This is a genomic window from Microcoleus sp. PH2017_12_PCY_D_A, assembly GCF_020738565.1.
Lineage (GTDB): Bacteria > Cyanobacteriota > Cyanobacteriia > Cyanobacteriales > Microcoleaceae > Microcoleus.
The window spans coordinates 1-57671 of the sequence record NZ_JAEQCI010000039.1 but is presented as its reverse complement, the minus strand read 5'-3'; the positions used below and the strand labels follow the sequence as shown (position 1 = coordinate 57671).

55 protein-coding genes and 2 tRNA genes (1 of these 57 running past the window's edge) are annotated in these 57671 nt (G+C 44.3%); 31 read left to right on the top strand and 26 right to left on the bottom strand.

From position 1 onward, the window contains the following. Together JGK39_RS12105 and JGK39_RS12100 are read right to left on the bottom strand one after the other, a co-directional pair. Positions 1 to 347, bottom strand: the beginning of a protein-coding gene (locus JGK39_RS12105) for an Rpn family recombination-promoting nuclease/putative transposase (protein WP_293252450.1). The gene continues 505 nt to the left of window position 1, outside the view; the window shows 347 of its 852 coding nt (coding positions 1-347); the start codon lies at positions 345 to 347; its stop codon lies beyond the left edge, outside the window. Positions 348 to 378: 31 nt separating this feature from the next. Next, on the bottom strand, positions 379 to 564 hold the full coding sequence (locus JGK39_RS12100) for a hypothetical protein (RefSeq protein ID WP_293252452.1): 186 nt from the start codon (positions 562 to 564) through the stop codon (positions 379 to 381). A gap of 167 nt (positions 565 to 731) precedes the next feature. On the opposite strand from JGK39_RS12100, the gene JGK39_RS12095 reads away from it, so the two are divergent. Together JGK39_RS12095 and JGK39_RS12090 are read left to right on the top strand one after the other, a co-directional pair. Beyond that, the gene (locus tag JGK39_RS12095; RefSeq protein WP_293296551.1) at positions 732 to 1076 is read left to right on the top strand and encodes a hypothetical protein; all 345 of its coding nucleotides are present in this window, start codon (positions 732 to 734) and stop codon (positions 1074 to 1076) included. Beyond that, positions 1052 to 1195 carry a hypothetical protein gene (locus tag JGK39_RS12090; RefSeq protein ID WP_293322189.1) on the top strand — a complete coding sequence of 48 codons (144 nt, stop codon included), beginning with the start codon at positions 1052 to 1054 and terminating at the stop codon, positions 1193 to 1195. The genes JGK39_RS12095 and JGK39_RS12090 overlap by 25 nt, the downstream gene beginning before the upstream one ends. Here JGK39_RS12090 and JGK39_RS12085 read toward each other — a convergent pair. Next, entirely contained in the window at positions 1170 to 1544 is a 375-nt protein-coding gene (locus tag JGK39_RS12085) for a hypothetical protein (protein WP_293296553.1), read from the bottom strand. The two genes, JGK39_RS12090 and JGK39_RS12085, sit on opposite strands and share 26 nt — an antisense overlap. A gap of 31 nt (positions 1545 to 1575) precedes the next feature. After that, positions 1576 to 2448, bottom strand: a complete 873-nt coding sequence (locus JGK39_RS12080; protein ID WP_293296554.1) for a hypothetical protein — start codon at positions 2446 to 2448, stop codon at positions 1576 to 1578. Between the two features lie 268 nt (positions 2449 to 2716). On the opposite strand from JGK39_RS12080, the gene JGK39_RS12075 reads away from it, so the two are divergent. Then, positions 2717 to 3241 (top strand): hypothetical protein, encoded by a 525-nt coding sequence (locus JGK39_RS12075; protein ID WP_366048872.1) that lies wholly within the window; start codon positions 2717 to 2719, stop codon positions 3239 to 3241. Positions 3242 to 3266: 25 nt separating this feature from the next. Here JGK39_RS12075 and JGK39_RS12070 read toward each other — a convergent pair whose 3' ends face one another. The 9 genes from JGK39_RS12070 to JGK39_RS12030 form a co-directional block, all read right to left on the bottom strand. After that, positions 3267 to 3572 (bottom strand): type II toxin-antitoxin system RelE/ParE family toxin, encoded by a 306-nt coding sequence (locus JGK39_RS12070; RefSeq protein ID WP_293296556.1) that lies wholly within the window; start codon positions 3570 to 3572, stop codon positions 3267 to 3269. Beyond that, positions 3569 to 3835: a type II toxin-antitoxin system ParD family antitoxin gene (locus JGK39_RS12065; protein ID WP_293296558.1), complete on the bottom strand. Its 267-nt coding sequence runs from the start codon at positions 3833 to 3835 to the stop codon at positions 3569 to 3571. Before JGK39_RS12065 ends, JGK39_RS12070 begins: the two co-directional genes overlap by 4 nt. An 87-nt stretch (positions 3836 to 3922) precedes the next feature. After that, complete coding sequence (locus tag JGK39_RS12060) at positions 3923 to 4240, bottom strand: RNA-binding protein (protein ID WP_293296560.1); 318 nt, start codon at positions 4238 to 4240, stop codon at positions 3923 to 3925. A gap of 5 nt (positions 4241 to 4245) precedes the next feature. Next, positions 4246 to 4611, bottom strand: a complete 366-nt coding sequence (locus JGK39_RS12055; RefSeq protein WP_293296562.1) for a hypothetical protein — start codon at positions 4609 to 4611, stop codon at positions 4246 to 4248. Between the two features lie 62 nt (positions 4612 to 4673). Continuing rightward, positions 4674 to 6203: a slipin family protein gene (locus JGK39_RS12050; RefSeq protein WP_293296564.1), complete on the bottom strand. Its 1530-nt coding sequence runs from the start codon at positions 6201 to 6203 to the stop codon at positions 4674 to 4676. A gap of 637 nt (positions 6204 to 6840) precedes the next feature. Beyond that, a tRNA-Tyr gene (locus tag JGK39_RS12045) sits at positions 6841 to 6911 on the bottom strand. Continuing rightward, positions 6911 to 6986: transfer RNA gene (locus tag JGK39_RS12040), tRNA-Asn, on the bottom strand. The genes JGK39_RS12045 and JGK39_RS12040 overlap by 1 nt, the downstream gene beginning before the upstream one ends. 414 nt (positions 6987 to 7400) lie before the next feature. Next, positions 7401 to 8078, bottom strand: coding sequence for a class I SAM-dependent methyltransferase (locus JGK39_RS12035; RefSeq protein WP_293252474.1), 678 nt, complete (start codon positions 8076 to 8078; stop codon positions 7401 to 7403). 103 nt (positions 8079 to 8181) lie between these two features. Next, entirely contained in the window at positions 8182 to 8556 is a 375-nt protein-coding gene (locus JGK39_RS12030) for a DUF1257 domain-containing protein (RefSeq protein WP_293252476.1), read from the bottom strand. Between the two features lie 303 nt (positions 8557 to 8859). Here JGK39_RS12030 and JGK39_RS12025 point away from each other — a divergent pair, with 303 nt between their 5' ends. The 5 genes from JGK39_RS12025 (at position 8860) to JGK39_RS12005 (ending at position 14726) form a co-directional block, all read left to right on the top strand. Next, positions 8860 to 9150: a hypothetical protein gene (locus JGK39_RS12025; RefSeq protein WP_293252479.1), complete on the top strand. Its 291-nt coding sequence runs from the start codon at positions 8860 to 8862 to the stop codon at positions 9148 to 9150. Between the two features lie 54 nt (positions 9151 to 9204). Then, positions 9205 to 9648, top strand: coding sequence for a hypothetical protein (locus tag JGK39_RS12020; RefSeq protein ID WP_293322186.1), 444 nt, complete (start codon positions 9205 to 9207; stop codon positions 9646 to 9648). After that, on the top strand, positions 9593 to 10048 hold the full coding sequence (locus tag JGK39_RS12015) for a hypothetical protein (RefSeq protein WP_293252485.1): 456 nt from the start codon (positions 9593 to 9595) through the stop codon (positions 10046 to 10048). Before JGK39_RS12020 ends, JGK39_RS12015 begins: the two co-directional genes overlap by 56 nt. A 648-nt stretch (positions 10049 to 10696) precedes the next feature. Further along, positions 10697 to 13075 (top strand): PAS domain S-box protein, encoded by a 2379-nt coding sequence (locus JGK39_RS12010; protein ID WP_293252488.1) that lies wholly within the window; start codon positions 10697 to 10699, stop codon positions 13073 to 13075. Beyond that, on the top strand, positions 13065 to 14726 hold the full coding sequence (locus tag JGK39_RS12005; protein ID WP_293252491.1) for an EAL domain-containing protein: 1662 nt from the start codon (positions 13065 to 13067) through the stop codon (positions 14724 to 14726). Before JGK39_RS12010 ends, JGK39_RS12005 begins: the two co-directional genes overlap by 11 nt. A gap of 223 nt (positions 14727 to 14949) precedes the next feature. On the opposite strand, the gene JGK39_RS12000 is transcribed toward JGK39_RS12005, so the two are convergent. Further along, on the bottom strand, positions 14950 to 16278 hold the full coding sequence (locus tag JGK39_RS12000) for a J domain-containing protein (protein WP_293252494.1): 1329 nt from the start codon (positions 16276 to 16278) through the stop codon (positions 14950 to 14952). Between the two features lie 248 nt (positions 16279 to 16526). Between JGK39_RS12000 and polA the strand changes: the two genes are divergently transcribed. The 4 genes from polA (at position 16527) to JGK39_RS11980 (ending at position 23644) form a co-directional block, all read left to right on the top strand. Next, a complete protein-coding gene (polA, locus tag JGK39_RS11995) occupies positions 16527 to 19535 on the top strand; it encodes a DNA polymerase I (RefSeq protein WP_293252593.1) in 3009 nt (1002 codons plus the stop codon). Between the two features lie 13 nt (positions 19536 to 19548). After that, positions 19549 to 20121, top strand: a complete 573-nt coding sequence (locus tag JGK39_RS11990; protein WP_293252496.1) for a thermonuclease family protein — start codon at positions 19549 to 19551, stop codon at positions 20119 to 20121. Between the two features lie 737 nt (positions 20122 to 20858). Next, on the top strand, positions 20859 to 21383 hold the full coding sequence (locus JGK39_RS11985; protein WP_293296566.1) for a hypothetical protein: 525 nt from the start codon (positions 20859 to 20861) through the stop codon (positions 21381 to 21383). Between the two features lie 545 nt (positions 21384 to 21928). Then, entirely contained in the window at positions 21929 to 23644 is a 1716-nt protein-coding gene (locus JGK39_RS11980; protein WP_293252501.1) for a HAMP domain-containing sensor histidine kinase, read from the top strand. A gap of 636 nt (positions 23645 to 24280) precedes the next feature. On the opposite strand, the gene JGK39_RS11975 is transcribed toward JGK39_RS11980, so the two are convergent. Beyond that, the gene (locus JGK39_RS11975; RefSeq protein ID WP_293242088.1) at positions 24281 to 24487 is read right to left on the bottom strand and encodes a type II toxin-antitoxin system prevent-host-death family antitoxin; all 207 of its coding nucleotides are present in this window, start codon (positions 24485 to 24487) and stop codon (positions 24281 to 24283) included. A gap of 337 nt (positions 24488 to 24824) precedes the next feature. On the opposite strand from JGK39_RS11975, the gene clpB reads away from it, so the two are divergent. Further along, positions 24825 to 27440 carry an ATP-dependent chaperone ClpB gene (gene clpB, locus JGK39_RS11970; protein ID WP_293252504.1) on the top strand — a complete coding sequence of 872 codons (2616 nt, stop codon included), beginning with the start codon at positions 24825 to 24827 and terminating at the stop codon, positions 27438 to 27440. 291 nt (positions 27441 to 27731) lie between these two features. Here clpB and JGK39_RS11965 read toward each other — a convergent pair whose 3' ends face one another. Together JGK39_RS11965 and JGK39_RS11960 are read right to left on the bottom strand one after the other, a co-directional pair. After that, positions 27732 to 27920: a hypothetical protein gene (locus JGK39_RS11965; protein WP_293252507.1), complete on the bottom strand. Its 189-nt coding sequence runs from the start codon at positions 27918 to 27920 to the stop codon at positions 27732 to 27734. Between the two features lie 18 nt (positions 27921 to 27938). Beyond that, on the bottom strand, positions 27939 to 28118 hold the full coding sequence (locus tag JGK39_RS11960) for a hypothetical protein (protein WP_293252510.1): 180 nt from the start codon (positions 28116 to 28118) through the stop codon (positions 27939 to 27941). A gap of 200 nt (positions 28119 to 28318) precedes the next feature. Between JGK39_RS11960 and JGK39_RS11955 the strand changes: the two genes are divergently transcribed. The 3 genes from JGK39_RS11955 (at position 28319) to JGK39_RS11945 (ending at position 30096) form a co-directional block, all read left to right on the top strand. Next, positions 28319 to 28555 (top strand): hypothetical protein, encoded by a 237-nt coding sequence (locus JGK39_RS11955; protein WP_293252513.1) that lies wholly within the window; start codon positions 28319 to 28321, stop codon positions 28553 to 28555. A gap of 173 nt (positions 28556 to 28728) precedes the next feature. Next, positions 28729 to 29292 (top strand): DUF262 domain-containing protein, encoded by a 564-nt coding sequence (locus JGK39_RS11950; RefSeq protein WP_293252515.1) that lies wholly within the window; start codon positions 28729 to 28731, stop codon positions 29290 to 29292. Positions 29293 to 29403: 111 nt separating this feature from the next. After that, positions 29404 to 30096, top strand: a complete 693-nt coding sequence (locus tag JGK39_RS11945) for an MAE_28990/MAE_18760 family HEPN-like nuclease (protein WP_293252518.1) — start codon at positions 29404 to 29406, stop codon at positions 30094 to 30096. Between the two features lie 162 nt (positions 30097 to 30258). On the opposite strand, the gene JGK39_RS11940 is transcribed toward JGK39_RS11945, so the two are convergent. Then, the gene (locus JGK39_RS11940; protein WP_293252521.1) at positions 30259 to 30921 is read right to left on the bottom strand and encodes a hypothetical protein; all 663 of its coding nucleotides are present in this window, start codon (positions 30919 to 30921) and stop codon (positions 30259 to 30261) included. On the opposite strand from JGK39_RS11940, the gene JGK39_RS11935 reads away from it, so the two are divergent. Beyond that, complete coding sequence (locus tag JGK39_RS11935; protein ID WP_293252524.1) at positions 30920 to 31108, top strand: hypothetical protein; 189 nt, start codon at positions 30920 to 30922, stop codon at positions 31106 to 31108. The genes JGK39_RS11940 and JGK39_RS11935 overlap by 2 nt on opposite strands. Positions 31109 to 31212: 104 nt before the next feature. On the opposite strand, the gene JGK39_RS11930 is transcribed toward JGK39_RS11935, so the two are convergent. Further along, positions 31213 to 32229 (bottom strand): YihY/virulence factor BrkB family protein, encoded by a 1017-nt coding sequence (locus JGK39_RS11930; protein ID WP_293252527.1) that lies wholly within the window; start codon positions 32227 to 32229, stop codon positions 31213 to 31215. A gap of 74 nt (positions 32230 to 32303) precedes the next feature. Between JGK39_RS11930 and JGK39_RS11925 the strand changes: the two genes are divergently transcribed. Next, the gene (locus JGK39_RS11925) at positions 32304 to 32945 is read left to right on the top strand and encodes a hypothetical protein (RefSeq protein ID WP_293252530.1); all 642 of its coding nucleotides are present in this window, start codon (positions 32304 to 32306) and stop codon (positions 32943 to 32945) included. A 72-nt stretch (positions 32946 to 33017) separates the two neighbouring features. Here JGK39_RS11925 and JGK39_RS11920 read toward each other — a convergent pair whose 3' ends face one another. Together JGK39_RS11920 and JGK39_RS11915 are read right to left on the bottom strand one after the other, a co-directional pair. After that, a complete protein-coding gene (locus JGK39_RS11920; RefSeq protein ID WP_293252533.1) occupies positions 33018 to 34544 on the bottom strand; it encodes a hypothetical protein in 1527 nt (508 codons plus the stop codon). Beyond that, positions 34541 to 35002 carry a hypothetical protein gene (locus JGK39_RS11915; protein ID WP_293252536.1) on the bottom strand — a complete coding sequence of 154 codons (462 nt, stop codon included), beginning with the start codon at positions 35000 to 35002 and terminating at the stop codon, positions 34541 to 34543. Before JGK39_RS11915 ends, JGK39_RS11920 begins: the two co-directional genes overlap by 4 nt. Before the next feature lie 144 nt (positions 35003 to 35146). Between JGK39_RS11915 and JGK39_RS11910 the strand changes: the two genes are divergently transcribed. Continuing rightward, entirely contained in the window at positions 35147 to 39439 is a 4293-nt protein-coding gene (locus JGK39_RS11910) for a caspase family protein (RefSeq protein WP_293296567.1), read from the top strand. 118 nt (positions 39440 to 39557) lie between these two features. Next, positions 39558 to 40151, top strand: coding sequence for a hypothetical protein (locus JGK39_RS11905; protein ID WP_293252541.1), 594 nt, complete (start codon positions 39558 to 39560; stop codon positions 40149 to 40151). 149 nt (positions 40152 to 40300) lie between these two features. Here JGK39_RS11905 and JGK39_RS11900 read toward each other — a convergent pair whose 3' ends face one another. Both JGK39_RS11900 and thrC read right to left on the bottom strand, forming a co-directional pair. Further along, positions 40301 to 40900, bottom strand: a complete 600-nt coding sequence (locus JGK39_RS11900) for a Uma2 family endonuclease (RefSeq protein ID WP_293252544.1) — start codon at positions 40898 to 40900, stop codon at positions 40301 to 40303. 293 nt (positions 40901 to 41193) lie between these two features. Next, positions 41194 to 42312 (bottom strand): threonine synthase, encoded by a 1119-nt coding sequence (thrC, locus tag JGK39_RS11895; RefSeq protein ID WP_293252598.1) that lies wholly within the window; start codon positions 42310 to 42312, stop codon positions 41194 to 41196. A gap of 144 nt (positions 42313 to 42456) precedes the next feature. Here thrC and JGK39_RS11890 point away from each other — a divergent pair, with 144 nt between their 5' ends. The 4 genes from JGK39_RS11890 to JGK39_RS11875 all read left to right on the top strand — a co-directional run bounded on the left by JGK39_RS11890 (position 42457) and on the right by JGK39_RS11875 (position 46608). Then, positions 42457 to 42732 carry a hypothetical protein gene (locus JGK39_RS11890; protein ID WP_366048874.1) on the top strand — a complete coding sequence of 92 codons (276 nt, stop codon included), beginning with the start codon at positions 42457 to 42459 and terminating at the stop codon, positions 42730 to 42732. Positions 42733 to 42970: 238 nt separating this feature from the next. Beyond that, on the top strand, positions 42971 to 44020 hold the full coding sequence (locus JGK39_RS11885; protein WP_293252550.1) for a fatty acid desaturase: 1050 nt from the start codon (positions 42971 to 42973) through the stop codon (positions 44018 to 44020). Positions 44021 to 44229: 209 nt separating this feature from the next. After that, a complete protein-coding gene (locus JGK39_RS11880; protein ID WP_293252552.1) occupies positions 44230 to 45720 on the top strand; it encodes an AAA family ATPase in 1491 nt (496 codons plus the stop codon). Positions 45721 to 45726: 6 nt separating this feature from the next. Continuing rightward, positions 45727 to 46608 (top strand): ParB N-terminal domain-containing protein, encoded by an 882-nt coding sequence (locus JGK39_RS11875; RefSeq protein WP_293252554.1) that lies wholly within the window; start codon positions 45727 to 45729, stop codon positions 46606 to 46608. A 217-nt stretch (positions 46609 to 46825) separates the two neighbouring features. Here JGK39_RS11875 and JGK39_RS11870 read toward each other — a convergent pair whose 3' ends face one another. Then, on the bottom strand, positions 46826 to 46972 hold the full coding sequence (locus tag JGK39_RS11870; RefSeq protein ID WP_293252556.1) for a hypothetical protein: 147 nt from the start codon (positions 46970 to 46972) through the stop codon (positions 46826 to 46828). Between the two features lie 164 nt (positions 46973 to 47136). Between JGK39_RS11870 and JGK39_RS11865 the strand changes: the two genes are divergently transcribed. Further along, complete coding sequence (locus tag JGK39_RS11865; protein WP_293252558.1) at positions 47137 to 48225, top strand: Rho termination factor (modular protein); 1089 nt, start codon at positions 47137 to 47139, stop codon at positions 48223 to 48225. Positions 48226 to 48565: 340 nt separating this feature from the next. Beyond that, a complete protein-coding gene (locus JGK39_RS11860; protein ID WP_293252600.1) occupies positions 48566 to 49258 on the top strand; it encodes a Uma2 family endonuclease in 693 nt (230 codons plus the stop codon). 127 nt (positions 49259 to 49385) lie between these two features. Here the strand turns inward: JGK39_RS11860 and JGK39_RS11855 are convergent, their stop codons facing one another. Beyond that, entirely contained in the window at positions 49386 to 51062 is a 1677-nt protein-coding gene (locus JGK39_RS11855) for a phenylacetate--CoA ligase family protein (protein WP_293252561.1), read from the bottom strand. Between JGK39_RS11855 and JGK39_RS11850 the strand changes: the two genes are divergently transcribed. The 5 genes from JGK39_RS11850 to JGK39_RS11830 all read left to right on the top strand — a co-directional run bounded on the left by JGK39_RS11850 (position 51061) and on the right by JGK39_RS11830 (position 56677). Then, positions 51061 to 51306, top strand: coding sequence for a hypothetical protein (locus JGK39_RS11850; RefSeq protein ID WP_293252564.1), 246 nt, complete (start codon positions 51061 to 51063; stop codon positions 51304 to 51306). The genes JGK39_RS11855 and JGK39_RS11850 overlap by 2 nt on opposite strands. 57 nt (positions 51307 to 51363) lie before the next feature. Then, complete coding sequence (locus JGK39_RS11845) at positions 51364 to 53277, top strand: serine/threonine-protein kinase (protein WP_293252566.1); 1914 nt, start codon at positions 51364 to 51366, stop codon at positions 53275 to 53277. A 367-nt stretch (positions 53278 to 53644) separates the two neighbouring features. Then, positions 53645 to 53914, top strand: coding sequence for a hypothetical protein (locus JGK39_RS11840; RefSeq protein WP_293252569.1), 270 nt, complete (start codon positions 53645 to 53647; stop codon positions 53912 to 53914). Positions 53915 to 54350: 436 nt separating this feature from the next. Continuing rightward, the gene (locus tag JGK39_RS11835; RefSeq protein ID WP_293252572.1) at positions 54351 to 55697 is read left to right on the top strand and encodes an EAL domain-containing response regulator; all 1347 of its coding nucleotides are present in this window, start codon (positions 54351 to 54353) and stop codon (positions 55695 to 55697) included. 314 nt (positions 55698 to 56011) lie between these two features. Beyond that, positions 56012 to 56677 carry a response regulator gene (locus JGK39_RS11830; RefSeq protein WP_293252575.1) on the top strand — a complete coding sequence of 222 codons (666 nt, stop codon included), beginning with the start codon at positions 56012 to 56014 and terminating at the stop codon, positions 56675 to 56677. A gap of 143 nt (positions 56678 to 56820) precedes the next feature. On the opposite strand, the gene JGK39_RS11825 is transcribed toward JGK39_RS11830, so the two are convergent. Then, complete coding sequence (locus JGK39_RS11825; RefSeq protein ID WP_293252578.1) at positions 56821 to 57546, bottom strand: pentapeptide repeat-containing protein; 726 nt, start codon at positions 57544 to 57546, stop codon at positions 56821 to 56823. Between the last annotated feature and the right edge of the window lie 125 nt (positions 57547 to 57671).

The window sequence follows — 57671 nt, the reverse complement described above, 5'->3', positions numbered from 1 at the left end:
GCAATCACAGGTTTCAGCATTCCGTAGCCTTGTCCTTTCTGTAATTGAGAAACATAGGTTTTTGCAGCGTTGTACAAAACTCTCTTTCCGAAAAACTCTACATTTAATACCTGCATTTCAATAATGACTATAGTACCGTCGGTGAGTCGGGCTTTCACATCTAAGTAAGTATCTTTTAACCCTGTGATTTTTGGGGGTAAGTTGGGATTAATAATTTCTAAGTCTTCTATGGTAGGATTGCCATCGTAAATCATGGCGTTGAGGAAGCTGATGAGTATGCCTTTGTTATCTGAAGAACCGAAGATTTTTTTGAAGGCGTAGTCGGTTTTGGGGTTAATGAAGGTCATATTTTAAATCCTGTGCTGTAAAGGCTAAAATTTAAGCGATTTCTTGACGTACCAGCTCAGCTAGACTATCCCACTGAGCATCTGTTGTAGCTTCAAACTGAGCTTTCCATGCTCGTTCATCTTCTAATTCGGCGAGCAGGCGAGCGGCGATCGCATCTTGCTCGTCTGCTGATAAAGTTTTCAATTGGGCGATCGCGCGATCGAGCAATTCAGTCATAATCGCCGTTTTATATAAGAGATACCGCTAATTATAGCTTGCCCAGTTGTCAGGTTTTGGTGTTTCGCGCGATCGCACTTAATTTTGTTCGTAAGGGCGATCGCCCAAAACGATCGCTCTTACGAATTACAATGGGTAAAGAAGTCTAGCAAGGAAAATGCCAGATTATGACAATCCGGGAAGAAGTAATCCGCGAGATTGAGCAAGCCTCAGATGATGTACTTGAGGTGCTATTGAGTTTTTTGCGTCAGAGGCGCTTGTCGAACTTGGAGGGTTTTTTGGCGATCGACTCTGCTGAGATTTCCAGTGCTGAATTGACAGCGCAAAAGCATTATCCTCTGCGCGGGATGCCGTTGGTAATTGCCGAGGATTTTGATGCGCCGATGCAAGTTACCCAACTAATCGAGGGGATTGTCACGATTAGGGAAGATGGAAATGTAGGTTTGAGGGACTTATTGGGTGGTTTAGAAGCCGAGAGAGAAGCGATTTGGCAGGAAAAACAGTCTGGATAACTCAAGGTAATGCGATCGGGATGAGCGACAAAGGGAAAGGGCGATCGCACTTAGTTTTGTTCGTAAGGGCGATCGATCTTCGCATACCGGTAACTATTCTGGTTTCATCCAACCTTTGAAGATCGCTTTCGTAACATTGACATAGGGATTGGCTAAAAACTCTTCGATCGCAGTTTCACCGCCAGCCTGCAATGCAGCAATCAAGCGACGTTTGAAACTAGGAGTTGTTTCATCATGAATGTACTTAATCTTTTCGGCCTCAGTAGGATTTGGATTAATTCTTGCTAACTGTTCGAGCAGTTGTTGAATTTCTTTTGCTGAAGCAGCAAGAGTTTGTTTTTGTTCTGATTGTTGGTCAAAAGTGGTGTTGTCAGATCTACTGACCTGATTAGCATTGTAAACGCTTCCACTACTCTGGGCACCATAAACACTTCCACCGACATTTATTGATTTATAATTCTCAGGCATAGTTTAAACGACTCCTTTATTGCAAATAAATTTACTTTTTCTTAGGCTTTTTCTTGGGAGGGTAGATATCATTAATTTCAGCTTCTGACAACCACCGATTTGGCTTGTGATTTTCATTCAATGGTATCCAAATTGATTCTGTAGAATTACGAGTGACATGATCGTTGAATTTCACAAAATCTTCATCTTCAATCGTAAAAAAACTTTCGTATTCTGTGCTGTAGCATTTACTATCGTTCGTCCATTCATAAATCCTCAATTTATACTTGCCAGATTTAACCTCAAATTGCCTTCCCCCTAGTTCAATCATCCAATCAAATTGAATTACTTTACTTACGGAAGAAAGTCCTTTTACAGGAATTGGTTGAGCTAAACTATCATTTTCAAAATTTCCACTTATTCCAATTTTAACAAAAGCAGTCCATATCATATCGTAAAAATTATCATGGCCATCTTTGACAACAACTAAGCGAATACGCTCAATTGTTCCGCCTTGTGGACTCCAATTGTAGAAGGTGATCGGTAGATTAAATTGTACTCCTGTAAGAGTCGTACAACTCGTTATAGCATCAATTTTAAAAATGGGAAAAAGTATAATATCTTTTCCAAAACACAACTTAATATTTTGTTTTTTTAGAAGAGATTTATAAGCAACAACACCAGATACACCTAAGCTAAATAAAGAAACTAATGTTGCGAACCAATCAGTTTCTTTTTTTACAGCGCTGGTATCGTTTAGTGTTAAAATATTCTGTGATGGAGTAGATAATGAAGTCGGCGTTTGTTTATTTGAAGCATTAGAACCTTGTTTGATACTACCTGAAGCAGGTGTATTTGTATATGGCTGAGCCAAAGATTTAATTGAAGTAGCTAATAATGAAATAGTACATATTGCTAATAGCATTTTATTTCCCCTCATGCCATCATATCCATATTATTTGTGCAATTTGCGAGATTTGAATAGAGTTTAATACACACAAAAATCGTCAATTTTAATTGGTTGCAATTGAACGAATAATTGTTATTTACTGTGTATACCTACTATAAACCGATCGCACAAAAATTAAAAGCGGAAAAAGACGGATTTTTCTTAAATTATTGTAAACTACGGAAAAAGACGGATCGAGACGGATTAAGTCGGCTATAATAACCAATGTCCTCCCACATCCCGGATGATGCGCCTCCAAGAAATACTTCAATTTATAGATGATGCTGTCTACGCCAAGACACGCAAACGCTTAAATGACTTGCAACGCGGAATTATCGAAGGCACGCTGAAACGTCAAAAGTATGATGACATTGCAGAGAATTGTGGTTGTTCAGCGGGTCATGCTAAGGATGTCGGTTACGAGCTTTTGCAAATGTTATCTGATATTTTTGATGAAGAAGTTGATAAAAAAAACCTTAAATCCGTCGTAGAACGGCAAGGCGATCTAAATATTTATTTGGGCGCTCGAAGTTTTAATACTAATAATAGTAATCATATAATCGGCTGTGTAAACATGGGTTCCGAACAAACCACTCCTAACCTAAATCAAAGTCAGCCGGAAACTCCCGACTCGCAGGAGGAAAATAAAAATCAAACTAAGATTGAAACAATAGATAAATTACGGCAGTTTGGCTTGAGCGACGAGCAAATTGCCGAAGCCCTAGATATACCTTTAGAGCAGGTTAAGCAGGTGGACTTGCAGGAGTAAATCTGTGCTATTTTATATCTCAATGTCATGGTTCTTGTTCCTCAAATAGGGATAGTAGATCTCGGCGACCGCTAACTACACGAAGAATCTCAATCCCATCCTCTAAAAGTCGGTAGAAGATGATGTAGCCATCCAAAGGCAGACCTCGCAAGTTGGGACGTATTTCTATATAACTCCTGCCTAAATTAGGAAAGTTGACTAATTGTTGGCAGCGACGCGAAAAATCTTGGAAAAAGCGCTCACCTGCTTCGATGTTGTTGGTAGTGAAATAATAATCAGTAATTTCGTTGAGGTCTTGGGTGGCAAGAACGTTGATGAGATAGCGTTTCATTGTTGAGTCTCGCGCGCTTGCCGGAAACGATCGCAAATCCCTACAATAAATGTTTCGCCATCAATCGGTGGAGTATGTTCGGACATGGCAACCGCAGCATCTATCTTAACTCGTACAGCATCGAGCCATTCGCGATCGGCGCGATCGTATTCATCTAACAATCGCAAAGCAACTTCGAGAACTTCTTCGGCAGAGCCATATTTACCAGTTTGCAGTTTAGTCTGAATGAATATTTCTTGGGTTTTCGTCAGCGTAATGCTCATAGTATTGATTTACCCGTTTGTTTTAATTATATCGCATCGATCGATATTTGAAACTGGCGATCGGCAAAATTAGCATACCAAATTATTTCAAACCGATACTGGGCGACTTCTCAGCGGGACAAGAATTTCGTGTAAAATACTAGGCTTTGCACTCAGATACACTTCACGACAGTTACCCTCATTATATCCCACAACAATTGCCCCGATCGCACTACCGATTTCAGGATACATCTCTTCACTCATTTCTCCCTCATCCAAAAAGTCGGGAATTTTAATCAAACCTTTGACCGCATTTTCACCAAGATCGACAAACACTCCAAAAGGAGCATGATATTCAACTTTCCCCAGCACAAACTGCCACAATTTATACTTTTGCTTGGTTTGCTCCCAGTTTTGACTATCCATAATATTCACTCTCGTTTTAGGACTCGTGGAAATTGATTGAGTATGGCAAACAAGCCTTGAGGCACAACTATCTCAATTCGCTCGTAACCGTCTTTCTCATCATAGCGATATTCCAGCGACTTGAAATACTGCTCGTAACTTGACTTATCTATGGAAACCTCCAGTATCCCTTCTTTGTAGCTGAGATTATACTCTTCGGCAATACTGCGATCGTTGGGTCCAGCAAAATAGCAATTTCCATCCAAGTAAGGAGGATTATAGGGAAAATCTAGGGGTTGAAATCCCTCTTGCAATAATTTCTGACCTTTGCCTCTTTGAGGTGATTTGTAAATTGTAATGATTTGGGAGGCTTGTGAGAAACTGGATTGCATTTCAATGCCTAGTAATACTCATGTTCGTTCTTTACCCGTTTGCTCTTATTCTATCCCATTCATCAATTTTCGCGATTAATCCGAATCAAATCAGTCAAAATATTATCCAAACTCCCATTAACTTGAATCCGATCGATCTTCTCAGCAATCCGTTCCAAAACCTCCAACTCCTTCAAACGCAAAGCAACCGGATTATCCTCCATCACCTTCGCCGTATTCAACATACTCCGAGTCGCCGCCGTTTCTTCCCGGCGTCTGACAACATTCGCTTGAGCAGATTTTTCCGCCTCCACAACCTTGCTCAAAATCGTCTTGATCTCGCCCGGTAAGATGATATCTTTCACCCCTACAGAATCGACCTCAATGCCATATTCTGCGGTTTTGGCGCGGATGTATTCAGAAATAGTGCGATCGATCGCACCTTTAGCCTCTAACAGCGAATCCAAAGTCTGTTCGCCCACCGCACCGCGCAAAGCAAACTGCAACTCCTTATACAGAAATCCCGTAATATCCGACAAACCGTTTTTGGCACGCAGCGGATCTTGGATGCGATAACCAGCAGTCAAATTCAAGCGCAAAGGCACTTTATCCTTCGACAGAATATCTTGACCGGATACTTCGATATTTTGCAGGCGCAAATCAATTGCTTCCGTTTGAAAAGAGCGTCCAAACTTCCACCAAGCGTGAGTTCCCGGTTGCAGTTGCGATTGAAACTCTTGGTTGATATACAACAGTCCGACGTGCTGTGGGGGAACTTCGCAGATATGCAAATAGCTTTTATTGAGCAACTGAACTTCTGCCGAACCTGCAACTAATTCAGCTATTAAATTAGATGGTAATTTGGCATCAGTGCTGATGTCGATAACTTCAACTTCTACACCCTGCCAAAAGAGATTGCGACTTGTGGGTGGCAAAATTGCGATCGCCCTTCCTCGATGCCGCACAATTGCCACGGAATTGTTAGCTAATTGCACGACTTCACAGTAAGCCGCAATAAACTCAGGATGCTGTTCAATTAGGGCATCTTCTAGGGGAAAACTAGGATTAGGTACAATCCGGCTGAGATTCTTCACAGTAACGGCTTGATTTACAGACCAAAAAGCATATTCCCCCGGTTCCAGAGGTCGGATAAAGTTACTTTGCACGTACAGCAAGCCAATTTCATACTCGGAAACTTGGAATCTATTCAGTCCATTTAAGACAACCGATCGCACTTTTTTGACAAATTCAGCAGGCAATTCCAAATTTTCGTCTAAGTTAAAAAGATGAGATTCCACCTCAATAAAACCGCGCCAAAAAGCCCGCACTTGATTCGGAAAAATACTAATCCAAGTTTGACCGAGACGAACTAATGCTGTTTGATTGAATCCTGTGCGGACGATCGAAAGATGTTCTTGCAGTTCGGTTGGGTAATTTCTCAACAGCAATTCCAAGTTATCAATCTTAGCTTCTGGTTGATTGAGATCGTAGCTTTTTAATTGCCAATGGTTGCCGAAATAGGTATGCGTACCGGGCTTTAAGATTTTATTGAAATCGCCGCGATGATATAAGATTCCGATTTGGCTGAGTTGGACATGAAAGGTTTGCCACATATAAATTTGAGGGAAATGGAACCAGCGAAAAAGATTTAATACAAACATCTATTCTTGAGTCTGCACAAATAAACTAAAGTTAGTTATAACTTACGTATTGAGACCAAAGAAACCGGGTTTTTACCGAGTCTCCGGGTGAGTGCAAAAAATTTTCGCAAAAAACCCGGTTTCTGACTGCGCGTGCGTCGAATTGACCCAATTTTAATTGCGATTGGGCGCTGTTAATCGACTGTGTAATATATATACTACAAAAATATTTGCGCTCTGTCAAGTGCAAGTGCTTACAGTTCGGATGCGGGCAAAAGCCTCTCCCAGACTGGATTAAGATTGTTGCCACTTTTCCCAAACTACCTTTCGGCAATCTAGAAACAGATAGTAACGCTCAAATATGCCGTGCAGCGAAGCTATCCCGTAGGGAATCGCCCAACGCATCTAGAATTCCCGCAGGAAAACCAAATGTAGCAAAGCAACGGACATACTCGAATCAGGAAGAAAAGCAGTCGCGCAGGCTTCTTTACTGCTAACAAACACTTGCATGACAGAGCTTTAAGATAACGGATTCGCGCCGTCTTGGGATTTATCCCGTGCTATTTTGCAACCTTTCAACAAGGAGCCCATACCCAGGGCTAGGGTGTTTAAAGTACAGGACTCGAACCTGTTACACATCGATCTACAGTCGATTGCTCTATCCATATGAGCTAACTTTTTGGGGTTTGATACAGGACTCGAACCTGCAACCCATCGATTAATAGCCGATCGCTCTTCCAATTGAGCTAATCAAACGATATAGTTACAATTACTTAGCGGTATACGCTTCTACCAGAGGTAGGCGCACCAGTCGGGCGTACAGAACCCGGACTATAGCTTTGTAAATTTGTCACTATCCCACCTTAAGCCTAGCACAAAGAAAATAGTCGTAGGGTGTGGATCCTGCGAAAAATACCTAAAAAATATTGACAATTTAAAAGCGACGCACCCCAAAGGTTCCCTGTGAAAAATCAGAAGATTTATTCCGTTCGTAGTGCGGACTTCAGTCCGCTTTTATTCTGCGGACTGAAGTCCGCACTACGAACAAATTATTACTCGTTCCTGGACACACTAAAACCAAAGAAACCGGGTTTTTTACCTAATCTGTTGGTTCAAAGGAAGAATTTTCATAAAAAACCCGGTTTCTGACCACCCGTGCGTCGCTTCTAATTACTGACAAATTAAGAGCAGCGAAAGAGGCAACTTTGTCTGCGGGTGTATCGGCTCTTCTAATTCACAGATTCTCCAGCCCGATTCTGACACTTGTTGAAACCACGAACTAACTGTGCGAAAATACCAGGGCATCGGCTCTATAAAAACTCCGCCGCCGAAATTGTCGAAAGTCTCGATTTTCCATCCATCAATATAGGGCTGTTGCTGACAGGCTGTGAATGGATGAACTGTCTGGATTAACAAATGTCCGTCTGAGACTGTGGCTTGGCGTAACGATCGCAATAAATCTCCAATTTCCTCACCAAGTAGCGAAAAATTGCAGACAATCCCATCGTAGGATTGACCGAGTATCAGCGGATCGGCAATAATGTCATCGTAGCCGATCGCCCGAAAACAACCGCTGCTTTTCTCGATCGCGCGATCGATCAAACCACGGGAAGCATCAACTCCAACCACCTCTACACCGTGCTTTGCTAAGGCGCGCCCCAACCAACCTTCACCGCATCCGACATCCAGCACTCGCCGATGCCCGTAGCGCAGCACAGCTTGCAGAATAGCCTCATCCGTTGCTGCGCGGCGACTTTCGATCGAATTTTGCTCGATCGCCCGCGTCCATGCGTCAGCATTAGCTTCCCAACTCTTTTGAATTTGTTGTTCAGGGCGATCGAATTTCATGGTAATTCTATTCTTGGTACTAAGACTTACGAAGAAATCTGATTTTGAATCCGATTCTGCGTAAGTCCTGAGTATATAAAAACGAGTTCAGAAAGAGCGATTCTTAAACCCATCTACCCACAACAACCCTCACCGTTCCATCCGCCAAAATTTCCTCTTCTTCCACATTAAAACCCTCAGACTGCACCGCCGCCATCAAACTTTTGCGCGCGTATTTCTGACTTATTGAATTGACAAATTCCTGCTGGTTAATGCGAGCGCCCCAAAAATCCGCCACTAATTCATAATCCTCTCCGCTGCGCCGAAAACCCAAATCGTAACCGTTGGACTGCCGAATCACGTACTCGGCATTAGTTTTTTCGCCATGATAACCCCGCACCTGCACATTGCACTCTACTTGATAACCCAACTCTTCCAACACTTGATGCAGCAGTTCGCCGTTTTTGATCTGAACCTTGATCGTTGTGAAGTGTGACATATCACTTTCGGATTTTTGTGTGAAACGCTGATTTGATTATAATAGCATAAACAGCAACAGTCAATAAGTTATATCTATTCCGGTGGCATTCCTCATAATTGTTGACTGTTGACTGTTTGGACATTTGAACAATACTGATGCAACCGGAAACTATATTAGAACTTGTGTTCTCCAACGCACTGTTTACGAAAAATATGGGGTTTGGCAGGCTAGCATCTGCACGTAAACTCTTAGGCAATCATTCTTTCCCAATTCCCAATTCCCAATTCCCAATTCCCAATTTCCCAATCTAAAATGGTATGATTGCAGACAATTCTAACCAACGAGCGAGAATATGATGCCGTCCTCGGCGGCCAAAGTCAAATCCCGATCGCCGCCGCCGTTTTGGGAGGCATCGCCGGAGTCAAGCAGCGCTTGCACAGTCCTAGTATCGAGCCGCCCATCGCCGCCGTCAAAGATGCTCCTAAATACGGAGACGCCGGTTTGAATTTAGCAATTGAAGCGCTGCTTGACCCCGCACCAGAAGTGCAGCGAGTTGCTTATTCAGTTTTGCGACAAAGGACAGAACCTTTTGTCCGCCAAGCTTTAACATAATTCGTGCCTTACAAACTTTTTGACTGCATCCGCACTGTGAAAACAGGGACAAATGTGGCAATTAGTCCAGCGGGCGATCGCACGGCGAGTTTGCACGGCAAAATAATTAGAATTTACGATTTAGAGACAGGAGAAATACTCTATACAGTTGACAAGTATCCTCGCGCTCAAGAAACTTTTGTTCTTTGCCAAGAAACCGAAGTTTTTGTCAGGAGCAGAAATCTTCCGAAACACCGCGCGATCGAAATTTGGCAGGCAGGAGAATTGCGGCATACTTCCCTCGGACACGAAGGGGAAATTACTGCACTTGTCATCAGTCCCGACAGTCAAGTTATCGCCACCGGTTCGGCAGATACTACTATCAAAATTTGGAATTTAGAGACGGGAAAGTTAATCTGTACTTTTGGGAGTCATTTAACTTGGGGATCTCACAAAGGAGGAATTGCGAGTCTGGCTTTTAGCCCGATCGCACAAACTCTCGCGCTTCAGCAGTTCTGACGGTACAATTAAACTCTGGAACCTCCGCAGCCGAGAATGCTCCCAAACAATTAAAGGTTATGCCAATTGTCTGGCTTTCAGTCGAGACGGGCAGACTTTGGCTGCTGGCGGCTGGGACAGAAACATTCAACTGCGACAGCTATCAAATCCAGATAGTTCGATTACCTTAGCAGGGCATTTTAACTCGATAAATGCGATCGTCTTTAGTCCCGACGGGCGCACTGTTGTCAGTGCTAGCGCCGATGGTAATCTCAAATTTTGGAATGCCCGCACTGGCGAACAAATTCACACTCTCGGCGGACATCGAGCTGCTGTTACTTGTCTTACTTTTAGCCGCGATGGCGAAACTGTTATCACCGGCAGTTTAGACAAAACTATTAAATTTTGGGGAATTAATTGAAGGCAGAAGGCAGAAGTAAGAAGGAAGGGGAGCATCTCTGGGGAGAGTAAAAACCGTTTTTTACTCTCCCCAGAGCGTCCCCGCACAGCAAAGCTGATATACATATAGTGAGTGTCCCCGCACAGCAAAGCTGATATATATAGCGAGTGTCCCGCACAGCAAAGCAGCGTGTAAAAGCAAAACACAGATGCGGCCCTTGGAAAAAGCAAGAGGAAATAACGAAGACGGAAGGGGCAATCGACGGCATGGGGCAAGTGCAATGCGAGAACTTCCTAACCGTCGGGCGCGGTGGTTATATTTCAAAATTCGCAATTTCCGACTGACGGGGTGCGTAAATATACGCAAGCAAATATAATAACTTTATAATTCTATGTCTTGTGCAAGCCGAGGATTGCCAAACTTCTTTTTGCACTACTACACATACTTAGGGTAAAAGTATCGATTCGCAACCATTATTCAGCTTGTTGTCAATTTCTGAATAGTCGCCACACAACCGGGCAAGCCGCTATTTATGAATCCTTTACACTAGCTTTAAATTATCGAATCTGCCTCGGATGAGTATCGCAACTAACTGTAATATTTCAGTGAAAAAGTTTATGCTTAAAAGATAGGCAGGGTTTAAATATAACAGTGCTTCCCTGAGTAACCATGTCACACTGCAACCAATCCATCTATCCTTCCCGCAATCGGGCACAAATGTGCGACAATGCTGTCAGTTGGCAGGAAAAAGCCGATCGACTAACGGTAGAATTAAACAACACGCGCGATCGGCTGCACGCAGAAATCGATCGCCTAAAACTTGCCAACGAAACCCTGCACGCCGCCGTCAGTTGTGCGCCGATGTTCCTGTGGGCAACAGACAAAGACGGCAGGTTAACCCTTGCAGCAGGCAAAGGATGGGAAAATTTGGGGCTCGAACCGGGTGAGGCCCTCGGGCAGTCGATTTTTGCAGTTTACAGCCAGCCAGATATCTTAGAAAATATTGCCCACGTACTAGCAGGAAACGATCGCACTTGGAATGCCCGACAGGGGCATTTTATTCACGAAATTCGATCGGCACCGCTGCGAAACGCAAACGGCGAAGTTGTCGGGGCTGTCGGTGTTTCTACTGATATTACCGAGCGCGAGCGAGCGATCGCAACTCTCTCTCTTTCAAATCAAGAATTAGAAGACAAACTTACTCGGCAAACGGCAGTCTCGAATGCAGCACTTGCCGAAAGCGAAAAAAAGTACCGCAACCTCGTAGAAACGTCCCAAGAGTTGATTTGGTCGATCGATATTCAAGGCATCTTGACTTTTGTCAATTCCGCCGCCAAACGGATCTACGGTTACGAACCCCTAGAAATGATCGGTCGTCGCTTTACCGATTTTTTAATTAAAGAAGAAAAAGCTAGACAAATAGAAATATTTGCCCAACTCTTAGCAAGAACCAGCCTTCAGCCACAAACCCCTAATTTGCCTTACGAAATAGTACACATCCGCAAAGACGGTAGCCCCGTCCACCTGCGCGTCAACAGCATCGTCAACCAAGCTGAAAACGGCGCTATTTTAGGTTTGTGCGGAACGGCCACAGATATTAGCGATCGCAAGCGTTCCGAAGAAGCACTCCAAGAAGCTACAGACCAACTTCGCGCCGTCTTGGATGCCGTGCCCGGACTGATTTCTTGGGTAAGTTCAGATTTGCGGTATATTGGAGTCAACCAGCACTTAGCAACCTCGTTCAAACGGTCTCCTGAAAGTTTTGTCGGGGAAGAAATCAACTTTCTCGACAAAGGCTCAAGTTTTGGACAACTAATCCGCAACTTTTTTCACAGTTCATGTCAGCAAACATCGCAAGAAATAGATATAGAAATTAACGGCTTAGCCTGCAATTATTTAATAGTAGCTCAAAAATATCATCAAGGAACCGCAGCAGTTTCCGTAGGAATAGACATTACCGAGCGCAAGCGCGCCGAAGCTCAAAAAACCCAATTAATCGTTTCTTTACAAGAGTCTGAATGCAAATTTCGCAGCCTTTACGAAGCCACCAGCGACGCAGTAATGCTGATCGAAGAAGAAAATTTTTTTGACTGCAACCTCGCCACCCTAGCAATTTTTGGTTGCAGCAATCAAGAACAGTTTTATGGCAAGAAACCTAGCGAATTTTCCCCGCAATTTCAGCCTAACGGACAAGACTCGTGCAGTCTAGTAACACAAAAAATATCCGCAGCAATGCAAACAGGTAGCTGTCGCTTTGACTGGGTGCACAAACGGCTAGACGGTTCAGAATTTCCCGCAGAAGTGCTGTTAAACGCAATGGAAATTAATGGTAGAAAAATAATTCAAGCAGTAGTGCGAGACATTACAGATCGCAAGCGCGACGAAGATCGCATCAAAGCATCCCTCGCAGAAAAAGAAGTCCTCCTCAAAGAAATTCACCACCGCGTCAAAAACAACCTTCAAGTTATTTCCAGTTTGCTCAAACTTCAGTCCCGCTACATCCAAGACAGCCGCGTTAGTGAAATGTTAAAAGAAAGTCAAAACCGAGTCAGATCGATGGCCCTGGTTCACGAACAATTGTATCAATCCAAAGACTTGTCAAACATTGACTTTGCTGAATACATCCAAAATCTTGCCCATAATTTATTCCAAGCTTATGAAATTGATACAGAAGGCGTCAAGTTGCAAACAAATATTGCGCCGTGTTCTATGAATATTGATACGGCAGTTCCTTGCGGGTTAATTATCAACGAGCTTGTGACAAACTCGCTCAAGTATGCTTTTACAGGACAAACTCAAGGTAAAATAAAAATAGATTTTACTTTAGATAATAACCGGATTTGCGTGCTAGCTGTGAGCGACAGTGGAATTGGTTTTCCTCAAGACTTAGATTATCGAAATGCCCGAACCTTGGGTTTGCGGCTTGTCGGCTCTTTGGTCAAGCAAATTCGGGGTAAAATAGAACTGTTAGAAACAGCAGGGACAAATTTTAAAATAACATTTTCCAAGCAAAACAGCACTTTAAGGAGACAACTTAATGTCAAATAAAAAAATTCTGATAGTTGAGGACGAAAGCATCATTGCGGAAGACATTTCCGACAGTTTAATATCGAGAGGGTATAGCATAACAGGTATTGTGTATTCTGGAGAAGAAGCGATTGAATCCGCAGCCGAATTCAGACCAGATTTAGTTTTGATGGATGTTAACCTCCAAGGAGAAATCGACGGAATTACAGCAGCAGAAGAAATTCGATCGCGCTTTCAGATTCCGGTAGTTTATTTGACAGCTTATGCGGACGAAAACACTTTGCGGCGCGTCAATGCGACGAAACCTTTCGGCTATATAGTGAAACCATTTGAAGAAAAAAACTTGCACACAACTATTCAAATAGCTCTCCACCGACATCAGCACGACTGCTTGACAAACTTGCCAAATCGTTCGCTGTTACGAGAGCAGCTAAGTTTGGTATTAGACACGCAAAAAGAATTGCCCGCAATGATTCCCGTTGTTATTCTTAGTTTAGATAGAATTAACCGGATTAACAGTACCTTGGGGCATGATATCGGCGACTGCGTACTTTGCAAAGTTGCTGAACGGTTGAGCAACTGCACGGAGAATATTAATATTGTGGCTCGTTTGGAATCTGCCGAATTTGCAATTGTTCTCGAACCAGTTGCCGAAAAACAGGATGCTGCCAAGATTGCTCGAAACATTTTAGATATTGTAGCCCAAGCTATGATTGTCAAAGGCTCGGAACTCTATGTCACGGCAAGTATGGGCATTTCTTTGTCTCCTGGCGACGGCAACGATGGAGAAGAACTGCTAAAAAATGCTTATACAGCTATGTACAATTCTCAGCAACAAGGTGGCAACAAGTATCAGTTTTATGCTGCAAAAGTTGCGAATAATTATATCAATAAATTTACTCAAGAGACTTGCCTGCGAAATGCTTTAAAGCGCTCGGAATTTGAAGTTTACTATGAGCCGCAAATAGAAATTAAAACCGGAAGAATTATTGGTGCTGAAGCTTTGGTGCGCTGGAACCATCCAAAAAGGGGCAGAGTTTCCCCTGCGGAATTTATTCCCATGGCTGAAGAGATGGGCTTGATTGCACCGCTGGGCGAATGGGTGTTAGAGACTGCTTGCCGGCAAACTAAAGCTTGGCAAATAGAGGGTTTACCTCCGCTGCGGGTATCAGTCAACCTGTCAGCCCGCCAGTTTGAGCAAAAAAATTTGACGGAGAGAGTTAGCGAGATATTGAGAGAAACTAATCTCGCTCCTAAATGCCTGCAATTAGAATTGACGGAAGGTCTAATTTTGCAAGATGAAAAAGCGGCAGCTCTAGCTTTTACGGTGTGGAGAGATATGGGGATTCAGATAGCAATTGATGATTTTGGTACGGGATATGCTTCTTTGAGTTATCCGAAACGCTTGCCGTTTGATGCAATCAAAATTGACAAGAGTTTTATTCGCGATATTGCTGACGATCGCCAAAATGCAGCAATTACGGTGGCGATTATTCAAATGGCGCACTCCATGAATATGACTGTGATTGCTGAGGGGGTAGAAAATCAGCGGGAACTTGCTTTTTTGTGCGATCGCGATTGCGACGAAATTCAAGGTCATTTTTTCAGTCAGGCTTTGCCAAAGCCAGAGTTTGCAGCGCTACTGAAAAGCGATAAGTGCTGGAAATTATAGTGGGGCATGGGGCATGGGGCATGGGGCATGGGGCATGGGGCATGGGGCATGGGGCATGGGGCATGGGGCATGGGGCATGGGGCATGGGGCATGGGGCATCGGGAATTTTCCCTCAGGACTAATGACGAATGACGAATGACGAATGACGAATGACTAATGACGAATGACGAATGACTGATGACTGATGACTGATGACTGATGACTGATGACTGATGACTGATGACTAATTAAAAAGATGCGATCGACCAACCAACCAGCGCCCCAACCACAACCCGAAACCGGAAGTAGTCACTAACAGGATAGATGTGTAGAGTCCGCCACCTATGCCGATCGACCTTTCTCCAGCTACCATCCGCGCCACAACTCCCGCAATAATCCCGATCGCAGCCCAAGCCCCATAAACAGCCTGAGATCCCGCGATAGCCAAGGCTTGGGCGAGATCCCCGGAACCCGCAGCAGTCAAAGCCCCCGCCCACGCACCAATCCCCAGCCCGATCGCACCTCCAAGCCCGACGGGGCAACCTGAATGCAGGCCTAGTTCCGCCGCCAGCCCGCACATCAAGCCGACAATCCCCCAACAAACCGCCTCCACTAACACCTTGAGCCAATTCCCGGAACCCGTTCCCGCCATCAATCCCACCACTGTCAGCACTCCCGCTGCTGCCAAAACTACAGCCACGGCCCGAGACTCGGCCTCAGAACTGGCGATCGCCCCCAGACCAGCCCCAACTAGCGCCCAAGCAGCTCCTGTTAGCGTTCCTCCGGCTTGAAAACCGGCGATCGACCCCCCCACCGTCCCAGCCAAAACTAACGCCGCCAGCCACACTCTAGGCGTTGCCGAACCCTCCGCCAGCAAAATCGCGGCCCACAGCCAATCCGCACCGCAGATTAAAGTCCACATCCACAGCGGGGCGGCGAATACCGTCAAAATCCAACCCGTCAAAGCGTAACTCGCCACGGCGAGTGTCAGCGGCCCCCAAGGGAAGCTTGAATATTTTTGAGATAGCCGCGGTTGTGAGTATTGAGTCGGAAATTCTTTTTTCCGGTTCGGGGTAAGGTAGGGATATTTTTGAGATGGCCGCGCTTCCCTCGCCGCGGTGGGCCCAGATTGTTTTTTTCCCCCCCACGTTTGGCGATTTTGAGTTGTAAATCGTTTCTTGTTTTTCGGGTTGTTTGGAGTTGAAATTTTGTGGGATGCGGCTTTTTTTTGCCGGGTTTGAGTGCGCTGGGAACCGGGCTTGCGGGCTGATTTTGCCGAACGCCTTCTCAGTGGCTTTTCGGGCGGCTTTTCTGCTGGTGGCGGCGGTGCGGGCTGCTGAGATTGTTTGTCGATCGCCTGCGGTGGAGGCTGACTCAGAAATAACACCAACTCGTCGTAAGCTTGATTGATTTCTGTTAATCTTTGTTGGGCTTTTTGTTGCAGGCGATCGTTGTGGACAAACCGATCGGGATGCCACACAAAGGCTAAATCCCTGTAAGCGCGCTTAATTTCTTCTAGGGAAGCTCCAGGCTCTATTTCGAGGATTTCGTAGCATCGATTAATGTCAGCCATAGGCTTCGATCGGCAGGTGTTGGTATAATTTGCGATCGCACGTAACATCTTCTACTATTCTGAGCCAAGCTGCACAATACGCCGATCGAGCGATTTTAGATTTTAGATTTGGGATTTGGGATTGAAGAATTGGGAATGACAGATTTTATAAGGGTTTAGAGCTTTTTTGCGGTTCCGTTCGGTTTTAAAACTGGTATGACAACTGGCTACAATGGAAAAATAGTTTCGGGCGATCGCCATCTGTGTCAGTGTCGGAAAATCAAGCTCCCACCTTCATCTTAGTTGACGGCCACTCCCTGGCTTTTCGTTCCTACTTCGCCTTTGCCAAAAGTCGAGACGGAGGCTTGCGAACTACGACAGGCATTCCCACCAGCGTCTGTTTTGGCTTTCTCAAGTCGCTGCTGGAAGTCATGGCCGCCCACGATCCCCAGTACATGGCGATCGCCTTTGACCTCGCCGCGCCCACTTTTCGCCACGAAGCAGACGAAACTTACAAAGCCGGTCGCGCGGAAACTCCCGAAGATTTTAAGCCGGATATCAAAAACCTGCAAGAACTCCTCGGCTATCTCAATTTACCAGCAGTCACCGCTCCGGGCTACGAAGCCGACGATGTTTTGGGAACTTTGGCGAACAAAGCCAGCGCCGCGGGTTATGCGGTGAAAATCCTCACGGGCGATCGAGATTTGTTTCAATTAGTAGAAACCGAGAAACACATCAGCGTATTGTACTTGAGCACGGATGAACTCAGGCGATCGGGCAAAGGCAAATCCCAAGAATACGGCCCGGAAGAAGTCAAAGAAAAACTCGGCATTTTACCAGCACAAGTAATAGATTACAAAGCCCTCTGCGGCGACAAATCCGACAACATCCCCGGAGTCAAAGGCATCGGCGACAAAACCGCCCTGCAATTATTGAAAGCTTACAATACCCTCGATGGCATCTATGCTGCGATCGACGACATTAAAGGAGCAACCAAGAAAAAGCTCGAAGAAGGCAAAGAAGCCGCCTATCATTCTCAAAAAATGGCGACAATTATTCAAGAAGTTCCCCTAGAAATTAACTTAGAAGATTGCCAGCTCAAAGGTTTTGATGAAGCCGCCTTGATTCCGATGCTGGAAAAGTTGGAATTTAAAACATTTTTGAGTAAGGTTAAACAGATTCAGAAGAGGTTCGGGGGGGAGGAAGGTTCGGCAGCGGATTTTGTAGCGGATGTAGCGGATGTAGCGGATGTTGAGAAGAAGAGAGAATCAACAGGGGAAGTTGCAATCTCCGAAGAACAAAGTAACGCGAATAATTCAACAAATGCCTCGCGTGCAAATTCTAACGCTGCTGAAGAAGATGCGTTGTGGTTTTGGAAGAAGGAGGATATTCCTAAATCGCCGATCAAACCCCGGATAATTCAAACAATAGAACAGTTAAACGAATTAATTCAACTGCTGCAAACCTTCACCGACAAAAACTCACCCGTGGCGTGGGATACCGAAACCACCGCCATCGAACCGCGAGATGCCGAATTAGTCGGAATTGGCTGCTGTTGGGGAACCGGAGAACAAGATTTAGCTTACATTCCCACGGGACACAAAACAGGCACAAATTTGGACAAAGCCACGGTTTTAAATGCTTTGCGTCCGATTTTGGAAAGCGAGAATTATCCCAAGGCGCTGCAAAATGCTAAATTCGATCGATCGATCCTGCGCTGTCAAGGAATCAAACTCGCCGGCGTCGTATTTGACACCATGCTAGCCAGTTACGTACTCAACCCAGAAACCAGCCACAGTCTCAGCGAACTGTCAAGGAAATACTTAGGCATTGTCGCAGAAAGTTACAAAGAATTAGTACCTAAAAACAAGACAATTGCTGACATCAGTATTATCAAAGTAGCCGACTACTGCGGCATGGATGTTCACACCACATTTCTGTTAGTAGCAAAACTTAAATCAGAGTTAGATGAAGTCGATCAAGCTAACTTGCCCGAAAAACCATTGAACGATTTACTGCTAGAAGTAGAACAGCCTTTAGAACCTGTTTTAGCAGAAATGGAATACTGCGGAATTCGCATTGATTCAGCTTATCTCAATACACTTTCGCACCAGCTAGAAAAAAGCTTAGCGGAAATAGAAGAAAATACCTATGAAGCCGCGGGGAAAAAGTTTAATTTAGGTTCCCCAAAACAACTCAGCGAAATCTTGTTAGAAAAAATCCCCGAGCAGTTTCAGAAAAAGTCTCGCAAAACTAAGACGGGATACTCGACAGACGCCGCTGTTTTGGATAAATTGCAAGGAGACCACCCGATTGTAGATGATTTATTAGAACACCGAACATTATCCAAATTAAAATCAACTTACGTCGATGCTTTGCCGCAGTTGGTGCGTGCGGATACCGGGCGAGTCCATACAGATTTCAACCAAGCTGCAACGGGTACGGGCCGACTTTCTTCTTCCAATCCCAATTTACAAAATATTCCGATCCGCACCGAGTTTTCGCGGCAAATCCGCAAGGCTTTCTTACCTGAGTCGGGTTGGCTGATGGTGTCGGCTGATTATTCTCAAATTGAGCTGCGAATTTTGGCTCATTTGAGTCAAGAACCTCTGCTGCTAGAAGCTTACAAAAATAATCAAGATGTGCATACCTTGACGGCTCAACTGCTGTTTGAAAAGGAAACAATCACGCCGGATGAAAGACGGTTTGGCAAAACGATTAATTTTGGGGTAGTTTATGGTATGGGGGCGATTAAGTTTGGGCGATCGATGGGCAAATCTTCCGCAGACGGTAAAAAGTTTATTGAACGATTCAACCAGCGTTACAGTAAAGTCTTTGAATTCTTGGAAAAAGTAAAAAAAGAGGCGATCGCCCTAGGCTACGTTTCAACTATACTAGGTCGCCGCCGCTACTTGAATTTCGAGAGCGACACAATCCGCAGGTTAAAAGGCAGCAACCCGGAAGACATTCACTCCAGCCTACTTAAGTCTCTCACTAAAAATGACGCCCAATCTTTGCGGGCCGCAGCCAACGCTCCCATCCAAGGCTCCAGTGCTGATATCATTAAACTTGCCATGATTGAGGTAGACAAAATTTTGCAAAACTATCAGGCGCGGCTGCTGCTGCAAGTTCACGACGAATTAATCTTTGAAGTACCTCCCGATGAATGGGAAGAATTGCAGCCAAAAATTAGAACGGCGATGGAAAATGCTCTGCCGCTTAGCGTACCCCTGATAGTTGACATCCACGCGGGGCAAAATTGGATGGAAACTAAATAAAAAAAAGAAAACTATGACCAAAAATAAAATCGCCCTTTCCCCTACAATCACCAGCTTGAGTGCAGTTGTTCTGCTTTTCCTACTCTCCGGCTGTCCGCAAAAGCTACCTCCCAACAATTATGCTGTCAAACGAGTCAGCGACGGCGATACCCTTGTCGCCAGCGATGCCGCCGGCAAAGATATTAAAGTACGTTTTGCCTGCATAGATGCACCGGAAATTGCCCACAAAAAATCCGAAAAAAACAGCACAAAAGCAGCAGATAAAAATCAGTTCAAGTGGGGCAATCTAGCCCAGCAAAGAATGCAGCAGCTCGTCAAAGAAGGGGGTGATCGCGTGGTTTTGACAGTCACCGATACTGACCGCTACGGCCGCAAAGTTAGCGAAGTTCGCTTACCAAATGGCACATTTGCTCAAGAAGTTTTGGTGCGCGAAGGATTAGCAATGGTTTACACTCCATACTTAAAAAACTGTCCGAGTGCAAGTGTTGTGCAACAAGCAGAAGCCGAAGCCAAGAAAAATCGCCGCGGTATTTGGGGAGATTCTAAGTTTGTTCCAGCTTGGAATTTTCGGCACAGCGATAAATGAAGTCATTAGTCATTAGTCATTAGTCATTAGTTATTAGTCATTAGTCATTAGTTATTAGTCATTAGTTATTAGTCATTAGTCATTAGTTATTAGTCATTAGTTATTAGTCATTAGTTATTAGTCATTAGTTATTAGTCATCCGTCATTAGTCATTAGTTATTAGTCATCCGTCATTAGTCATCCGTCATTAGTAAATGTAGGGTGCGTCACCACGAATAAATCTCGTTTCTATTGAGAGTTCTTATAGTGACGCACCCTACCACTTATAACGGCGATGAATAACCCGGATTTGGTATTACAGGGTAAATGATTTACTCAATCAAACTTAAAAAGCTTAGCAACACAGGTTTCGGTGTACCGGATTTTTTTGAAAAAGGCGATCGCCAAAAAATTCAACCTATCTGTATATTGACATCAGCAAAATTATGTTGTTGATGTGGTATCTGCGAACCTGTATCAGGCATTTGAGAAACCAGGTTTCTAGACACCGATGCGGAGCATCCTAATTTAGTACAATACAAAGAGGACGAGGTTCGGCTCGTAATGTCCGCAATCAGTGGAGTTTGGGCGATAGCAGACGCCAGATTCATAATCGGCCAGACAGGAGTTCGATCGCATTTAGATGCGACTTTTTTTTGGGAAAAGTCAACAAATGTGATAGGCTCCAGATAAATCAATAGACTGCCGCGAAAAGCGGTCTATTGCAATCACCCAGAAATTAGTTTAAGGGGACATCAATGAATATCAAACATTTGGTTATTTCCGGCATGGCTCTGCTGCTGGGTACTGCAATTGTAGGAACTGCGATCGCTCAAGAACTGACCAACGAGCAAAAAACTGTTACTTGTCGGTTGAAAACAGAAGTTGACCAGCGTTCGAGCAACGGTCAAAAATTGGTGTTTTGGCCATTGATAGGCACTGTTCGCAAGCAAGTTTCATCTCCTTTTAGAGCCACGCTGCATCCAGATATTGAGTATGTTTTTGTAGCCACTTGCGACGGAAATTGCCAGGATTTAAACCTAACCCTCAAGGATGCTAACAGTGGCCAAGAAATCGGTGCGAGTCAAAAGACTGGCGAACTGGTATCAATCTCTTTTACTCCGCCATCCCAAGGGGAATATCAAATCACTGCAAAGCCTGGGGAATGCACGAAGGAAGAGGGTTGCAGTTTTGGTATGGGAATCTTCGTTCCAGCAAGTGCTACCGTACCTAATGCTTCAAAACTTCCTGCTGACATAGCACAATTTCGACTTTGCCAGTAGAAGAATAGCGATAAGTTGTGAGTTGCGAGTAGAGTTGAGGATTGAATCACCAATCAAATTCATAACTCGCAACTTATCACTCGCTACTTATAGCGGTTCTCATAAATATGAGTTATGCCAAATTCTGATACGATCGCCAAAAGAACACACGCGGAGAGCATCTTTACCGGAGAGAAGCCTCAGAGAGCCTATAGGAACTATCGTTTACCTTTTTCCCCCTTACCAATTACCTTGTTCCCAATTACCCTTTACCACAAGCGTCCCAGATCTATCAGAGAAAGGCTATATATAGCAACCGCCCGAGGGTGAGGACGTTCCTAATGTCTTAAACCCTGGCTTTTATTGCTTCTTGCTTCTGCCGGATTGCTTGTGCCATAATTTTTTAACCATAACTCCCCCAAACTGTAAAGCCGATCGAGCTGTGGAACCCTGCAAAGACCCCATAAATGCCGAAATTTGGCTATTCGCCAGAACTTTATTTATCCTCAGGCAGGCATGAATTAGAATAATAGATAATGCCCCTCAGGGTGACGAGTATATTGCCCATGTCTTCAACCTTAGCCTCGAACAATCAACTCCAGAACGATCCTCAAATAGGTTTGAAAAGTCTTTTGGGCCGCTTGGGTATCAGGCAAAAAATCGGCTGCGGATACGCCTTGGTCATTGGTATTGCCATTTTGGGCGCCGCCGGGGGACGGGGAGTAGAGTCCTATCACAAACAGCAAGTGAGAGAAAAACTGGCGATCGACCGAGATAAAGCCGAAATCTTGACCAATCTGAATAATAGCGCCCAGGAAGTCAGAATTCACCAGCAATTGCTGCTGAATTTAACGGGACAACCGCAAATTTTCGATCGCGAACGATCGGACTTTCTGACTCGCGTTGCTCAGATGAGCGGACAGCTAGAACAACTGCAAAGCCAGTCGCCGACTGCAAATTCCACTGTTGTAACAGATTACCAAGAGATTCAAGAGTTCGCGAAAGCCAACGGCAAAACTGTAGAAGCTTACTTCCAACAAGTCCAGAAACTGCTGGGGAATGCCAAGTTATCTGGTTTGAATCCGCAGCAGCGACAGGTATTCCAGCGGAACTTGAATAATTTTGCCACGGGGAACAACGCTTTTAAACTCGAACAGTTTTCGCAGGATTCGGCCAAACTGGCTGGTACCTTTCGAGACAAAGCAGACGAGGCCTTTAGAACCTACGAGAAAGCTGAACAACTCGGAACTCTGATTCTGGTTGGTTCTCTGTTGGTATCGGCGGGTATCGCCACTTTACTGGCAATATACACCAGCAGGGCGATCGCCCGACCGCTACAAGCCACAACCGCGATCGCTCAGCGAGTCTCAGAAGAATCAAACTTTGACTTGCAAGTACCCGTTACAACTTCCGACGAAGTGGGAATGCTGGCAATTTCGATCAACGAACTGATCCAAAGAGTAGCTGAATACACGGAAGACTTGCAAGAAGCAAAAATAGCAGCCGAAGCTGCCAACCGTTCGAAAAGTGCATTTCTAGCCAACATGAGCCACGAACTGCGTACCCCCCTCAACGCCATCATCAACTACAGCGAAATGCTGCAAGAAGATGCTCAAGATTCCGGTTCCGAAGACTTTCTCCCCGACTTAGAAAAAATTCAAACCGCAGGCAAACATTTGCTCGACATGATCAGCGATATCCTCGATATTTCTAAAATAGAAGCAGGTCACGTCACGCTTTATTTAGAACACTTCGATGTGGCGACGATGATTGAAGAAGTGATGACTACGGCTCAACCGCTAGTAGAGAAAAAAGGCAATGCTTTAACGCTGCAAGTAAAAGGTGAACTGGGCATGATGTACGCCGACCAACCGAAAGTCCGGCAAATTCTCCTCAATTTGCTCAGCAATGCTGCCAAATTTACCGAAAAAGGCGTGATTACGATCGAAATCGAAAAAATTAAAAATGAAAAGCCAAAACCTAAGAAAAGAAAGAAAAATAATGATATTAACTCTGGTGCAAACTACAGTTCTCAATTTTTAATTTTTAGAGTCAGCGATACTGGGATTGGAATGACAAACGAGCAATTAGAGCAAATATTTAAACCTTTTACTCAAGCTGATGCTTCGACTACTAAGAAGTACGGCGGTACGGGTTTGGGATTGACAATTAGCCAGCGTTTGTGTCAAATTCTCGGCGGCGAAATTAGCGTCGAAAGCGAGAACGGTAAAGGTTCAACTTTTATTGTCACTCTCCCGGAACGGGTGGTGATGCAGGCATGAAAACAGTTGACAGTTGACAGTTGACAGTTTGCCGTAGGGTGCGTCGCCATCAACAATCCCAAAAAAAATCGACAATCTCGCCCGCGACGCACCGGTGCAAAATTAATCAGCAGTCATTAGTTGTTATACACTGGAAAAATAGGCAAGTCATTAGCCGTAGGGTGCGTCGCCATCAACAATCCCAAAAAAAATCGACAATCTCGCCCGCGACGCACCTTGCAAAATTATACCATTTTTCTAAAATCGTGCAACACTCTTCGACCCCCCCTAGCCCCCCCGCTGTATTGCGGGGGGGACAAGAATACTGTTGCATTCTTTTTTAAAATTGGTATTAATCAGCAGTCATTAGTTGTTATACACTGGAAAAATGGGCAAGTACAGAAACCGGTACAGATTTCGAGAATTTCACCGGATAGAAAAGTTTGCCGATTCAAAATTTCCCGCTGCGAGCACGCACAGCTGAGTAGGAGATTGGGAAGTCGTCCGAGTTCAAACTTACTCGGAAGATTTACCTAGCGGTGACTTTGAGACTATTGTCGTGTGCTATTGCAGGTTCGCACCCGTAAATACTCCCCTCGAACCGATGCCGCAGATTCAAGTTGCCCCCCAGTTGCAGGAAACACAGGTTTAGACGGATTAATTATTGAGTAATCCTAACATTCTTTTCACTTCTGCTAAAGGCAGAGAAGGCTGATTTGCATCTTCTTCTTTTGCTGCTCTCAAATCGATCAAATCTTCTATGTCAGCAATTAATTCTTGCAGTGCTTCAAATTCTTCATAAGGAATTACTGCAAATTCTTTTTTGCCGTTTTTGGTAATAAACTCAGGATGTAATGGAATCATCGATATTTCCTCTCGGCGTTGAACTTTAAACAGTTTTTATATGTTTGATGACTTGAGTCCTCTGATTTTATGCGGACTAAAGTCCTCACTACAAACCTATACTGTTTGATGACTTGAGTCCTTTGATTTTATGCGGACTAAAGTCCTCACTACAAACCTGCGGACTAAAGTCCTCTCTACAAACCAGAAGCTCAAACACAGGGCGGAAATACCTATCTCCACATACGGGAACACCGATCGCCCCGCCGTCCGCAACTGCCTACAATGACAATTGTACGAGCAATTAAGCCATTGCCTTGACAGCAGTCATGTTTTTGAATTCAGGGAATTAAAATTTATGCAACCGAATAATCCTAACCAATTTACAGAAAAAGCCTGGGAAGCCCTCGCCCGCACCCCCGAACTCGTTAAAGCAGCCCAGCAGCAGCAGCTAGAAAGCGAACATTTGATGAAAGCTTTGCTGGAACAAGAATCGGGACTCGCTAGCAGCTTGTTTAACAAGGCTGGAGTTTCTGTGGCAAAATTGCGCGATCGCACTGATGAGTTTATCACCCGCCAGCCGAAAATCTCTGGAAGCGGTGGCAACGTTTATCTCGGCCGTTCCCTCGATACCCTGCTAGACAGGGCTGAAGCTTATCGCAAAGAGTACGGTGATGAATTTATCTCGATCGAGCATTTGATCCTGGGTTACGTTAAGGACGATCGCTTTGGCAAAAATCTACTCCAAGAATTTAGACTAGATGAAGCCAAGCTTAAAGACATCATCGCCCAAGTCCGGGGGAACAACAAAGTGACAGATCAAAATCCAGAAGGCAAATATGAAGCGCTGGAAAAATACGGCCGAGATTTGACAGAAGCCGCCCGTCAAGGCAAACTCGATCCGGTAATCGGACGGGATGACGAAATTCGCCGCACGATTCAAATTTTGAGCCGCCGCACCAAAAACAACCCCGTACTGATTGGGGAACCGGGAGTTGGCAAAACTGCGATCGCCGAAGGACTCGCCCAACGAATTATTACCGGAGATGTGCCGCAATCTCTCAAAGACAGACAATTAATTAGCTTGGATATGGGCGCGTTAATTGCTGGTGCAAAATTCCGGGGAGAATTTGAAGAACGGTTGAAAGCCGTGCTCAAAGAAGTTATGGATAGCAACGGCAAAGTCATCCTATTTATAGATGAAATTCACACCGTTGTCGGTGCCGGCGCCAGCCAAGGATCGATGGATGCTGGCAATTTGCTCAAACCGATGTTAGCCCGGGGCGAATTGCGCTGTATCGGCGCTACAACTCTCGACGAATACCGCAAATATCTCGAAAAAGATGCGGCCTTAGAACGCCGTTTCCAACAAGTTTATGTCGATCAGCCGACAGTTGAAGATACTGTCTCGATTTTGCGGGGTTTGAAAGAACGTTACGAAGTTCACCACGGTGTGAAAATCTCCGATAGCGCCCTAGTGGCGGCGGCTACTTTGTCTACTCGATATATTAGCGATCGCTTCCTTCCCGACAAGGCGATCGACTTAGTGGACGAAGCGGCGGCCAAACTCAAAATGGAGATTACCTCGAAACCGGAAGAACTAGACGAAATTGACCGCCGGATTTTGCAGCTAGAAATGGAAAGGCTGTCGCTGCAAAAAGAAAGCAATATTGCATCGATCGAACGTTTGGAAAGATTGGAAAAAGACTTAGCCAACCTCAAGGAACAGCAAAGCAGTTTGAATGCCCAATGGCAATCGGAAAAAGGTGTTATCGGCAGCATTCAAAAGATTAAAGAACAGATTGATAAGGTAAATATTGAAATTCAACAAGCTGAATTAAAATATGACCTCAACCGCGCTGCTGAGTTGAAATACGGCAATTTAACTCAATTGCAAAAACAATTGCAAGAAGCAGAAGCTCAACTTTCAGCAAATCAAACCACAGGTAAAACTTTGTTGCGGGAAGAAGTTACGGAATCTGACATTGCTGAGATTATTTCTAAGTGGACGGGAATTCCGATTAGCAAGTTAGTTGAATCGGAAATGCAGAAACTCCTGCACTTGGAAGATGAACTGCACAAGCGCGTAATCGGACAGGATGAAGCGGTGACGGCGGTTGCAGATGCTATTCAGCGATCGCGCGCGGGATTGGCCGATCCCAACCGCCCGGTGGCGAGTTTTATCTTCCTCGGCCCCACGGGTGTAGGTAAAACCGAGTTGGCGAAAGCATTAGCATCATACCTGTTTGACACCGAAGAGGCGATCGTCCGAATTGATATGTCGGAATACATGGAAAAACACGCAGTTTCGCGCTTAATTGGTGCGCCTCCGGGATACGTCGGCTACGACGAAGGCGGACAATTAACTGAGGCTGTGCGCCGCCGTCCGTATTCGGTAATTCTATTCGATGAAATCGAGAAAGCGCACCCGGATGTATTCAATATCATGCTGCAAATTCTGGATGACGGCCGCGTTACCGATGCTCAAGGTCACACGGTTGACTTTAAGAATTCTGTGATTATTATGACATCGAATGTCGGCTCTCAATACATCTTGGATGTGGCGGGAGATAACGAACAAATGCGTAGCCGGGTGATGGATGCGATGCGCGGAACTTTCCGCCCGGAATTCTTGAACCGGATTGATGAGATGATTATCTTCCACGGTTTGAGTAAGGCCGAATTGCGCCAAATCGTGCTGTTGCAAGTCAAGCGCTTGGAAAAACGCTTGGCCGATCGCAAAATGTCGCTAAAATTGTCGGAATTGGCGATCGACTTTTTAGCCGAAATTGGTTACGATCCCGTGTACGGTGCGCGCCCGTTGAAACGGGGAATCCAGCGCGAGTTGGAAACGCAAATGGCTAAGGGTATTTTGCGGGGAGATTTTGTCGATGGCGATACCATTTTTGTGGATATCGAAAATGAAAGGTTGGCGTTTAAGCGCCTGCCGGCCCAGTTGGTGACTGCGAAATAATAGGACAGTCCTAAACGCAACTGATACTCTTAGAGGAATGAATTTTTAGGTACGTTGTTGCGCTTCAGCGCTCTTTCATATAGAGCGCTGAAGCGCAACAACGTACTTTTGATTTAATTTGACAGTTGTGTCTAGAACTATCGGAGTTACGGCGAAGCCACAGAAACCTGGTTTCCTGAACAGTTGTAGGTGCGGAATGTGCACCTTATTTTTAAAGCGATTTTTTTTCAATCGTGGTAGCTGCTTGAAAACTCAGTTTCTCCATGAATATCTTGCTGCTAAATTCTACCTCTAAAAAAACTGTTTGATCGTTCGGACTTCAGTCCTAGGGTGGATGCGGACTAAAGTCCGAACGATCGAACCAATATTATTTGTGTTGAGACCGATCGCAATAACTCGCATTAACTCATAAATTGACGATCGCACTTTTGTCGATAAGTGCGATCGCTTTTCATTCCCCGCAAAAACAAACTCGCACACTCTCAATTGAGCGCCAATTCAACTCGGGCGATCGCTTCTAGATTCATCCTTTTTCAACTCTTGACGCTCTCGAACAGCTTTCGTCAGCAGGTACGTTGCCAAACTGCTAACGGATCTGCTGTCCTCTTCTGCCCATTCTTCCAGAGCTTTTTGAATTTCCTCTGGCAGATATGCGGTAACTCTTCCCCGTGAAGCCATTCGTTGCACTGCAAAACATATCAACACAGTCCATCTTACGCTGTTTTGAGTTAAGAGCGAGTACGTCATATTACGTGAAACTATCTTAGACTACGTTATAGTATGTTATACTGCAACCTATAAACAGTCAGAAGCCAGCCCCTAAACTGTCCAAGGTTCCGGGCTGGCTCTGGCTCCAACATTCAATGGAGACGAATTCTATGATGACATATAAACAACGCTTGTGCTGTTGGGCGATCGCCCGTCTGTTACCCTCTGGGCAATGGATTATTGTTGCGCGCTTCCGCAGCCCTTCCGATGCAGACGGCCATTTTCAGTTTTTGCGACAAACTATACCCCACGTTAAGTTTGAGGTTGTGTTCGATTTAAAGGGGGAAAGCAATCGTTTGGAGGCATTGCGCGATCGTGCTTCTAATTCCCTCAGCAGCGCGTTATAAACTGTAATTTTCTGGCTGTTTTGAGTTGATGCAATATGGGCGATCGCACTTTTGTTGATAAGTGCGATCGGCCGTACCATCTTAGTCAAATCAGAATTTACACTGCGGTAGCCTCAACACTAAAATTCTCCGAACAGGACTTTATCAACCCTGGGTTGTGGTAAAATGCTACTATGTACAATGCTTCTTCGTTACTTAAAAATATGCGATCGCAACTAGAACAAATTACGCTTCAAGACAGAAATGCCGCTGAAATGGAAATCCGCGACAAGCAGAAGCAAATTAATTACGATACGAGAGACTATCCACTCGAAATACTTGTTCAAAAATATATGGAAGGAGTTAATGATGATACTAATAAATTGTTTATTCCCAACTACCAACGCGAACTTGTTTGGGATGACGCAAGGCAATCAAAGTTTATCGAATCGGTAATTTGGGGGCTGCCAATACCTTCTATATTCGTTGTTGATATCGGTCATGATGAAAATGATGAACCACGTTTAGAGATCGTATACGGTGCACAACGAATTCTTACCCTAACTAGATTTGTTAACAACGAATTAACCTTAAGTGGACTCAAAAAAATAGAGCAGTTAAATGGATTTAAGTTTAGTGATTTACTCCTGCCTCGCCAGAGGAACTTCAACCGAAAGACAGTTCGGACGATCCAATTAACTGAAGCTGCAAATAAGGAAGTCCGAAGAGATTTATTTGAACGCATACAATCATTTTAATAGCAATGTAAATCCATTTTACATACTGCACAAAATCTGAGGCAACCCGTTTTAGAAATAAAGTAGTTGCGCGTCTTGAATATCTCCGCAATTAACTGCTATGTCACACTCATGAATACTGTATTTTTAGACTTCAATACACGCGCCAAAGAGGTGAATGATTACTTCATTTTTCTGGAGAGATTGGAAAAACAGACAACGAAGTTAGCCTTATTCGATACTACTGGCAAATACCAAATTCAAAGCCTCGATCCAGAGTTAGCAAAAACGCTCAAAGCAAATGGTTTTTTGTTACTGTATAACTTAATTGAATCTACTATGAGAAATGCGATAGAATCCATATTTGAGGAATTCAAAAATAAAGCAGTCACTTTTGACCAACTCAAACCCGAAATTAAACTGATTGTCCTCCAAAATCTTAAAAATCGTTCTCCTAAGAAAATTTATTTAACAATTAACCAACTCTCTACTGATATCATCACAGCTACATTTGAACGTGAAGAACTGTTTTCTGGAAATGTGGATGCTAGGTTAATTAAAGAAATAGCAGACAAATACGGTTTTTCATATCAAACAAACTTTACTAAGACAAAAAACGGGCAAAATCTTGTAGCGATTAAAAGTAATAGAAATGATTTAGCGCACGGAATTAAGTCTTTTGAGGAAGTTGGGCGAGATAAAACAATTAAGCAACTATTAGAAATTAAGGAAGAAGTCATAGAGTATTTGACGCAAATACTGGAAAATATCAGACATTATCTTGACAATGAAGAGTATTTGGAGTTACCCACAGGTAATCCTTAATTGTTATAGTCTTGGATGCGGGCGATCGGAAACCGGGTTTTTGCGAGAAAATTCGTTACAGCCGGCAGCAACATCAAAAAACCCGGTTTCTCGCCCTCGACATTAACCTAAAATGACGCAATTACGTTAAAAAAACGGGTTTTGGCGTCCATGAATGATAACTTACTTCCGCACCATCACGGACTTAATTACAGCATTTGGCTGATACTTATTCGTCTCATAAAATCCACCTTTTCCAGCCCCGTAAACCCCTGCAAATTGCTTTCCATCAGCCTTGGGAACAAACATAATTTTTCGAGTCGGTTGGTTGGCAAAAACTACATTTTCTCTCATTTCATTATCCACGTTATAAGATAAAGTAGTTTTGCCGTAAATTGCCTCGGCTTGTTTTAATGTCATTCCTGGCCCGACGCCCTGAAGTGTTTTATAATTAGGATTGTCTGTCATCAAAAGTTCAATAACATCGGTATCTTTGAGCTTTGTACCGGCTGCGTAGATAATCCGATACTGTACTTTTCCCGATCGACTAACCGCCACTGCATCGAAGTCTACCATAAAAGGAGACTCTACCTTAAACTGGGCTGTGGAACCTAGAGCCTGCTTGACTTGTCCGAAAGTCATGCCGATTTTTGCTTCGCCAATTGTGCGATCGCCAATTGCTACACTTACAGAGGAAGGTTTTGCAGCAGCATTGGCGACTTCCCCCCGCGTATTTGCACCCGCACGCGCCACAGCAGCGCCGGGAGTCGAGATTAAGGTGAGATGACTGGCGATCGCCAGCAAAACAGCTATCATCGATCCAGATAAGATTTTTAGATTCAACATGACTAATTCTCCTAGATTTCAATTTCGATTATCAACCCGCATCTTCTTGACACTCCTCGGGATAACTTTGCTAGTTTGGATTCTCAGAGGCGTCGGCTTCTTGACATTCATGCCCGGTGGTGTTATTTGGATACTGATTTTGCTGTCTTTTATTGCGGGTATTCTCAGCACTGTACTGCGCCGATAATCTCAGATCCGGTAATTAATAATAGTTTTTTGACTGTTAAGTGTTCTCTGTTCACTGTTGTCATAACAAATAACAAATAACAAAGGCCCAATGCCCAATGCCCATTATTTGAGTTTCATTGCCTTTCCCACAGTCACATTTAACTGAGCACCGATCAACATCGCCAAACAACACAGATAAAGCCAGAGTAGCAAAACGATAAAAGTTCCGATCGTGCCATAAGTCCAATTGTAATTGCCTAAATTCAAAACATAAAATCGGAATAAACCTGAAAGCAGCGCCCACAGCAGAGCCGCAAACACAGCCCCAGAAAAAATCGGTGTCCTTGGGTGACGGAGACTCGGCCCGTAGCGGTAAACAAAGGCAAAGGCAAGGGATACAATGCCCAAGGTGCTAGGCCAACGCCACAGTCGCCAAACACCTAATAATTGTGCTTCTAAGGGACAATCTGGAAGAAAAATTAGGCAACTCTTGACATCTTTTAAATTGCAAATTGCTACGGACTCTAACAAACAACTCTGGCGGGCAATAGCTTGCACAATTAAGTCGCTGACAAAGACAACTCCTGATGCTAAGATTAGTAGCAAAATTGTCCCAATACTTAGAAAAATAGAAATAAGTTTTGCTTTAATAAAAGATCGAGTTTGAGTAGGCGGGATTTGATGAATTTGATCGAGGGCTGCCATCGCGGCGCTCATTACTCCAGAAAATGCCCACAGCGATACTACAAAACTTAGTGAAAATAACTGTTGGTTGCGTATTGCTAGAATTTCTGTGAGGGAACTCCGAATTAAATTTCGCACGTCATTGGGTATAATTCCTCCCAAAAGACCGGCCATTTGATACAGTGTTGATTGCAAAGGTTCAAACAGGGCGATCGCCGACAAGACAGCCAACAGCCCCGGAAACAGCGCCAGCATAGCATTGTAGGCCATTTCCGCAGACAGCCCCGGCAACCGCTGCTCTCCCGCTTTCATGCCGACTTCCTTGAGCGTGCTCCAAGTCAAACACCGACAAAACTGCCAAAAATCACCAAATTTCGTTTTGACAGCTCTCAGCAGCCTCAAAAGTGCCTTAAACAAGGCTAAAATCAGGTAGCGCAACCAGTAATAAATGTTCATAGCTTACAAATTCCCAATGACTAATGACCAATGACTAATGACTAATCTAAAATCTAAAATCTAAAATAAACAATATGTCTCAAGATATCAGACAGTGGTTAGATGAAATTAAGCGGCTGCAACAGCAGTTAACAGAGGTTTCGCGCGATCGCGATGAGGCTGGTGAAAGTGCGGCTCAATGGCGCCAACTCTACAATACCGAAGCCGAGCAGCGCCGGAATGATGCTAAATTAAACCAGCAAACCATTGATGCTTTGGAAGCACAAATACAGGAATTTCAAAGTTTCTCCCCGATTGCGCCCGAAGGTGACGAGGCTGGAGTTGCACGCTTGCAGGAGGTTGAACAATTGCATACAGTTGGGGAACTTAAAACTAAGTTAGCAGAAGTTCTCGAAGAGCGCGATCGGGCGATCGAACAAATCAAACAACTCACCCAAGCCCTCAAACAAGAAGAAGCCCGTCACGCCGAGACTAGCAGAAATTTAACAACCGCCCTCGGAGACGCCGTTGACTTGCTCACCAAAGCACAAACTGTTCCTACTACAAAAATGGAACCATCACCAGCCTATTCTCTCGAAATAGTCCCTACTCGCACCGCAAATCCTAGCGAAACTGCGATCGAAATCCGCCAAAATCCCGCGCAAACTGGCCGAAATCCCGCCCAGCTTCCACCTTCTAAAAACCAGTTACTCGATTTACCGCCGTTTGGGAATTAGCAATATCAAATCCGGTAGCAATGACAAAGTGTCTCGCTGTGGCTAGTTGAAAATGATGCCGGATCTCAGTTGTTACTTTTTCAGCCTACGCTGTCCTATCCAAATTAGTGTAGCAGTAAATAACCCAGCGGCGAGTGCGGCACTCAAGCTAAAGGTAATCTTAATGGCAAAAGGCAACCAAGCGCCTGGAATATGTAGAGTAGAAAGCGCCAAATCGAGCGGGGGATTTAAGAAGTTGTCATTTTGCTCAGTCGGTATTTCGATTGAGGCGACGATGGAACCCACTGCTAGTCCAGCACCAATAATGCCAACAGTGTTTTGGAAATTGCGATCGCGCTCAGCTTGTTCTATCTCTGTAATTGCCCGACTTGAGTTGATTAAGTCTTGCAGTAATTGTGAGCCTGGACTAAGATTTGCATAGTCTTTTTGCACTTGTAATTGGTATTTTTCCTCTACATCTTTGCTAAATTTTTCCAGGAATTTTAGATCGTAGGGGTGTTGCAAGTTTGCGAGTTGAGATAACAGCGGTGTGGGATTCGTCGAGGTAGGGTTTGAGGTGGCTGTGGCAGATTGGAACCAGGATAGAATAGGGAGGATTTGAGCGATCGGGTTTTGTCCGTTTTGGGCTTGGATTTGATTTAGGCGATCGCCAATAGTACCGATCCGTCTACTATAGTTGATGGCGTTAATTTCAATAGTGCGAATTTGAGCATCTAGATAATTTAACTTTATGGTATACTTAGGTGATATTTTTTGGGCATCATCGACGGTTTTACGAAGTTGTTTGAGATTTTGACTGCCGATGTTTCCTACGAGTTGGTTAATGACTCTGAAATCTTTTTTTAGCTGTTGTTTCAGATAGCGACTTTGAGCGTAAGCCCAGAAAACTTTATGGCGATAGCAAAATAAGCGCAGCAGTTCAGTGTTAAAATCTTCCCAAACTATTTTGGCAGCATCACTGCTAGGCATTACAGCGATAATGAGATGGATATTCTTTTGTATTTCTTGAATAGTGCGCGGTTTAGCATTCTGTGTTGACTCATCCATCAGCAGTTCGTATCGTGAAAGCTCAAATATACTCCCTCCCAGAAAAGACCCTTTACCTTGGAAATCTCGTTCCCATTTCAAGCCGATATTTAAGGATTGACAGCATTTTTTAGCAACTTCTTCTGGACTAATGTTTGGGTTGTCCATCTCAGTCACAATCAGCCAGGTTTGCCCGATATTTGGGTACTGATTATTTAGCTTTTCCTTGATTTTAGCTTGAAATTTGGCAAGACAAGTGACTGGGTGAGGAGTCCTATCTTCCTGAAAAGAACAACCCAAAAGTAACCCATAAGTATCGTTCAAACGAACAGGGTAATAATGGCCTTCAAATGGTTTGTCGCTGTCAGTAAAATCTTCAAATCCATTTGTCAGAAGTTCCAGATAGTCCGATTCAAAAACAGAATCGCGGTCAAACAGGGATGAGCGAATATTTGTCGGTAATTTAGCCGCAAAATCTTTCTGATTTTCTGTTAAGGATTGGGAATCTTCGCCCAATCCTTCCCGCAGGTCGTAAAGAAACAGAAATAGGTTAGGATAGACGAGGTTTATCATTTATTCAAAGTTGTTTTAAAGAAATCTTTGAGTTTTTCCAAAGGCACTTTTTTGCTCTCTGCTACTGGGTCAGTATTTTTCACAACTTTGATACCCATGTTGAGAATTTCGTTGCTTTGAGGATTTTCAACTCGCTTGTTTTTGCCAGCACGTTTTTCCAGTTTATTTTCAACTGTTAGTACCTGTTCTAGTTCAGCTTCCGTCGGTAGTAGTCCAGCGGGTATCTTACCATCTACGGCTTCTAGCAAAGCTATAGCAACTTGATATTGCTGATTTAAGGAATCATTCGCCACAACCACCTTCATCAATCCTTTTTCGATGAGATCCCAAGCTTGATTAGCATCTAACTGTTTACCCACCTTATTTAGGGCAGCTTGTTCAGTTGGACTCAGGGGTTCATCTAAGTTGCTCAGAGCTAGCAGCAACGCTAGTAAAGTGGTGTCAATGGATACAGTCATAAAAATATTTTGTGGATATTACCAGTATATACAGCAAGTCAAAATCGCTGCAATAGTAGTCTACACAAAAAAAACATTAAATCCGGCAGAAACTAATTTGCTTGTGTATAGTCAGAAAAGACACTACTGCATGAGTGGGCGAACATGACGAAGCGACAAGCCTTGGTAATTGGCATCAATGAATATCCTCACGGAGACAGTCTGTCAACAGCAGCACAGGATGCCGAGAAGATTGCCCAACTTTTAGAGGAATACGGCAGCTTTGAGGTACATCGGTTGCCAATTTATGATAAGAGGGAAGTCTCACAAGATTTACTTGTTACCTCGTCAGAACTAGAGGTGGCTATTACCCAGCTTTTTCAGCCAAAAAGCGGCATAATTCCAGAGACGGCACTTTTGTTTTTCGCGGGTCATGGTTGGCGAAGCGAGAAAAATGGACAACCTGAAGGTTTTCTAGTCACCAGTGAAGCTTCTTTTAAAGAGGACTGTGACAAAGGTCTGTTTTCACTGAAACGCTTACATCAAATATTAAAAGATAGTCCGGTGCGGCAGCAGATTGTGTGGTTGGATTGCTGTTATAGCGGAGAGTTATTCAATTTTATAGAGCAGAATTTAGCAGAATTTGAGCAACAGCGAGATTTCGATCGTTGTTTTATTGCGGCTTGTCGCGAATTTCAGGTAGCTTACGGAGGAGTGCTGACTCCTGCTTTGTTGCAAGCACTTGACCCCACTAACAAAGATGATGGTAGAGTTACTAATTACACATTAAAGCCAAGGCTGGAAGCAATACCAAATAACGCATCACAGCATTTCGTTTTCGGCAACACAGGTAGTCAAATCATCCTCACATACAAAGGCGGAGTTCGGGGTAATATTTGTCCCTACAAGGGGTTAGAATATTTTGATTTCAATCCGACAAAACCAGAGGAAGCTGAAGATCACAGATATTTCTACGGACGTACACAACTAACTAATCAGCTTCTTGATAAGGTACGCTCTAGTAATTTTATCGCGGTACTGGGTGCATCTGGAAGTGGTAAATCTTCAGTTGTTAGAGCTGGGTTACTGTATCAGCTCTATCTGGGTAAGAAGATACATGGAAGCGATAGATGGACAATTTATCAGCCATTTACACCTGGTATTGATCCGATTAAAAGTTTAGAGCAAGTGGTTGGAAAGCTTACAGCACCCGATGATTTAGTGCATTTCATCGATCGTCTTCCTACTGAGCGAGTGGTGCTGGTGATAGACCAATTTGAAGAAATTTTTACCCAATGTCGGGATGAAAAAGAGAGACAAAAGTTCTTTGCGTACCTAATGGGTGCAGTAGAATATTTAGGAAATAAACTCTGCTTGGTGTTGGTAATGCGGAATGATTTTCAACAAAAATTTACCGAGCAAGAGTATGCTATATCAGCTAACAAAATTGAGAATAATTTGGTAACAGTTGAACAAATGAACCGCCCAGAGTTGCAAGAAGTTATCCTCAAATCTGCTGAGTTGGTGGAGTTAGAAATTGATGGCGCTTTAGTCAATGAGATGATTGCTGATGTGTCGGATTCCCCTGGCGATTTAGCCTTGTTGCAATATACCCTGACCCAATTATGGGATAACAGTAGCTCTAATCTTTTGACAATTTCGGATTATAGCCGTTTGGGTGGAGTGCAAAAGGCACTGGGAAACCATGCTGATACTGTGTACCAATCCTTATTGTCAGAGGAACAAAAATCGGATGGGTTAAAGGAATCAGAGGAGCAAAAAGCTGCTAGGCGGATTTTTCTAGAATTGACTCGGTTAAGTGAAGATGAAAATACTCCAAATACTCGTCAGCAAGTTTGGCTAAAAGATTTAGTTAATTCTCAGCAGTCTGAAGAATTGGTAAATAAGGTAGTGCAGTGTTTGGCTGATGCGAAATTAGTTGTTACCAGTGAGCAAGAGTTAGAGGGACAGCGAGTTGCGGTAGTGAATATCGTCCATGAAACACTGATTCGTAATTGGGGGCTGTTAGGTGGTTGGCTGGAGGAACATCGAGAAGCACTGATAATTAAACAGCCAATTGAAGATGCAGCTAAGGAATGGCGAGATAAAGGTAAGCAGCGAGAATCGGCTTATCTGCTGCAAGGAACAAAATTGGCAAAGGCAGAGGAATATATTAAGCGTTATTCTGATTTAGTACCGCTGTCTGGATTTACTCAGGAATTTGTTCAGAAAAGTATTAAAAATAGAAAAAAGAACCGTCGTAATTTAGCTGTTACAGTTTCTGCGGTACTTGTGGGACTGACTGGATTAGCTGGTTGGGCTTTGACTCAGCAAAAAATAGCAGATAAACGGAAAACCAATGCTGAAATCAATGCAGAAAGCCTTAAGCTAGAAAGTCTCCTTGCCTCTGGTGTAGATATTGAAGCGCTAATAGAAGGTTTGAAAACAGGTAAAAATCTCAAGAAATTAAGTGGAGTATTGGATGCAGATACCAAAATACGAGCTACCGCAGCGCTACAACAAGTTGTCTATGGAGTTAATGAATATAATCGATTCCAAAAATATACTGATAAAGTTTATCATGTTGAATTTAGCCCTGATGGCAAAACACTTGTGTCTCAAGTGAACCAGTTCAATTATGGGAGCGATCAAAAATTTGATCCTGCTAACCAAATAATTTTTAAGCTCTGGAGCTTAGACGGCAGAGAAATTAATAGTATTAAAGGCTCATATATGGGTTTCAGTCCAGATAGCAAAACTATTAGCTATTCTGATTTCAACAATCAAAATGATCTTAAACTGTTGAACTTAGATAGAAAAGAATTAAAAACTATTAGATTACAATCGACAAAGTTTTTCTGTGTAAGACTAGAATACAAAACTATGATTTCCATGAATAATGATAAAGATATTATAAAACTGTGGAATCTAGATGGAAAATTACTAAAAACTATAAAAATACCTCCATACTATGGTAATGGTGATTTTAGTTGTAGTGTAGATGGTAAATTATTAGCCTTTAAAAATGGTTCCGTAGTAAATTTAGAAAAATCAGAAATAAAAACTCTCAAAGAACCACATAAAAGTAATGTCTGGGGTATCAGGATCAGCCCAGATAACAAAATAGTTGCTTCTGGCGGTAGGGATGGCACTGTTAAATTATGGAATTTAGATACAGATGAAGTCAAAACCATTAAAGCAGATATAGGTCAAGTTTGGGATGTCAAATTTAGCCCAGATGGCAAAATGATTGCTGCAAGTGGAGATAGAATGATTAAGATATGGAACTTAGATACAACGCCAGTCAAAACTCTTAGGGGAAATACCGCTCTTATCCGTACCGTCGGTTTTAGTCCAGATGGTAAAATCCTCGCCTCTGGCAGTATGGATGGTACTGTAAAGCTCTGGAATTTACAAGGACAGGGACTCACTGCCCTGAAAGAGCCTGACTACGACTTATATAAAAACTATAGAATTAGCTACGATAACAATAATTCTGTTGAAAGTGCCAGCTTTAGTCCTGATGGTAAGTTGGTTACTTCAATAACAGGAAATGGCATAGTAAAGTTATGGGATTTGCAAGGAAGGAAACTTAAAACATTTAGTCATACCCAACAAAACGACGCATATTCTCCTTCGTATAGTGTCAGTTTTAGCCCTGATAGTAAGACAGTATTCTCTTTGAAGACTGTTCCCTCTGCAAATGGAGATAACGGCATAATAGAAATACGAAACCTAAATGGACAACTACTTAATACTCTGAAAACGGGTAGAGGTTTTAGCTTGAGTGCCAATGGCAAAATGATGTCTACTTCAGAGGGTGGCATAGTGAAGTTATCGAACATAACTGGGCAGCCAATTAATAGTATAAAAGCAGATAAAAATCCGATCAATAGCATCAGTTTCAGTAGCGATGGAAAAATTGTAGCCACTTCCAATGGCAACATTATCAAGCTGTTTAATATAGATGGAAAAATAATGAAAATACTTCAAGGCGACGGTGCTTTTTTTATTCCTATTAGTCTCAGCCCAGATGGTAAAATGATTGCTGCTGCTGGTAATGATAATATGGTGAAGTTATGGAATGTGGATAGCCAAAAATTCAAAAATCTCAAAGGGCATAGTCAGCCCGTTACTAGCGTTACTTTTAGTCAAGATAGTCAGACTATTATTTCTTCTAGTGAGGATGGTACGGTAAAACTTTGGAGTTTGCAAGGACAAGAGTTAAGCAGTCTCAAGGGACATATCTCTGGTGGAGTGAATGAGATTAGTCTTAGCCCGAATGGTAAAATAATTGCCTCTGCTGGTGATGATGGAACTGTTATTTTATGGAATCTAGATTTGGATGATTTAATGTCACGAGGCTGTAACTGGCTGCATGACTATTTGAAAAGCAACCCAAATGTGAGTGATAGTGATAAACATCTCTGTGATGGGATTAGTAATGAGAAAAATTAGGCTACTTTCCACCTCAATATATTCTTTCCTAGCGTGACTTGGCTACGCTACTGCACGATCGCCATTTCCCCATGCTAGAATAAACTCAATAAATTCAAAAAAATTCGGAATAAATAAAATGTCTTATAGTCAGTTCACCCTAGAAATGGTCGAACAAGTCTTTGGGCTAAGTATTCTTGAAAAACTTGATAGTTTCGCCGAAGTACCAGAAGCTCCGATTAGTAGTTTCTTAAAACAGTGTCTCGAATACAATACTCCTTTAGCCTTGGAAATTTCTACAGAAAAAGCGCGATCGGAAATGATTATTGCACCAATATTGATTGAACTAAAACAGCAAATTGGGTCTAAAATAAGTCTGTTTTCCGGTAGGGAATTTAATGTGGATAGTCAACAAGGGCTGATGGGCTATTGTGATTTTATAATTAGTAAGTCTTCGTCTCAATTGATGATTAAATCACCCGTGATTTTAATCGTGGAAGCTAAAAATGATAATATTCAATCTGGTTTAGGTCAGTGTATTGCCGAGATGGTAGCAGCACAAATAGTTAATCAACGTCAAAGTAATAATGAAATGATTTATGGTGCTGTAACGACTGGAACGAACTGGAAATTTATGAAATTATTTGATTCTGTAGTTGAAATCGATCCTAATGAATATTTCCTGAATAATGTGGCTAAGCTAATGGGTATATTAAGAAGTTTTGTTGGCTAGGGCATAGGGCATAGGGCATAGGGCATAGGGCATTGGGCATTGGGCATTGGGCATAGGTGCTTTGTTTTCCTGCTACGGATTGCGAATTGCTAAGAGCGTACTTCGCTTTTTTCAAAACCGTTATAGTCTAAATTGTATTGAGAAATATCTTAAACTTCTCCCAATTTTTCTCTCGCCCATGCTCGCACGGCTTTACGCAGAGAAAGCCGCCCAGAATAACGATATTTCTGGATCAATTCAGGTATTTCTTGTATGGGAAGAGTTGGAAAAATTGAGCTAGTTTTCACCTCAATATATTCTTGTCCATCAAGTTGGTAAATTTTGAGTTCACCGGAATCATAACACCAAATTTCGGGAACACCCAACCGAGCATAAATGGGAAAACGACTGAGCGATTTACTGGTTACATCTATTTCTAAAGCCAAATCCGGTGGCGGATCTTGCTCTAAGTTAAACTTAAGTTTTCCGCGAATTTTTGGCTCGTTTTGGAAGTAGAAACAATTGTCTGGTTCTACTCCAGCTTTTTTGATTTCTCGCTTCCAAGTGGTTGAGCCTAAACTTGCGTAATCTTGTTCCAACACTTCTGCTATATCTTTAATGGAAGTGCCGATCGTTTCTTTGTAGTATTCATGTTCCGGTAAGGGTGTCATGATTTCTAAAGTTCCATCATCATAGGCGAATCTAGCAGCACGGCTTTCACCTAGATCCACGAGCAAGTTTTCAAATTGTTGCCAACTGATATTATACATAACAACTCTATCGGCACGAAGCTGAGTTAGCAACATAACTTTTTCTCAGAAGTGTTTAACAAACAGATAATCCTATTATAGCCGAAGGAAGAAGGAAGGTACTACTCAGTTAAATTCATCGGGTGCATCCCAATTTTGCAGGGCGAAGCATTCCGGCCGATAATTTATTAGTTATAAACAGAGACTTACTGCCGGAATGCTTCGCCCCTACGGATATATTTGCAAAATTGGGATGCTCCTAATTCATCCGTGTCTCCGTGTTCAAATCCGTGTCGTTTCTCTCTTCCTTCTGCTTAAAATCCCATCGCGCCAGCTACTGCATCCAAATTCGGAGCAATCCCTTGTTTAAACTGATTGTTGCTGTGATTAATCGCCGTATCCGGGTCTTTCAAACCGTTACCAGTCAGCACACAAACCACTGTTGCTCCCGTAGGAACTTGGTCTTTTACCTTCAGCAAGCCTGCCACAGAAGCAGCGCTTGCCGGTTCGCAGAAAATCCCTTCTTCGGATGCTAACAAGCGGTAAGCATCCAAAATTTCCTCGTCAGTGACAGCACTAAAACTGCCGCGACTGGCTTCTGAAGCAGCAACAGCTTGTGTCCAGCTAGCCGGGTTCCCAATCCGAATCGCCGTCGCCAGGGTTTCTGGGTTAGGCACCGGATGTCCCGTCACCAACGGTGCAGCCCCCGCTGCTTGAAATCCCATCATCCGTGGTAGTCGCGAACATTTTTTGGCTTGATGGTATTGACAAAAACCCATCCAGTATGCTGTGATGTTTCCCGCATTTCCCACGGGAATGCACAGCCAGTCGGGGGCGTCGCCCAAGGCGTCCACCACTTCAAACGCGCCGGTTTTTTGGCCTTCCAAGCGGTAAGGGTTGACGGAGTTGACCAAAGTTACGGGATAATTTTCAGCCATGGAGCGGACAATTTCTAAAGCCCGATCGAAATTACCGACAATCGAAATCACTTCCGCACCGTAAAGCAAAGCTTGGGCCAGCTTGCCCAAAGCCACGTAACCTTCGGGAATCAACACGAAAGCCCGCATTCCCCCGCGTCTGGCGTAGGCTGCCGCCGCTGCCGAAGTATTGCCGGTACTGGCGCAGATTACAGCCTCAGCGCCGGCTTCCTTCGCCTTGGAAATCGCCATGGTCATCCCCCGGTCTTTGAAACTACCAGTGGGGTTGAGGCCGTCGTATTTCACCAGCACGCGCACGTCTCTACCGATGAGAGAGGCGATCGCAGGTGCTGGAATTAAGGGAGTATTGCCTTCTTGGAGTGTCACTACCGGCGTGGTTTCAGTCACCGGCAGGTAGGGGCGATAAGCTTCGATCAAGCCCGGCCAACCGTGAAGTTTCGGCGAGGCTGCGCGGGCAGCGGAGTTAGCAGCAGAGTCAGTTACAGGTAGAATCAGGGTCACGATGTCAATGGTTTCTAGGCTTTGGCAAAGAATTTACACTAATTTTAGCTCGATCGGTTAATTTAATGTTTGATACGATCCGTTCAGGTTAAAGTAACTTAATGGTGTGAATGTGTAGATATGTCTACTCAATTACTAATGTCAAATAATTCATCCACTCTTTCTCGGCCTCAAGTCACGGCTAGCAATCCCGAAATCGCTAGTTCTGCTACGCTATCGACGGGTTTTGCGCGCAAAGTAGATTCGGTGAAGTGTCCCTACCAAGCCGATCAGCAAGTTAAGTTCCTGCACCTGCAAGCAGAAATCGACTCCTTGCTGCTGCAAGTCCAAACCCTCAAACAGCAGCGCTCCGTTGCTGGATCTCAAGTTGCGATCGGCAAAAATTCTGCTGTGGGCAACGGCAATTACCAGTAACAACTCGTGCTAATTGTGCCGCCCCTGTGGTATAAAAAGTAAAGTTTTGTTAACCGCAGTGTTTTTTTTTCACCAAAAGCGCTAGCCATTTAATCCGCGGCTAGCGATCGCTAGTATTTGCGAAAACGCGCTTGCCTAGTGCTCAACTCGTCTGCTAATTGTTAGTAGCGAGCTGATATTTTACTGCGTTAATTTTGTTAAGCCATCCACTTGGCATACGGAGAGTAGACATCAATTTATGACAGCATCGATCGAAAAACCACTAAATTTGACATCCGCAAGGGACACTTCCAACCTGCGCCTCAAAGATATTCTCCAAACCCTGCCGCGCGAAGTATTTGTCAAAAACCCTCGCAAAGCTTGGACAAAAGTCATCGTCAACGTTCTTCTAGTTGCTGTTGGTTATTTTGGCCTAGCAGTATCACCTTGGTATTTACTGCCCCTGATGTGGATTTTCACAGGTACCGGATTAACCGGGTTTTTTGTGATAGGCCACGACTGCGGACACCGGTCATTTGCCAACCGTCGCTGGGTAAACGATTTAGTCGGACATCTCGCATTTCTGCCGTTAATTTTTCCGTTTCACGCATGGCGTCACGGACACAATTACCACCACAAGCACACCAACAAAATTGGTGAAGATAATGCTTGGCAACCAATGACAGCAGAAAGCTACGCTGCCGCGCCCAAAGCATTACAAATAGCTTATAGTTTAATCTTCGGCCCAATGTGGTGGATTGGCTCGATCGCCCACTGGGCAAAAGTACACTTTATGTGGTGGCGCTTCAAAGGCCAACAACGCGAACAAGTGCGGTTTTCAGTTTTTGTGGTTTTGATCGGTGCTGCGATCGTATTTCCGACTTTAATAGCCACCACAGGCATTTGGGGATTCATCAAATTTTGGTTGATGCCCTGGATGGTTTACCACTTCTGGATGAGCACCTTCACCATTGTTCACCACACAGCGCCAGACATTTCATTTAAATCACCAGAAGAATGGAACGAAGCCCAAGCACAACTATCGGGAACAGTTCACTGCGACTATCCCCGCTGGGTTGAGTTTCTGTGCCACGACATTAACGTGCACGTTCCCCACCACCTTTCAACTGCTATACCCTGGTACAACTTGCGTCTAGCCCACAGCAGCTTAAAGGAAAACTGGCAAGATCATCTCTACGAAACAAAGTTTTCTTGGTCTTTAATGAAGCGGATTGCCGACAACTGTCACCTGTACAACCCCGCTGGTGGCTATCAGACATTACAGGAATTTCACGCTCAAGCCAAATAAGTTTGAAACGCGATAAATCTCCGAAAAACCCGGTTTTGTTAAACAAACCGGGTTTTCTTAATCATAAAGTATGTTGTTGCGCTTCAGCGCTCTCTTAATATATTAAAGAGCGCTGAAGCGCAACAACGTACCTAATAAGATTGTCGATATTTATGTGGGATTTTCTGCTGCGAAACACCCTACAACTAAAATCTAAAATCTAAAATCTAATGGCTTTCAATCCCAATAACTGTCGCAACGAAAGCGAAGTAGAAAGCAAACTCATTGTCAGTTATTTGTTGCCAAAACTCGGCTATACTCCCGACACTTGGCACCAAGAAATCGCCTTTGGGAATATTCGCCTAGACTTCCTTTCCTTTGCTACCCAAGTTATCCCCATAGTTCTCGATGCAGACTCGCCCATGAGTTTAGTCATGGAGGCAAAACATCCCAAGGAAAATTTAGACCGCCATCTGCGAAAACTCAAGCGTTACTTAACAAGTTTAAGTATTCGCTACGGACTCATAACTAACGGGAAAGAAATTAGAATTTACGCAAGAGTGAGCGATGATATTCAGCTAGCATTTCAGTGCGCCGGACAAGACCTTGAAAGTAGAATTGATGAAATTATAGCTTTAATTGGCAGAGATAGTTTAAAGTTTGTAATAAATCCAGATAATCTAGAACTGGAAGATAGTAAAACTAATTTAGTTACTCCTGAGTTAATTACCGAAGTATCGGTACAACAAAACAATCCCGCCACCGCAGAACCTGAAATCATTCAAGTCTCATCCCCCGAACAAATACCTGAAGATATTTTAGTTAAATCATCCGATTTAATCATTCCCCAAACCCCGCAAAATAGTATGAAAATAATAGCAGTTTACCACAACAAAGGCGGCGTCGGTAAAACTACAACTGTAGTCAATTTAGCCGCAGCCCTGAGCAAGGAAGGTAAAAGAGTCCTAGTCATCGACTTAGACAGTCAGGCAAACACAACCTTTGCAACTGGTTTGGTCAAATTTGAAGATGAAGAACAAGATGATTTGAAAGATTGCAATATTCTTCAAGTTTTGCAATCAGAGGATTTTTACTCCATCGCCGAAGTAGCCCGCGAGTCTAATTTTTGCAATCCTAAAATCGATGTAGTTCCTTCCCATATCGATTTAATGTACTATGAAACGGAACTAAATCAACTAGATTACAGTCGCATGATTTTAATTCAAAAACTAGCGGAAGTAGAAGATAAGTACGATATTGTACTGATTGATACCCCGCCATCTTTGAATTTTTTCGCCAGAGTTGCCCTGATTGCTGCGGATTATTTAATTATTCCTTCTGATTTAAAACCTTTTGCCAATCAAGGATTGATTAATGTCAAGGATTTCATTAAAAAAGTTAATGGATTCAAAAAACAAATCGGCAAAAAACCTTTAGAAATTTTAGGCATCCTCCCTTGCAAAATCTCACCCAATCCTAAGTTTGTACAGTACAGTTTGCCCAAGCGGAGGGAGGCTATTCCCAAACGCTACGGCCTGGAAATCATGGACAGCGTAATTTATGAGAGAGAGGATTTAGCAAAGTGTGCAGAACTATTTAAAATCGTGGGCAATATGGAAATCGCCGATCCGATTTCGGTGCTAGATTTTAAACCGGATTGCACTTCATCCCAAGAATTTGAAATGCTAGCCGAAGAAGTTTTGGTAAAAATAGGTAAGTAAAAACTTATGAAAAAATTATCTCCGTCACTGGTTTCAGTCAAAAGAATTACCTCCGCAGTTCCCCGTTCCAATTTTGCCGATCGCGATTTAGATAAATTAGCTAGACTTATTTTAGACGCCGGAGGCTTGATTAATCCGATCGTTGTCCGCCGCACCAGCATGGATGCCTACGAAATAGTAGACGGAAACCTTGAATACTACGCCGCGGCGAGAGCCAGGGAAATTGAACCTCTCAAGGGCGAGACAATCGGAGCATTCATCCTGGAACCAGAAAATGAAGCACTTCTCCTGGAACAACTCGAAATCCTCAGAAAAACCGCAATCAGTGAGAATCTAGGTGAAATTGAAACTCCCAAAGAGTCATTTATAACTGAGGCTTCAGTTGAAATTGAAACTCTAGAAGCCTCATCTAGTTTAGAGCAACGGGTGACAAATATTGAAGCCCGGTTAGAAATTCAAATTCATGAATTGAAAGCTGAACACGCCCGTGAAAAAAAGGTATTGGCTGAGAGAATACAAGAAATTGAAAACCTAATTGCCCAACAATTACCTCTGTTAATTGAAGCGCAGTTGGCTAACAGAATTAATGAGTTGAAATCAGAGTCTGCATCGGAAAAGCCCTGTTTGGTAGATGCGGTACCAGAAGTTGAACAGGTAACTTCTCAACCAATGTCGCTGTTGGCCGCACTGAATACTCAAAATCCAGCTCAACTGAAAGCGAATTTTGAATATACTAAGTTAGTGAACGATAAAATTATACAACGAATCCTCGACGAAAAGCGAGATGTGAAGCCGTTTGTGTCATTTGCCAATGTGGTGGAACGTATTCAAGGGCTAGGCGACAAAACAATGATTAAAATTATTGATTACTGGCAAAAATACTCGTAAGTTGTGAGCCGTCTCAATTGCTTTTTTGGGGGCGGGCTAGAAGCCCACCCCACAAGAGTTAAAACCGGATTTCTGAAAGGTGATTGACTAGGAGCAAAAATACTCACAACTGGCAATTCCTGCTAAACCTGAACACGGTAGCGATCGCCCGATCGCCAAAAAAAGTAAAGATGAGTGAAGCAGTGTATAATTTGTGTCCCCCAGCCAGTTAAACTCATCACAGTCGATTTTTTGTAGGAATTGCAGTCAGTTTTGCCGTTAGCGAAGCCCTCGTTGCAGGATCGCCCGGGCTGTCACCCCACAGCCAGCCGCACAGGTACAGCACGCCGCTGATATCTCTCCCAGATTTAGAGATTGAGGCCAACAAATCCTTTAACTAACCAAAGTCTGAGTAAGGTGTTTGTCTCGCACCCTATCATTAGAGTTCTTGAGTTAGTCCTGTGGCACTTAAAACCCAGGCTGTAAAGTGCAAATATATATAATTACCCAAACACCTGATTTTAATGACAAAAGGGGACTTGTAAGAAGATGGATCGATCGCAAGATCAAAACCGAATAGTAGAATATTTGCGGATTAAGCCAATTAGTCACAGTCAGATTTATACTTCCCAAATTGCAGTACCAGAGACTCAGGGGGGAGAAATCCCTCGCGAACGTCGGGAAGCTCTCAGGAGAAGTCTCATCGAGCAAGGCAGCAACTTAATTCCTTTAATTGTACGTCCTACTGAAGCTTACAGCAACGAAGAAGAATACGAAGTTGTCTGCGGCTCAGATTGGTGTATTGTTGCGAAAGAACTCGGCCTTGAGCAAATGTGGGCTTGGGTTTTTGAAATGACCGACGAGGAGGTAGTTGCGGCTCAAGCAGAAATGGAACATTTAGCTCCGCAGCCGACTCAAAAAACTGCACAACTTGAGACTCTACTGCAACAATTTGAGCTATCATTTCAAAAAAAGGTAGAGAGTCTAACAAAACAAATAGAACAATCTGTTAAAAAGAATGAAGACCTGCTAAAAAAACAAGTAAAAGCTCTAGCCGAGCAGAACTTCGATCGCGATCAAATAACACAGATAAAGCATCTGCTAGAACAAGTTGAAAAAACATTTCATGAAAAGGTAGATAAATTGGCTAAAAAAATTGAACAATCTGGCAGCAATAGTTCTCCGCAATCGGAGGTTATTTCGGAGATGAATCTTGAAGGTGCGTTGAGACAGTTGGATGAACTGGAAAAATTGCTGTCAATCAAATTAGATCGCACTGTCCAAATAATTAATCAGTTTGTGGCTGACACGATCGCAGACGTAGAAAATGACCTAAAAAATCAAATTGCCACGCTCCGCAGCCAACTGGGAGCCGCTGCGACGCACTCAGAAATACAGCCCGAGACACCGCCGAAAAAGCAGTCGAAGGCGCAGCCGAAAACTCAGCCGAAAAAGCAGCAGAAACCTCAGTTACCGCAGTTGCAGTTGGAGTTGCCGTTTCCGCCCCAAGAGGAAGATTATGACACTCTTTCGCTGAGACGTTTGAAGGCGATCGGTAAAGACCGAAAAGTGCGGGGCTACGCGCGCATGAAACGACCGGAAATTCTGGCCGCCCTCAGAGAAGCTGATGGGAAATAAAGATCGAACGGCGGTTGAAACCGCGTCTATACAGACCAAACCTGCCTGGTGCAGGTTGAGGAGCGGACGGCGGTTGAAATATGATATCTTCTTCAGTCCGCTTGGCATGGACATCGTTTGTGTAGACGCGGTTTCAACCGCCGTCCTATCTGAACACAGATATAAAAATCTTGCTAAAATAGACACACCACCTCTTACTCCTCCCCAAGCAGCCATGTCCGCAACCGCCGCATTAGCTACTCCCCAAGAAATACCAGAACAAGAAATACCAGAACAAGAGCTATCAGAACAAGAGCTATCAGAACAAGAACTATTAGAACAAGAGATAGCAGAAAATGTTATGGTTCCTCCAGTCGATTTATATAGTGATGAACCTCCAGTGGAAACAGAACTGCATCTCCGACAAATAATGCTGCTGTTCAAATGTCTAGAATGGCTGTGGCGAGATAGAAATGACTTCTATGCTGCTGGCAACCTCACCATTTACTACAGCCCAAAACAACTTAAATCGAAAGACTTCCGAGGCCCAGATTTTTTTGTGGTACTCGGAACCGAACGCAAAACTCGGAAAAGCTGGGTTGTTTGGGATGAAGACGGAAAGTATCCGAATGTCATTCTTGAAATATTGTCGCCGAAAACAGCGAACATAGATAAAAACTTTAAAAAACAACTGTATCAAGATACTTTCCGAACCCATGATTATTTTTGGTTCGATCCAGAAACTTTAGAATTAGCTGGGTTTCATTTGGTAGATGGGGAATATCAACTAATTGCACCGAATGAATTCGGGCATCTGCGGAGTCAACAGCTTGATTTGAGTTTGGGCATTTGTAGCGGACAATTGCGTTTCTTTACAGCAGCAGGTGAACTGGTTCCTACTCCTGAAGAGGTTGCAGAGATGGAGACTCGGCGAGCAGATGCAGAGGCTCAAAGAGCGGGACAAGAAGCTCAAAGAGCTGGAGAAGAAGCTCAAAGAGCCGATCGCCTGGCCGCAAAACTGCGAGAATTAAATATCGATCCCGATACAATTTAATGGGTGGTATCATATCATGTACCGCAATAAGATTGGTTAGTAGTGCGGACTTCAGTCCGCAGCATGAGAGCGGACTGAACTCCGCACTACGAACAATTTAGCGCCCGCCTTTTCCAAAAACAGCGGTTTACTGTCGCGTGTATCGGTGCTTGACACCCATCGGGAAATACTCTGCATCGCCCATGGCAGTTAATGTCACGACGGGTAACTGATATTCGGGCGGCACGTAATTAGCAAATTCGCTGTTGAGGCGCCGCAATTGCGCGAGAATTGAAGATGCGATCGCCACTTTCATCTCCTCGTCCCCTTCCACCCCCGCTGCTAACTCCACAACCACCGATAAAAATCGATTTCGATCCGCATCTTCCTTGACTTGCAGCACAAATTTTCCCGTCACCCATTCGCTAACAGTCGGAACTTCTAAACCTACGGTGACATTTTCTGGGTAGATGTTAGCACCGAAGTAGGAAACGGTAAAGTGCGATCGACCAAACACATAAACAAATGGCAGATTGCGAATTCCTCTCGGCAAACCGGCACTTTCCCCAGCCGCCACTTCCTGCAAATGTGCCACCGGATTAAATCCCCATTCTGCCAAAAAATCGAGCATTGCTTCGTAAGAAATTAAACCGCCGTTATCGGAAATGTGATACCGTATGAGCGGGATGCCGTTGTCGCCAGAAAATAACAGCGTGCCGTCATCATTCACTTCAAAAAAGCGGCTTTTCGGATCGTACTGCACCAGCGTTGGCAACCGCGATTCTCCGAATAAATTGCGCGCTGCTTCCGGATTGTTTGCGAACCAGCGGCGGATGCAAATACTCAACGGTGTCTCGTTGCCCAAAACGCCCGCATCGGCTGTACCGTAAAGACTCGCAGAATTGTAATATAAATTCTCCGTTGATAGTTGGGAATTGGTAATTGGTAATTGGTAATTGGTAATTGGTAATTCGGAATTGGTAATTATGAATTCTCCCCATCTCCCCATCTCCCCATCTCCCCCTCTTCCTTCTTCCTTCTTCCTTCTTCCTTCTTCCTTCGTATTGTGATAATTAATGCGATCGCTCACCAAACTCCGCCATTCTTCGCTAAACACTTCCCCGGCAAACACCATCTTAATTCGATATTTTTGCCACTCCACACCCGCAGCAATCCCGCTATCAATAACATCCTTGATAAACGGCGGATATCCCAACAATACTACTTGCTCGAAATGCTCCCCAAGTTCTCGAACTGCTCGAAATATTTCAGTCTTGTTATTCCCCGGCGTCACCACCGTCACGGGATAACCCTTACTTGCTAGATAGCGGCAGCAATTCGCCGTGTACATTCCGCCTACCCAAGTCCCCAAGGCAAAGCAAATCACAGCTAAAGTGCGGCGGGTCTCGGCGAAAAAACTGTCGTGAAATATTTGTTCAAAGCGATCGGCAATTTGCAACTCGTCGCTGATAAAACGCGGCCAAAATGTCGGGTTTCCTGTCGAACCAGATGAAACAGCAATGAAATCGCAGGTTTCTAATTTGCCCTGGCGGCACAACTGAGGCAGCGGGTAAAAGCGCAAATAATTCTCTTTGGTAATTAGCGGCAATTTTTGGAAGTCTTCCAAGGTTTGAATAGACTCGGGATTGATGTTGAGTGCAGCTAGGAACTTCTGGTAAGCTGGTACTGTGGCAGCGACGTTGTGAAAAAGTGCGATCGCCTCGGATTCTGCATCTCGACTCTGCTGTTGCAATCGTTCCTCAAGCGGCGCACTCAAAAATTGTTCAAACGCCCCAATTGCTCGCTGACGCGGTTCTGGCTGCATGATTGGCTCCTTAAAATGCGTATTTGCACGTCGCTCGATCGAGATTCAGTTAGTAGCGCTAACGACCGGGCGGCAGATTAGGCAGGCTACTAAAAATTTGAACACACTTTGTGGTCGATCGCACAAATACACCCGGCAATCGAGTTGCGTGCAGACAACGGCTTTTTTAACACAACAACCGCAGGCGATGACCGAGCAGCCGATCGACTCATCAACACCGACACACTATGTCAAGATTAATTAGCGCGATCGCCCAAAACGGACAATCTCAATCAAGCGTAACAATCCGACGCAAGTTTCAATGAACAATCCCATCTACCCCGGCATAACTCTCCACAACCACTACCGCATCGTCCGCGAACTGGGACACGGCGGCTTCGGGCGCACCTACCTCGCTGAAGATGCCCACCGATTTAACGAACCCTGCGTTTTAAAAGAATTTGCGCCCCAAGTACAAGGAAGTTACGCTTTACAAAAATCCGAGGAACTCTTCGAGCGCGAAGCCGGAGTGCTCTACAAGCTGCAACACAATCAAATCCCGCGCTTCCGCGAAATGTTTCGAGTCAGTATAGTCGATCGGGGCTACCTATTTCTCGTTCAAGACTACGTACCCGGTCAAAACTACCGCTTCCTGCTGGACGCCCGCAAGCGTCAGGGTTTGCGGTTCATCGAAGCAGAAATCAATCAACTGCTGGTTCAGATTTTGCCAGTGCTCGAATACATTCATTCCTTGGGAGTAATTCACCGCGACATCTCCCCGGACAACCTAATTCTGCGCTTGTCTGACGGAATGCCGGTGCTCATTGACTTCGGCGGAGTCAAACAAGTCGCCGCCACCGTAGAATCTCTATTTGCTGAAAATGAAGCTAACGGCACTCCCACCCCCGCGACTCGCATCGGCAAGCTCGGCTATGCTCCCGTCGAACAGATGCAGATGGGGATTGTGTCTCCGCACAGCGATTTGTACGCTCTGGCGGCGACGGTTTTGGTGTTGCTGACGGGGAAGGAACCGCATCAATTGCTCGACAGCCAGACGCTGAATTGGAACTGGCGATCGCACTGTTCTCTGTCTCCGAATTTGTCCCTGGTGCTGGATAAAATGCTCGCTGTGCAGCCAAAAGAGCGCTACTCCTCGGCTCGCGAGGTTTTGCTCGCTCTCTCGGGCAATCCACCTTTAGGGCCGCAGCCGCAGCCTGCCCCAGATTTTGGCCTCACGCAGCAGCCGCCGGATCGCTCGCCCATACCCGTGCCCGCCCCTCCCCCGAAGCTGCCGGGTACTCCGGTGCGAGTGGCCACGATCGGCAATCAGCAAAAGATGCCTGCTTGGCAAATGTTTTTGTTCGTAGTGGCGGTGCTTTCGAGTATGGGGGCAGTTGGCTGGTTTGCGGGCAATTACGTGTTAAACCTGCAATCCAAAGTGCAGAAGATTCCCGTGACTCCGGGCCCGAAGCAGCAGCAAGAAGATGCTTTGCGCGATCGCTACTCTCGGCTTAAAATTGACGATCGATTCTACAACGGTTACGTCAACCTTGTAGACGAGAATTTCTACGCCAAATACCCAGAATTAGACGGGCGGCTGTTAAAAGAAGGTGATGAGGATCGCCAGTGGCGCGAAAGGTGGCAGAAAATCGGCGACGACTTGCTCGACAAGCTGGAAAACCTCAGCAGCGATGCTAGAGCGCGGTTGGGCAGTTACGACACCGCCGATCTCGATCGCTCGAAAACCGAGGTTAACAAGCTGAATTTAAGCAGTCGAGCGCTGTACGATTTGGCTGATGCCAAGTTCTTTTATTGGTTTCCACAGCACCCGCGGAATAAAAATATCATCGGTTTGCCCGTGGGACAAATTTGGCAAGCAATTACCGCCGACGCCCTCACAGCTTTGCAAGCCGGAGCAACTGTCGAAACCGTTGAATTTGACCGCCGCGCGAACAGCAAAACCCTTAAAGGAAATCTCAAGCCCGGAGAAGGCAAAGCTTACATTGCCAGGTTCGCCCAAAATCAGATTTTGAGCGTAAACTTGCAAGCTCCGCGCAAATCGACTCTGCTATCAATTTATTCTCCCGGGCGCACCAACAAAGCCAAGGCTTTACTGGAAGATGCAGAGGAGGTGAGTTGGTCTGGAACCCTGGATGATGCTGGTTTTTATGAATTCGTAGTCGTTTCTCAGTCATCCGAGCCGATCGCCTACGAATTGAATCTGGAGACAAAATAACGCTCTCACTTATAGCCTTTCAAGCTCTCATATTCGCGGACGACTGGGCCTAGGCCTGCGCCGGGCCTAGGGCCTAGGCCTGCGCCGGGCCTAGGGCCTAGGGCACTTGTGCTCAGCTTCCGTTCCGTCGAAGCATAGGCCTGGGCGGGCTCTCCGGCATACCTCACTACGCTTGAGAACCGCTATAAGTCGCCAACAGGCAAAAATTTTAAACTTTTGTTCCAGCTCTAAGATTCATCAAGGCGAGCAAATCTAAAATCTAGAATCTAAAATCTAAAATCGACTGATGGCTATTGACGCAGGAAGTGCGATCGAGCAATAATGAAGTAATCCCGAGCGGGTAAATTTTCCAGTTCAAACAAAGAATATGCTGAGATTCGCGATCGTAGCTTTAGTAACTTTGGGATTAGTATTAATGACTGCATTGGGTTTATCTTCTGCCAGTGCGACAGTCAGCAATCCCGAATTTTATGCTTGGAACTTTGCCTCTGTAGGCAGCAGCGAGCTGGTTTGCAAAAAGACAGTTGTAGTTCCGCAAGACCTCATCATTCCGTCATCATCAATGCAGGCAGTCAGTATCAATTCTGCAATTGTAGATAACAAATTTTGTGCGAATTCCACTAAGCCCGTGAATTAATCCAGTGCATCCTACGATGTCCCCTCGAACGACACAATAAAATTGGTTTGTAGTGAGGACTTTAGTCCGCATAAAAATCCGATCGCTAAAACTCCTGACTACGAACACTTTTTAAAGCGAATTGACCCGACATTATACAAAGCTGGTCGCCATCCGCGCAGTCAAAGTGTTGGCGGCATTTTTTATGAGAAACAAGCGATATTTCGTCATAAAAATTTATCATAATAGTCGGACACAACAGTTTTCTGCCCAAGAGCGCGATCGAACTATTGCGAATTTGGCGACCTCTTTGATTGTCACTTAAAAACCGAGGGAAAATCTTTAGCCATTTGGCCAAAGATTTATTAGCTAATTGGCGTAATCAGTAACCGTCTAGTTTGAGTATGCTAGAGTTAGTCAGGTTCTGATATATAGTGCCATCTGTAATCTAAGTATCATGCTCAAAATTTTGGTCATTGAAGACGACGAATTAATCCGGGAGACTCTTGTGCAACTCCTGGAATCTCACAGCTACCGGGTTATCGTAGCAGAAAACGGTCGATTTGGCGTGCAGATGGCACTTTCGGAGATCCCGGATTTAATTTTGTGCGACGTGCAGATGCCGGAAATCGACGGTTATGACGTGTTGCGGACTCTGCGGCAAAACTCGCTGGCTGCAACAATTCCATTTATTTTCCTCACGGCTCAAAGTGCCAAAACCGATTTTCGTCGGGGGATGGAATTGGGGGCTGACGATTACCTAACAAAGCCGTTTACTAAGGCTGAATTGTTAGGGGCGATTGCTTCTCGCGTCTCGAAACGACTAACTATTACCCAACCCCTGACAGTTGCGCTTCACCAAGCAGAAGCCAGACTCAAAGATTTAGCTAACGACTCTACAAAGGTTTGTGTCCTCTCCCCTGAAAAGTTGGCTCTAGAAGCTTTGCTGCGCCGCGCTTTAGCACAAGGTGAGTTTCAGGTATACTATCAGCCGCAGGTGAATATTGCTACCGGACAAGTTATCGGCGCTGAAGCTTTGGTGCGCTGGCAAAATCCCGATCGAGGTATAATTTCTCCCGCCGAATTTATTCCCTTAGCCGAAGAAACAGGTTTAATTATTCAGATTGGCGAATGGGTACTGCTTTCAGCTTGCGCTCAAGCCGCGAGTTGGCTGGCGGCGGGGTTTTCGCCCTTTAGGATATCAGTAAATTTGTCGGCCAGGCAGTTATCCGACCCGGAACTCAAGGCCCGAATCGTGCAAATATTAGAAACTACAGGCTTGGAGCCGGCTAATTTAGAATTAGAAATGACCGAAAGCGCTTTGGTAGAAAATGCGACAGTCGCAGGCGCAACTTTAAACGAACTTAAAGCTCTAGGAATTCGGATTGCCATTGACGACTTCGGCACAGGTTATGCTACTTTAGGATATCTCAAGCAATTTGCTTTTGACAGCTTAAAGATCGATCGCATTTTCGTGCGAAATGCCAACGAAGACGCTCAAAATGCTGCTATTACCACAGCAGTAATTTTGCTGGGTCACAGCTTAAATATGACAGTAATTGCTGAAGGAGTAGAAACAGAAGCAGAACTAGCTTTCTTGAAACAGCACCAATGCGATATCATGCAGGGGTATCTGTTCAGCCGCCCGGAACCGGCAGTGATAATTGAAAGTATGTTGGTTGCCGACCAGCGTTTGTTCGCTGGGCCCCCAGCAGCAGCACCTGCTCGTGTTATACCTTTTGTACCTGTCTCCGAACCGGAAAAATCTAAAAACCTTTCCATGTCAAGTCTCGGAATAGTGTAAGAGCCAGCAGAATTTGTGTATAATAAAATGAAATTATTTCTGTTACCGTCTATTTGGTGCGGAAAAATTGACGATCCCTCCTCAAAAGTTGTAGCTTTTTAGGAGAGACGAATAAAACAAATGCAAATTTAGACCAACATTCCTCAACTTATTCTCATTTTATTCGATCGGCGCCCGTAATTGGACTATTTGAGGAATTGTGCCGTCTTGAAATTGGGAGCCTTTATCAAGTTGCAGCAGGTAAACTCATTTAAATTCATACTTTGGGAGCCGCAGTTTCAAGAACTGTCAACTGGAATTGGTGCAAGGCCCTCATGGAAAGAATATTAGTAGTTGACGACGAAGCAGACTGTCAAACAGTCTTAGCAATGTACCTGGAAAGCCAAGGATACCGGGTTGAATGCGCTAATTCAGGAGTTGAGGCGCTCTCAATTTTTGAGAATGCACCCCCCGATTTGGTAATTTCAGATGTGATGATGCCGGAAATGGACGGGTTTGAGTTTTGCCGCCGCTTGCGAACTACCCGTTTGGGACAGTTAGTCCCGTTTATATTTTTATCTGGTCAAGGCGAAATGGAGGCAAAAGTTGAAGGTCACGCGATCGGCGCTGACGATTATCTGGTAAAACCATTTCAGTCTGAAGAAATCTTGGCTAAGGTAAAAGCGCAGTTAGAGCGCTCCCACCGCATTCACGCCGAGATTGTCCGACTGCTGCAAACTTCTACCGCTAGGGCGGTGGAACCAAAAACTCTCGCAGTATTGCCGAACCCAGCACCTTTACCGCTAACGCCAGCCGAGGAAAGGGTTTTTTGGGAGGTAATCCAGGGTTATACTAACAAACAAATTAGCGATCGACTGTTTATTAGCCCCCGCACCGTCCAAGCTCATTTAGGCAGCATATTCAGCAAACTACAGTTAGAAAATCGCGCCCAACTTGTGAGATTTGCCCTAGAAAGGGGATACAAACCACCTCAAACTTAGCTGAAATCTCAACTTAGGGCGCGCCAGCCCTTAATTACCCGCAATAAAAACGGTTTGTAGTGAGGACTTTAGTCCTCAGATTATGAGGACTAAAGTCCTCACTACAAACCCATCTGATTGTCGTCGTTCGAGAGAACCTGATATTATTCCAAATTCAAAACACAATAAGGAAAACTCGTCGTCACGCAAACCCCCGGCCCCAAATTCGTACCCCGCAAATTTGCACGTTCCAAATCAGCCTGCCGCACATTATTAGCAGCATCGATATTTGTCCCGGTCAATTGAGTCCTAGGAAGCCTCGTATTTGACAGAATAGCATTCTGCAAATTAGTATCGCGCACATCAGCAAAAGACATATCCGCTCCGCTTAAATTAGCGCGACTCAAATTCACTCTAAACAGCAGCGAACGCCGCAAATCCGCATTGGACAAATTAGCTTGCAGCAGATAAGCTTCGCCCAAATTAGTATTAAAAAGCTTAGCACCGCGCAAATCAGCTCTCGTCAGATTAGCCCGCCCCAAAAAAGCATTAGACAAATCCGCATTCCGCAGATTAGCACTGTCCAAGTCGGCACCGTACATCTCGGCATTAACAAAGTTAGCATTTGCCAAATTAGCACCGCTTAAATCAGCTTCCAGCAAATTAGCTTCGTAGAGATTAGCTCCGCTTAAATCAGCTCCTCTTAAATTAGCTCTGTACAAACTCGCCTTAAACAAATCAGCATTTCTCAAATCGCAGCCCTCGCACTCCTTAGTTTCCAGCAACTGTTGGACGCGATCTGGATTTTGAGCTTTGACCGGAGCTGCCAGCAAAAACGGCGCTAAAACTGCTACAGTTGCCGTTACACTTGCCAAGATTTTAAGTTTCACAAACAAACCTCACTGCCACTTCAGATTAATTATACTCGCAAAAATTGCGATCGGTAGTCTTTCGGCTGGCAAAAGTAATATTATTGAGATTTAATATCTCCCATATAAAAGGTTTGTAGTGAGGA

Excerpts from the sequence above, each read along its gene's own strand:
- JGK39_RS12100 (WP_293252452.1), bottom strand. The coding sequence starts at position 564 with ATGACTGAATTGCTCGATCGCGCGATCGCCCAATTGAAAACTTTATCA.
- JGK39_RS12095 (WP_293296551.1), top strand. The coding sequence starts at position 732 with ATGACAATCCGGGAAGAAGTAATCCGCGAGATTGAGCAAGCCTCAGAT.
- JGK39_RS12085 (WP_293296553.1), bottom strand. The coding sequence starts at position 1,544 with ATGCCTGAGAATTATAAATCAATAAATGTCGGTGGAAGTGTTTATGGT.
- JGK39_RS12080 (WP_293296554.1), bottom strand. The coding sequence starts at position 2,448 with ATGCTATTAGCAATATGTACTATTTCATTATTAGCTACTTCAATTAAA.
- JGK39_RS12075 (WP_366048872.1), top strand. The coding sequence starts at position 2,717 with ATGATGCGCCTCCAAGAAATACTTCAATTTATAGATGATGCTGTCTAC.
- JGK39_RS12070 (WP_293296556.1), bottom strand. The coding sequence starts at position 3,572 with ATGAAACGCTATCTCATCAACGTTCTTGCCACCCAAGACCTCAACGAA.
- JGK39_RS12065 (WP_293296558.1), bottom strand. The coding sequence starts at position 3,835 with ATGAGCATTACGCTGACGAAAACCCAAGAAATATTCATTCAGACTAAA.
- JGK39_RS12060 (WP_293296560.1), bottom strand. The coding sequence starts at position 4,240 with ATGGATAGTCAAAACTGGGAGCAAACCAAGCAAAAGTATAAATTGTGG.
- JGK39_RS12055 (WP_293296562.1), bottom strand. The coding sequence starts at position 4,611 with ATGCAATCCAGTTTCTCACAAGCCTCCCAAATCATTACAATTTACAAA.
- JGK39_RS12050 (WP_293296564.1), bottom strand. The coding sequence starts at position 6,203 with ATGTGGCAAACCTTTCATGTCCAACTCAGCCAAATCGGAATCTTATAT.
- JGK39_RS12035 (WP_293252474.1), bottom strand. The coding sequence starts at position 8,078 with ATGAAATTCGATCGCCCTGAACAACAAATTCAAAAGAGTTGGGAAGCT.
- JGK39_RS12030 (WP_293252476.1), bottom strand. The coding sequence starts at position 8,556 with ATGTCACACTTCACAACGATCAAGGTTCAGATCAAAAACGGCGAACTG.
- JGK39_RS12010 (WP_293252488.1), top strand. The coding sequence starts at position 10,697 with ATGTCACACTGCAACCAATCCATCTATCCTTCCCGCAATCGGGCACAA.
- JGK39_RS12005 (WP_293252491.1), top strand. The coding sequence starts at position 13,065 with ATGTCAAATAAAAAAATTCTGATAGTTGAGGACGAAAGCATCATTGCG.
- JGK39_RS12000 (WP_293252494.1), bottom strand. The coding sequence starts at position 16,278 with ATGGCTGACATTAATCGATGCTACGAAATCCTCGAAATAGAGCCTGGA.
- JGK39_RS11990 (WP_293252496.1), top strand. The coding sequence starts at position 19,549 with ATGACCAAAAATAAAATCGCCCTTTCCCCTACAATCACCAGCTTGAGT.
- JGK39_RS11985 (WP_293296566.1), top strand. The coding sequence starts at position 20,859 with ATGAATATCAAACATTTGGTTATTTCCGGCATGGCTCTGCTGCTGGGT.
- JGK39_RS11980 (WP_293252501.1), top strand. The coding sequence starts at position 21,929 with ATGTCTTCAACCTTAGCCTCGAACAATCAACTCCAGAACGATCCTCAA.
- JGK39_RS11975 (WP_293242088.1), bottom strand. The coding sequence starts at position 24,487 with ATGATTCCATTACATCCTGAGTTTATTACCAAAAACGGCAAAAAAGAA.
- clpB (WP_293252504.1), top strand. The coding sequence starts at position 24,825 with ATGCAACCGAATAATCCTAACCAATTTACAGAAAAAGCCTGGGAAGCC.
- JGK39_RS11960 (WP_293252510.1), bottom strand. The coding sequence starts at position 28,118 with ATGGCTTCACGGGGAAGAGTTACCGCATATCTGCCAGAGGAAATTCAA.
- JGK39_RS11955 (WP_293252513.1), top strand. The coding sequence starts at position 28,319 with ATGATGACATATAAACAACGCTTGTGCTGTTGGGCGATCGCCCGTCTG.
- JGK39_RS11950 (WP_293252515.1), top strand. The coding sequence starts at position 28,729 with ATGTACAATGCTTCTTCGTTACTTAAAAATATGCGATCGCAACTAGAA.
- JGK39_RS11945 (WP_293252518.1), top strand. The coding sequence starts at position 29,404 with ATGAATACTGTATTTTTAGACTTCAATACACGCGCCAAAGAGGTGAAT.
- JGK39_RS11935 (WP_293252524.1), top strand. The coding sequence starts at position 30,920 with ATGACTAATTCTCCTAGATTTCAATTTCGATTATCAACCCGCATCTTC.
- JGK39_RS11940 (WP_293252521.1), bottom strand. The coding sequence starts at position 30,921 with ATGTTGAATCTAAAAATCTTATCTGGATCGATGATAGCTGTTTTGCTG.
- JGK39_RS11930 (WP_293252527.1), bottom strand. The coding sequence starts at position 32,229 with ATGAACATTTATTACTGGTTGCGCTACCTGATTTTAGCCTTGTTTAAG.
- JGK39_RS11925 (WP_293252530.1), top strand. The coding sequence starts at position 32,304 with ATGTCTCAAGATATCAGACAGTGGTTAGATGAAATTAAGCGGCTGCAA.
- JGK39_RS11920 (WP_293252533.1), bottom strand. The coding sequence starts at position 34,544 with ATGATAAACCTCGTCTATCCTAACCTATTTCTGTTTCTTTACGACCTG.
- JGK39_RS11915 (WP_293252536.1), bottom strand. The coding sequence starts at position 35,002 with ATGACTGTATCCATTGACACCACTTTACTAGCGTTGCTGCTAGCTCTG.
- JGK39_RS11910 (WP_293296567.1), top strand. The coding sequence starts at position 35,147 with ATGACGAAGCGACAAGCCTTGGTAATTGGCATCAATGAATATCCTCAC.
- JGK39_RS11905 (WP_293252541.1), top strand. The coding sequence starts at position 39,558 with ATGTCTTATAGTCAGTTCACCCTAGAAATGGTCGAACAAGTCTTTGGG.
- JGK39_RS11900 (WP_293252544.1), bottom strand. The coding sequence starts at position 40,900 with ATGTATAATATCAGTTGGCAACAATTTGAAAACTTGCTCGTGGATCTA.
- JGK39_RS11890 (WP_366048874.1), top strand. The coding sequence starts at position 42,457 with ATGTCAAATAATTCATCCACTCTTTCTCGGCCTCAAGTCACGGCTAGC.
- JGK39_RS11885 (WP_293252550.1), top strand. The coding sequence starts at position 42,971 with ATGACAGCATCGATCGAAAAACCACTAAATTTGACATCCGCAAGGGAC.
- JGK39_RS11880 (WP_293252552.1), top strand. The coding sequence starts at position 44,230 with ATGGCTTTCAATCCCAATAACTGTCGCAACGAAAGCGAAGTAGAAAGC.
- JGK39_RS11875 (WP_293252554.1), top strand. The coding sequence starts at position 45,727 with ATGAAAAAATTATCTCCGTCACTGGTTTCAGTCAAAAGAATTACCTCC.
- JGK39_RS11865 (WP_293252558.1), top strand. The coding sequence starts at position 47,137 with ATGGATCGATCGCAAGATCAAAACCGAATAGTAGAATATTTGCGGATT.
- JGK39_RS11860 (WP_293252600.1), top strand. The coding sequence starts at position 48,566 with ATGGTTCCTCCAGTCGATTTATATAGTGATGAACCTCCAGTGGAAACA.
- JGK39_RS11850 (WP_293252564.1), top strand. The coding sequence starts at position 51,061 with ATGATTGGCTCCTTAAAATGCGTATTTGCACGTCGCTCGATCGAGATT.
- JGK39_RS11855 (WP_293252561.1), bottom strand. The coding sequence starts at position 51,062 with ATGCAGCCAGAACCGCGTCAGCGAGCAATTGGGGCGTTTGAACAATTT.
- JGK39_RS11845 (WP_293252566.1), top strand. The coding sequence starts at position 51,364 with ATGAACAATCCCATCTACCCCGGCATAACTCTCCACAACCACTACCGC.
- JGK39_RS11840 (WP_293252569.1), top strand. The coding sequence starts at position 53,645 with ATGCTGAGATTCGCGATCGTAGCTTTAGTAACTTTGGGATTAGTATTA.
- JGK39_RS11835 (WP_293252572.1), top strand. The coding sequence starts at position 54,351 with ATGCTCAAAATTTTGGTCATTGAAGACGACGAATTAATCCGGGAGACT.
- JGK39_RS11830 (WP_293252575.1), top strand. The coding sequence starts at position 56,012 with ATGGAAAGAATATTAGTAGTTGACGACGAAGCAGACTGTCAAACAGTC.